The sequence below is a fragment of the Pseudomonadales bacterium genome (assembly GCA_041395665.1).
GTDB lineage: Bacteria > Pseudomonadota > Gammaproteobacteria > Pseudomonadales > UBA7239 > UBA7239.
Genome location: JAWLAB010000001.1, coordinates 338,956 through 394,946, shown reverse-complemented (window position 1 = coordinate 394,946; position 55,991 = coordinate 338,956). Strand labels below are relative to the sequence as shown.

The following is a 55,991-nucleotide window of genomic DNA, read 5'->3' as shown; positions in this document are numbered from 1 at the left end:
TGCGCATATTTCTCCGCTGCAAAGCGTATCAACGCATTTTGTTACCGATCCAGCGCGCACACGCAAATTGTTACTAAAAGATCGCGAACTCGCCACGCTTTTTGCCGCTGTGCAACAAAAAGGCTACACCTGCGTCTGCACCGCTATGTATTGGAAACGCCATTTGGTGAAATGCGAAATTGCACTCGCCAAAGGCAAGGCGGAACACGACAAACGCGAAGTACAAAAAGAGAAAGATTGGCAGCGCGAGAAACAGCGCTTGATGGCGGCGCAGTAAAAGCCCACCGCCTTGCTCGATATACACAGGGATAGTTAAAGCCGTTGTCTTATTGACAACACACAGGGATGTTGTAGCATGAACAACACAAAGGCACTGCCGCTATTTAATGAGCGGATACGCTATTTCGAGACTGCTTTCGCGCAAATCGTTGTGTGGCAAATATCGCAGCCGTTGCGCGGCAGCCAGCACCGCTATAAGTATCGGCTCGCTTATGTGGTGAACGAGGTCTGCGTGTTGCGTTACGACAACGAAAGCGGCAAAGGCGATCACCGCCATTACGGCGAGACAGAAACGGATTATGTGTTTACAGAGTTGGCGCAACTATTGACCGACTTTGCAGCAGACATAGCGAGGTGGAATCATGAAAACAATCTTGTTTGAAGTTGCTGCGCCAACCACAGCGATGAACAACCTCATTCGCGCCGCCAAATCCAGCACGGCACAACGTCAAGCGCGCATTACTTTTCCTTCGGCAGCAGATATGGCGCGCATCCTCACGCCAACACGCTGGACGCTCGTGGAAGCACTGACCGGTACCGAACCACTTGGTGTGCGCGAATTGGCAAGACGCACAGAGCGCGATGTAAAAGGCGTACACACAGATGCCAATGCACTGGTAGCCGCCGGTATTATTGATCGCACCGGCGATGGCAAATATTCATTTCCCTTTGGAAAAGTAAAAGTGCGATTTGAATTGCATGCTGCTGCTTGAAATTGTCATGGCGGGCATGCAGAAAACAGTTTGTCGTCTAGATTTAGTTAGGTTTCACAGAAAATACGGAGTCACATCTATGAGAAAAGACATTTATTTGCCAAGAATCGCTGTAAAACAAGGCAAAAGTTGCTGCGAATTAACTTGGGATTACCAAGAATGCGAAGCAAGCACTGTTTCTTTGAGAAAGAAGAATATTTAAACGGCTATATACGCGGCGCAATCGCTGCATTAAAAAATGAGAACGCCGAAGTCGTATGCGCATCATGCTTAACGGGAACAATTCGTAATCTGTCCCAGGATGTAGCAGTAAAACTAGAAAAAATTATTAAAGAGCTCCTGCATGGTTTTGTAAAAAAAGAGCATGACAGAATAGAAACATATAGCAATCTTCCGTATGTAAAAATACAGCGTGAGCGTAGTGAAACTTAACAAGTCGCTCAAAGACGTTCGCTGCGCTCACTGGACTCGCGCGGCGACGCCACTCTCCATTTAGCTCTGCGTTAGGCACTAAGGAAACACATGATCAGCGCAAAAACTATTATCAGCATAGTCACATTCATTATCGTGATGACTATGGCACTAATTTCCAAATGGCACGCAAATGGATGAAATTGAAAAATCAAATGAAATTCTCAGAAAAATAAGTGCCAAATTAGACAACATGAATTCAAAGGATTAAAGCGAATCCGTTTCTTTGAACAGCAACCCCTCCAGCATGCGCGAGGTGAACTGGCGGCGCAGTAAAAACCCGCCGCCCTGTTTAATTATTTTTCCGCCACATGAATGTCGCCCTTCATGCCCGCTTCGCGGTGGCCAGGCATGAGACAGACAAACTGGAAGTCTCCCCCCAAATCAAAGTTCCAAATGATTTCTCCGTTTTGATCGGGTTGCAGTCGAATCATATTGGCATCGTGATGCTGCATATTGGGCATCTGTTTCATCATGTCTGCGTGTTCTTGAATTTCATCTGCTGTGCCCAATACCATTTCATGTGGCACTTTGCCGGTATTTTTTAGTTTGAAACGAATGACTTCGCCCTGCTTGATCGCAATTTTTTCCGGCTGAAAGCGCATGTCATCTCCCATGCTGATTTCAATCGTGCGCGTAACGGCAGCGGCTTTTCCCGGTTTGCCAAAATCTGTTGCCTCGGCTGCTGCATCGCTGTGGTTACCATCAGCAAAGACAACAACAGGGCTCATCGCCAAAGTCGCCGCCAGCACAGATATACCTACACGAGACAGAGAATAGTTTTTCAGTTTTTTTGCAGGTTGATACATTTTCATCTTGGTTCTCCGGTTAATAACATTCAAAACAACCAGCGGATACCCGCCGTGATACTGCTACCGCGATTGTCTTCGCCGCGTGCTGCGGTGTAATCAGCCGTCTCGCCAAATTGACGGCCGTAACTCACATCCAGATATGGCGCAAACTTACGCGTGATTTCATAGCGCAACTGCAAGCCCAGCGTTGCATCAGACAAACCCGAGCCGACCTCTAATTTTTTTATCGCTTGCGCATAGGCGTTTACTTCGATATACGGTTGGATAATCAGTTTTTGTGTCAATAAAAAATCATTTTCTTCGCGCAAGCGAAACCCCACATCGCCGTCGTGGGTGACAAAGGCATGGGCTTGTGTTTCAAAAAAATAGGGAGCCAGACCTGTCACGCCCACTACAAAATACGATTGCTCGTGTGGGCGATTGTCATAACGCACACCCGCTTGCACATCCCAAAAGTCTGTTGCGTTATAGCTATACAGCGCCCAGATTTCACTGCGCTCTGTTTTTTGATCGACGATTTCACCTTCGCTTTTTAGCCACAACTTATGCGTGTCACCACCGATCCAACCATCCACGTCCCAGTTGGCTACTGCTTCATTCTGGCTGTTCTCTCCTGCATCCACTTCCAAACGCAAGGCATGAAAAGTGCTGTCTTCCTCGGCCAGCACCACAGAAGAAAACCAACAGCCAAACGCACAGGCGACAAGCATTTTTTTAATGTGCATGCATGCCACCTTTTGGCTGCGCGTTTTGTGATCGCTGGCATTGCAGCGGCATCCAATTTGGCGACCACCACTTTGCTCATCATGCCGGCGTTCATGTGAAATAAAAGATGGCAGTGAAATGCCCACTCGCCTACTTCATCGGCGGTCAACAATACGGAGTACGACTTCCCTGGCGGCACAATGACAACTGTTTTGTCTGGTAATTTATTCGCTGGCTGTTGGTTATCCAGTTGCACAAACATGCCGTGTAAATGCATGGGGTGCGCCATCATGGTTTCGTTCACGAACGTCAGTTTCACGCGCTCGCCATAACGCAGAGCAAGAGGGTCGGCATCCATCATGGTTTTGCCGTTCATGGTCCAAATGTAGCGCTCCATATTGCCGCCCAATGTCACCACAATTTCGCGCTCCGCAGGGCGTGTGTCTTGTTGCTCGCCCAGAAAACGCAAGTCGCTGTACGACAACACTTTATCGCCGCGCGGCGCACCCGTTTTTGACCAACCGCTGCGCATTTGTTCGCGCATATCTTGCATATCTGCTTTTGTCATCGTGTTGTGATCCATGCCGCTCATATCCATCGAACCCATACCCATACCCATATCCGCCATCGTCAACAAGGCGCGCGCACGCTGCACAGGCGCAATGCCTTTCATGCCTGCGCGCGGTGCCAATGTGCCGATCGCAAAGCCACTGCGATCTATTGGCTCCGCCACGATGGTGTAGGCTTTGGCTTCTTTCGGCGTCACCAGAATGTCGTACGTTTCTGCCACACCAAAACGAAATTCATCCACCGGCACCGGCTCCACACTGCGCCCATCTGCTTGCACCACCGTCATCTTCAAACGCTTTTTTTCGCTGTCGAGTATGCGCACATCGTAAAAAGACATGGACGATGCGTTAATCATGTGCAAACGCACGGTTTCGCCCAACTGGAAAGTTTGTGTCCAATTTTGCTGCGGCGTTTTGCCGTTGATTAAAAACGTGTAGCCACTGACATCGGTTAAATCGGTGGGCGACATCCGCATCGCGCTCCAATCGCGTGCATGTTGCCACGCCAGCGCCCAGCCTTTATTGCGCACATCCACAAAAAAATCGCCGACGGTTCGCCGCGCAGTGTTGTAGTAATCGGATGACATTTTTAAGTTAGCCATAATATCGTCGGCTGTTTCTGCACTGAAATCAGAAAACATCACCACGGCATCGCGATCCGATTTGATGGCATCCACACCTTTAGGACGAATAATTAACGCGCCGTACAAGCCATCTTGTTCTTGACCAGCGGTGTGCGAGTGATACCAGTATGTGCCGCTTTGTCGCACCGTAAATCGATAGGTGAATGTTTCGCCCGGTGCAATGCCTGGGTAGGCATTAAAATCTTTTACACCGTCCATCAACCCCGGCACTAAAATGCCGTGCCAATGCACCGATGAAGGCTCGCTCATGATTGGTGACATGCACCACCACTTGCTCTCCTTCTGTCCAATATACAACGTAGGCGCAGGAAACACATGATTGACCGTAATCCCCGCTCCATGGGTTTACCGGTAATGTTGATGGTTTCCCTTGCGTATATCCAATTGGTATTCGGCTGCATTGACTGGCTGCGCAACCAGAAACAATCCATTCAGACAAAAAATAACTCGCAAAACAGACTTAATCATCGCGCGCTTAACTCAACCGTATCTGTTTCACGCACATCGCCAGAAATGACTTCAACATCTGAGTAGTGATCGTCAACGATACTGGCAATTTTTACTTTGCCCACTGTGATCCGCTCAAAAGTTTTTGCACGGCGCATGCCGCCAGCAGTGCGCGGTTTGTGCCGCACAACCTCTAACACTTGTCCCACGGCTGCGTTATCGTTTTTCCCTATACAAATCACACCGACATTTCCTTCTAGCGATAAAATTTGTCCGCGCATAATGGTGTTGTGGTACACACTAGGCGCTGGTGTTGTTATTGCACATGCCGACAACAGAAATACCGACAGACCCAGCAATGTTCTTGCCGTGTATTGCTTTAGACCATGCAGGGAGTGGTGTATGGTGACACATGGTGTTACCTCTGCTGTTGCTTGATGATAGGCCTATAGTGCGCTCCTATCGCCAACAACAAGATGACGCGAAAATGACAATTTTGTAATCTGAGCAGCCATGAAGATTTTGTTGATTGAAGACGAAGCCAAAACGGGCAACTACCTCAAGCAGGGCTTAACAGAAGCCGGTTATCTCACCGATTGGGTGCAGGACGGTCTGACCGGCATGAGCTGTGCGTTGCAAGACGATTACGCGCTGGTGATTTTGGATGTCGCACTGCCCAGCTTTGATGGCTGGCAAGTGTTATCCGCCATCCGCCAAGCGGGGAAAACGCTGCCGGTGTTGTTTTTAACCGCGCGCGACCACGTGGAAGATCGCATCAAAGGCTTGGATTTAGGTGCCGATGATTACCTCGTCAAACCTTTTGCTTTTGCGGAATTACTGGCCAGAATTCGCACGCTGCTGCGGCGCGGCAAACAGCTCGAGGAAGACACCTTGCACATTGCAGATTTGTCGCTGGACTTGCGCCGTCGTCGCGCCACGCGCGCCGAGCAACGCATCGATTTAACTGCCAAAGAATTCGCGCTGCTGGAATTACTGATGCGCCGCAGCGGTGAAATTTTGCCGCGCTCATTGATTGCCTCTCAAGTGTGGGACATGAACTTCGACAGCGACACCAATGTGGTGGAAGTTGCTATCAAACGTCTGCGCAACAAAGTCGATGCCGGATTTGAGCAACCGTTAATTCACACCGTGCGCGGCATGGGCTATGTGATGGAAATAGCGCATGCGTCTTCGTGATGGCTTGAGCGCCACCCGCTCGATTGTTTTTCGCATTTCACTGCTATTCGCGCTGTTGACGGCTGCTGTTCTCACTGCCATGGGTGTCATGATACGCGTCGCTGTCGATCGCCATTTCACGCAAATGGACGAGATGCAAATGGCAGGCAAATTGGAGTTGATTCAGCAAACGCTGGCGGAAGTCCATCCACACAGCGATGAACAAAAAATTAAGCGCGAATTGGATCGCGCCCTGATTGGCCATCATGATCTGCTGGTGCGCATTGACACGCCTGACGATCAACTCTGGTATCAATCCGGTCACGCCGTTATTCCACAACACCAGCGCAACGCACGCACATGGGAGACCGATGGCACACCCTATCGCGGCATCTCGGCCACTTCAGCAGCGGGCTACAAAATGACTGTCGGGATTGACATCAGTCACCACCAACAATTTTTGCGCTCTTTTGAACGCGAATTGCTCGCCATTGGTTTGGGCGGCTTGAGCGCCATGGCCGTACTCGGCGTACTGATTGCGCGGCGCGGTTTAGCGCCGCTGCAAACGATGACCGAACTCGTCACGCACAGCTCGGCGCAACAATTGGATCACCGTTTACAGCCAGACGATATGCCCGTGGAATTGCGCGCATTGGCAACCGCTTTCAATGATTTGCTGAATCGCATCGGCGACTCGTTGATGCGGCTGTCAGAATTTTCCGCCGATCTCGCACACGAACTGCGCACACCGATCAACAATTTGATGATCCAAACACAAGTGTCGCTGACCAAAGAGCGCAGCGCGGCGGATTACAAAGAAATTCTCTACACCAATTACGAAGAATACGAGCGCTTGGCGCGCATGATTAGTGACATGCTGTTTCTCGCCAAAGCCGATCACGGCCTCATTATTCCTAGCAGAGCATCCATTGCCTTAGGAAAAGACATTCGCGCCTTGTGTGATTTTTATGGTGTGCTGGCCGATGAAAAAAATATCCAGCTCTGCGTAACAGGTGAGGCAACCTGTATGGGTGATGCTTTAATGCTGCGCCGTGCGTTTGGCAATTTATTGAGTAATGCTATTCAACATGCAACCGCACACTCATCCATACACATTGTGATTCACACTGAGGCGTGCGCCGTTCACGTTGCGATTAGCAATCAAGGGGAAACCATTTCACCCGAACATCTGCCGCGCTTGTTTAACCGCTTCTATCGCGCCGATGCAGTGCGCTCATCACCGAGTGATGGCATGGGCTTGGGTCTGGCTATCACACAATCCATTATTGCTGCGCACAAAGGCAAGATTAGCGTCGAATCTTCAACCGGCAACACCACGTTTACCGTTGTACTGCCTGTAGTTATCTAAGTGCTCTCTAAGCGCTCTCCAACTCCGTCCAGCGCGTATAGCAAGCATCCAATTCCGTCTGTTTTTTTGCCAACGCTTCCAGCACGGTATTAGTTTGCTGCTGCGTTTGCGTGTAGAAAGCCGGTTCTTGCATCTGCGCCGTCAGCGCGGCGATGTCACTTTCCAGCGTTTCAATTTTTGTCGGCAGTTCTTGTAACTCGCGCTGCAATTTATACGACAACTTACTGACCGCTGATTTTTCTGGCGCAACAACCGATGACACAGCTTTTTGCTGTGCCGCTACGGGCTGTGTGGATTTTTTTGCAGTGTTGGCTACCGCTGCCTGCCAATCACTGTAGCCGCCGACGTATTCGTTGATGACTCCATCGCCTTCAAATACCAAGGTGCTGGTGACGACGTTATCGACAAAGCTGCGATCGTGACTGACCAACAACACCGTGCCATCAAAATCGCACAGCAATTCTTCCAACAACTCTAGTGTTTCTAAATCCAAATCGTTAGTCGGCTCATCCAACACCAACAAATTTGCGGGTTGGCTGAATAACTTCGCCAAAATCAAACGGTTTTGTTCGCCACCCGACAAACGCCACACTGGCGTGCGCAAACGCGCCGCTTCAAATAAAAAGTTATTCAGATAACTGATGACATGCAATGACTTGCCATTGATGTCGATAAAATCGCGTCCACCGCCGACATTGTCCACCGCCGTGGCTTGCAAATCTAAAGTGGCGCGCAATTGATCGAAATACGCTACTTGCAGTTTTGTGCCGCGTTTAATGTCACCTGCTGTAGGTGACAACTCGCCGAGAATTAATTTCAGCAGCGTGCTTTTGCCGCTGCCATTCGGGCCGATCAAACCGATGCGATCACCGCGCATCACCGAGACAGACAAATCTTTGATGATGTCGCGCTCGCTCACCGAAAAACTGACGCGATCCAACTCCGCAATCAACTTGCCCGACTGCGCCGCTTGATCGAGCTGCATACGCGCAGAGCCGGTTTGTTCACGCCGCGCTGCGCGTTGTTCACGCATTTTTTCCAACGCGCGCACTCGACCTTCGTTGCGCGTGCGCCGCGCTTTAACACCCGTGCGTATCCAACGCTCTTCTTCGGCAAGCTTTTTATCGAACTCGCTATTGGTTTTTTCTTCGGAAGCTAAACGCTGTTCGCGGTAGTCGAGAAAGCCACGATAATCTCCGCGCCAAACAAACACTTGCCCGCGATCCACTTCCCAAATTTGCGTAGCGGTTTTTTGCAAAAAACTGCGATCGTGCGTCACCAAAATTACCGCGCCCGGAAAGTTGCTGATCTCTTGTTCCAGCCAAGTAATCGCTTCGATATCGAGATGGTTGGTCGGTTCATCCAATAACAAAATATCCGGCTGTTGGACCAGTGCGCGCGCTAAAGCTGCGCGACGACGCCACCCGCCCGATAAACTGGACAATGCTGCATCCGCCGGCAACTGTAAGCGCGTCAACACACTGTCCACGCGCTGTTGCAATCGCCAACCGTCAGCGGCTTCTAACGCGGTTTGCACTTGTTGCAAACGCGCCAACACGGCGGCATCCGATAAATCTTCGGTCAATAAATGATGGTATTGCGATAAATATTCGCCCGCTTCTTGCAAGCCGCTCGCCACCCAGTCATACACTGTTTGTTCCGTTGCGTCCGGCAATTCTTGCAATAACTCTGCAACACATAAACCGGCGGTGCGCCACACTTGGCCGCTATCGGGTTGTTGGCGATTGGCAATCATGCGCAGCAATGACGATTTACCCGCACCGTTGCGTCCCAACAAACCGATGCGATCACCGGCGGCAATATTGACACTGACTTGATCGAACAGCACATGCGTGCCGAAAGCCAGTTCGACTTTTTCTAAGCGTAAAAGAGACATGATTTATGCGCCGTGTTTGGCCTTGGCGTTGCGCTCTATATCGCGCACCACGAATTGCGGTTTTTTATTGATGGTGAGAAACATACGGCCGAGGTATTCACCGATCACACCGAGCATCATCAACTGCACGCCGGTTAATGTCAGTACACCCGCCATCATCGAAGCCCAACCGCGCGGCACATCCGCAAACATCGCTTCGATCAAAATAACCAGCAGACCCAACAAACCCGCACCAGACAACAACACACCAATCAGCGTTCCAATGCGTAAAGGTACGACAGAAAAGTTGAGCAGCATGGACAAAAATAAACGCATTAAACGCGTCAAAGTATAGTTACTTTCACCATTGGCGCGCGGTAAATGTTGCACTGCCAGCGTACCGACATTGCGTGTGATTTGAAAAATTAAACCGTCTACATACGGGAAAGGGCCATGGTGTTCGACAATTTTTTGCGCGAGAAATGCGCTCACGCAGCGAAAGCTGGAGAGGTATAAACCCTTTGGCTTATCGATTACCCAATCGGCACACCAGTTAGTTAACTTGCTGCCGAGATTGCGCCAACTCTCGTGCTGCTTTTCTTCATAAAAAGTGTACACAGCATCATATTGATGCGTATGTGCGTGCCGCCATAAATTAACGACTTCTTCCGGTGGATTTTGCAAATCATCATCCATATTGATGATGTATTCACCGCGCGCATGCGTGTAGCCCGCCATCACTGCATTGTGTTCGCCAAAATTTCGGGAGAGATTCACAACCGTCAATGCCACAGCATTTTTTTGGCAAAGCTCGCGACACACGGCAAGTGAATTGTCTGGGCTGCCATCATTGACCAGCACAATTTCCAAACCGCCTTCCACTTCTAATTTTGCCAGCGCATCCACCAACACACCAATGGAGCTCGCGCCGTTATACACAGGCACAACAATAGACAACGCAAAATCAAACACGGTTTTCTCGCCGCTGATTTCTGTGTAACTCACCGTTTTCTCCCGTGTATCCAAGCGGAGCCGCCAAACGGCAGACGCAAGCGCCAACGGCGTTCGCTATCAAGAATTTTATAGAACAAATTATTTTGCCACGCAGGTATGGGCGCTACATCGCTTTCGGTTTTATTTTTTCCAACTGTCATGCGGTGCAAAACCATCAAGGGAAACAACAAACTGTTCCAATAACCTGCATCGACCACTTCAAAACCGTTTTCATGCAATAACTGGCGCAGTCTTGTTGTGGTGTAACGACGATCGGCGTGCACATGCACATCGTGTGCCGAAGTCATCCATTGATAAGCCGCCACATTCAACAACAAATGCCCGCCGGATTGCAGGCAGCGATGACACTCGCGCAGCATCGCCGCTTCATCAACATTGCGATGACAGATCACATCCTGCGAAAAAATCGCAGCAAATTCACCATCGGCATAAGGCATCGCGTTCACGCTGCCGCGCACAATCGGCAAGCTGGTTTTTTTCTCCGCCATCGCGGCGGCATCGCTGTGCCATTCCAAACCAGCGTAGGTATATTGCGATGCAATTTTTTGCCAATGCGCCAACACGCCGCCAGTGCCGCAACCCGCATCCAATACTTTGTCTTGCGCGGGTAAATTTAATTGCAGCAAGCGTTCAGCAATGACTGCATGTAAACCGCGATACCACCAGAACTCTTGTTCCAGTGCATCCATTAACTGGTATTCGACTAATTCCACGAGCGTTGAATCCTTATTTCATTTACTGCTAAGTTTTTTCTTCAACCAGTTAATTTCTTGCTCCAAACCATTCGCTGTTTGCGAAATAATAAACTCCTCCACTTTTTTACCCACCAAGGGAATGCTCGCCTTGCATTGATAGTCGATGCTGTAATCACAGCCGCCATCGGCATTGGGCTTCAATTTAAAGCGTGCGGACAACACCACGGGCTGCCCGACTACATCCACGCTATAGCTTCCCATGTGCGTACTGCCCACGGTCTCCCACAACTCTTTCATGTTGAGCGTATTTTCGGCGTTAAACATTGCCGCCAGCACTTTAGGTAAATCGCGTTTTACCGTGCGCGTCAGGTTCACACTGGTTTTGCGACCCTGTTCTTCTACCTCACAACTAATATTTTTCTCACCCAAATCCGCACAGCGCTGTTGCAGCCATTCGGCATTGGTCATGGCGGCAAAAACTTCGTCGGCATCCTGCTCAAAATGATGGGTAATCGTCACTGCCTGCTCCTTTGTGTAATACATGGGATGAATCAAAATACTAAACGATGACAGTCACTACAAGTCATTGCTTTCCTTGCATCGCAGCGACCGATACCATGCACGCACTGGAGGAACCCATGCCACACACCTATATCAAGCGCATTCTCAACGCGCGCGTCTACGATGTTGCACAAGAAACCCCGCTAGACCCCATGCGCTCACTCTCCACACGCAGTGGCAACCAGATTCTATTGAAGCGTGAAGATTTGCAGCCAGTTTTTTCGTTCAAGTTGCGCGGCGCGTACAACAAAATGTGCCAGCTGTCGGATGAAGCGCTGGCGCGTGGCGTAGTAACCGCTTCTGCTGGCAATCACGCACAGGGCGTGGCACTGGCTGCGGCGCGCATGAATGTCAAAGCCTTCATTGTGATGCCGCGCACCACGCCAGCGATCAAAGTGGAAGCGGTGAAAGCGCGCGGTGCCAAAGTGATTTTGCACGGCGATACCTACGACGAAGCTTCCGCGCACGCACAGCAGTTGATGCAAGAAAAAGGCATGACTTATGTGCACCCGTACGACGATCCCGATGTGATCGCAGGGCAGGGCACCGTGGGCATGGAAATTTTGCGCCAGCATCCCGACAACTTGCACGCGGTTTTCATTCCTGTCGGCGGTGGTGGTTTGTGCGCAGGTGTTGCGGCTTACATCAAATTTGTGCGCCCCGATGTCAAAATTTTTGCGGTAGAAGCCGAGGAATCCGCTTGCCTCGCCGCTGCCATGCAGCAGAAAAAACGCGTCAAACTGCCGCAAGTGGGCTTGTTTGCCGATGGCACAGCGGTTGCGCAAATCGGCGAAGAAACTTTTCGCGTGATCAAAAAAACCATCGATGGCGTGATCACGGTCAGCACCGATGAAATCTGCGCGTCTATCAAAGATATTTTTGAAGACACGCGCTCTATCGCCGAACCGTCAGGCGCGTTGGCACTCGCGGGTTTAAAAAAATACGCCGCCGAACAATCACTGCGCGATGAAAATTTGGTGGCGATTAACAGCGGAGCCAATATCAATTTTGATCGCCTGCGTTATATCTCTGAGCGCACCGAAATTGGCGAGCAGCGCGAAGTGGTATTAGCAGTCACCATCCCCGAAAAACCGGGCAGCTTCAAAGCGTTTTGTCGCCTGCTCGGCAAACGCAATATCACGGAATTTAATTATCGTTACGCAGATAAAAAACAGGCGCATATTTTTGTTGGCGTGCAAGTGGCGGCGAACAGTGATGACCGCCGTGAACTGCTACGCGAGCTCGACAGCAACGGCTACATGGCGCTGGATATGACCGACGATGAAATGGCGAAGCTGCATATCCGCCACATGGTCGGCGGTCACGCGCCCACCATTTCTGACGAACGACTGTTCCGTTTTGAATTTCCAGAGCGCCCCGGTGCGCTGATGCACTTCCTCAACAATCTCGGTCAGCACTGGAATATCTCGCTGTTCCACTACCGCAATCACGGCGCGGCCGACGGTCGCGTGCTAGTCGGTTTGCAGGTGCCGCCAGAGGAATACGCACAGTTGGCGCAGTCTTTGAACGCACTGAACTACCCTTGGCAGGAAGAAACAGGCAACGCCGCCTACCAACTATTTCTCGGTTAAGTAATTGAATTTGCAGGGAAATATAAGGGGATAAATAAGAGGAGCCCAAGATGCCGCTGCCGGTGTGGCCTTGAACCCAAGGTTCAAGGTGGCTGTATCAGCATTGCCTTTAGGCTTTCCGTTTAACGGACATGCACACCGGCAGTGAACGAGATACATCCGGATGGTTTTCAATATCGGCTCGAGGACATAACCGACTGGCGCACATCTCAGGACAGGCTCAGTATACGCCTCTTGTACCATGAACAACCCTGACAATTTATCCAGTGATTTTGAGTTTTTCATGCTTACATCAATAAAACGCGCTTTTTTTCCGCCTCTCACCGCCATGCAATGCCATGCGCTTGCACTGTTACTCGCTTGCACGCTGATTATCACGGGCTGCCAAACTGCGCCGCCGCCACCCAGTGCACAAACGCGTTTTATTGCCACCGCACAGCAGGCACAACGCGGTGATGCCAATGCACAATTACAACTCGCGGCGTTTTACAGTCGCGGTGAAGGCGTGGGGAAAAACCATCCTGAATCCGCGCGTTGGCTCACACTCGCCGCACAACAAGGCAAAGCCGCCGCGCAAGGTATTTTGGCGACGATGTATAACGAAGGTGTGGGTGTGCCACAGGATTATTCTCTGGCCGCACACTGGGCGCGATTGGCGGCGATGCAGGGCGACAGCACAGGGCAATCTGTACTCGGTACGCTGTACTTAGAAGGGCGAGGCGTTGCGCGCGATGCACAAGAAGCCTACGCATGGTTTGCTCTCGCTGCCACACAAGGCGATGCTTGGGAAACGCAGCAGCGCGACCGCACCGCCGCCCAGCTCTCCGCCCGCCAATTACAGCAAGCGCAGCACCGCGCGACAGCGCTGTCTCAGCAAATCGCCGCTCGCCAAGCGCACTAACGAATCACGCCGCAAGCAATGCGCGCTGCGCCACCACCCAAAGGCGCAGGGTGATCGGCATGGTTATCTCCACCTGCGTGAATCATCAAGGCGCGACCTTTCAGATCGCTCATCTTCAAGCGCGGCGCCAGCGCCGGCTGTGTCGCAGCACCTTTGGCATCGACAAACAGCGGCGGCAAATCGCCCAAATGCCCATTGCCCCACGGCGTGCCGTGTACACGGCTGTTGGTGGGATCGTAATGTCCGCCCGCCGCACCCGCCGGCACGGATTTACCGTCCTTCATGGCTGGTTCACAACTGGCATTTTCATGCAGATGAAAGCCGTGCAACCCGGGCGCTAAACCTTGCAGGGCAGGTGTGAATACCAGACCGTAGCGTGTTTCTGAAATCACCACCTGCCCAATGCTCGCGCCCACGCCTTTGGCATCCACCATCTGCATCGACACCGTGACATCGGCCCACGCGGCGCTCGCCGACATTGCTAATAAAAACAACAAAGATTTTTTCATGATCGCTCTCTCATGACGGGGCTTACATACTGGCACAAATTGCACACGCGCGCTTCTCGCCTTGCACGAAAGCGTGCTGGCGGTAACACTAGCGCGAATCTCTTTTTATTGAACCGTCATGAAGCGCATTCTGATTGTCGAAGACGAAGAAATTATTCGTCACGCCCTAAAAAAAGTGCTGCAACGCCAACAATTTACGGTGGAAGAAGCAGGCAGTGTGCAAGAAGCTTTGTCACTGCAGCCTCACCATTTTGATTTGGTGATCAGCGATTTGCGTCTACCAGGCGAACCCGGTACCGACTTATTGCAACACAGTGGCGATACGCCCGTCATTATCATGACCAGTTACGCCAGTATGCGTTCCGCGATTGATGCCATGAAATTAGGCGCTGTGGATTACATCGCCAAACCGTTCGACAACGATGAAATGCTGAACACAATCCAGCGCGTACTCGGTGCAGGCGCTGCTGTGTCGCGCAAATCCTCGGCAAAAAAAAATACGGCAAAAAATGCGCAGGATGAATTGCCCGGCATCATCGGCAATAGCCCTGCCATGCACACACTGTTCGACAAAATTCGCAAAGTGGCACCGACCAATGCCACGGTTTTGGTTTGCGGCGAAACCGGCACCGGCAAAGAATTGATTGCTAACGCCATCCACCACAGCAGTCCGCGCGTAAACAAACCGTTGATTTCTGTGAACTGCGCGGCGATTCCTGAAAACTTGATCGAAGCAGAATTGTTTGGTCACGAAAAAGGCGCGTACACCGGCGCCACACACGCACGCGAAGGTTTAATCACCGCTGCTGATGGCGGCACTTTGTTTCTCGATGAAATTGGCGAACTGCCATTGGAAGCACAAGCGCGTTTACTGCGCGTACTGCAAGAGGGTGAAGTGCGCTCTATCGGTTCGGTTGCTTCACGCAAAGTCGATGTACGCTTGATCGCCGCCACCCACCGTGACTTGCAAAAAATGTGCGCAGACAAAACTTTTCGCGAAGATTTGTTTTTCCGCATCAATGTTGTGCAACTGAATTTGCCTGCACTACGCGAGCGCGGTGACGATATTCTATTAATCGCCACACAACTATTGGTGCGCTACTGCCAGAAAAATGGTCGCACTGATTTAGTTTTTTCTGCCGATGCGCAGCAAGCTATTACCGCACACCCGTGGCCCGGCAATGTACGCGAATTGGATAACACCATTCAGCGCGCTGTCATTCTGTGTGAAGCCAACGCCTGTGAACTCTCTGCCGCGCAGTTGGAATTGCCCACAACAACGACACAAAAAACAGAAGTCACTTCGCTGGAAGATTATTTCGTGCGTTTTGTGCTCGACCACCAAGACGCACTCTCTGAAACCGAGATTGCGCAACGTTTGGGCATCAGCCGCAAAAACTTGTGGGAGCGGCGACAAAAAATGGGCATCCCGCGCCCACGCGGCGGTCAACAAAACGCATGATGCCGCCCGTCACCACACTGCGCGCGCTGCAATACGCAGCGCGTGAGATTGCCACACCGTTTAGCTTGGCATTGCCCGATGGCAGCCGTTTACTCTGTACGGATGTGCTGCGCTTGCTGCCGGAAAAGCGCATCGTGCTGCGTGCAACACTGGGCGAAAAAACCGTCCTCGCTAAACTATTTTTTGATGCAGCGAATTGGCAAAAAGAAATCACACAGTATGCGCTGCTGGAAAATACTGGCGTAAAAACGCCTGAGTTGCTCACACAATACACGCTAGAGCAGGGCGGTGTTTGCCTCTACAGTTTTATCGACCAAGCACAGCCTTTAGATCTGCTATGGCAACAAGCGGACGAAGAAAAAAAGAAGCGTTATCTCGATCTGCTACTACCTTGTTTACAAACACTGTGGCAACAAAAAATTCTTCAGCAAGATTTGCACTTGGGCAATTTTCTATTACAAGGTAATGACACACTGTGGATGCTGGATCCCGCCAGCTGCAAGCACTACACCCATGCCAGCGAACAACAAAACAACTGTGCGTTGTTTTTGGCGCAGCTTCCCTTATCCGATTGGTCGTTCGTGGCTCAGCATTGTCAGTTTGATGATGCCATCCAAACACTGGCAGCAAAGCAATGGCAGTTGCGTTTGAAAAATTATCAGAAAAAAATCTTGCGCGATTGCACAGAAATAGCCGACATCAGCCCACACAACAATCTACACATTTTGTGCCGCCGCGCATTTTTGAATGATGCTTGGCGTGATTTGCTGCAGAATCCATCGACACTACAGCAAGATGCAGTGATGCTGAAAAACGGCAACTCCGCCAAAGTATTTCGCATCGAAGTGAATGGTGCTGCGTTTGTCGTCAAGCAGTACATCAATAAAGATTGGTTGCGAAAACTGCGCCGTGCGTTTCGCGTTTCGCGCGCGGCACGCAGTTGGCACTTCGCGCACGCATTAGCTTTTGCCGGTGTGCGCGTGCCAAAACCCGTTGCACTGATCGAACAAAAAACCGGCCCCATCGTCACCAGCGCTTGGTTTATCAGCGAATACTGCGCTGATACCGATTTGCTCACGCGCTGGCAAACACAAGAACCCACAAAAGCAGAATTGCATAATCTGCGCGCGCTGTTTAACGCACTGCTACAACTGCGCAGCCATCACGGTGACATGAAAGCGACCAATTTATTGAGCGATGGCAACACCCTTGCCGTAATTGATTACGATGGCGCGCAACAACATCGTCACTCATCAACCTTAAATAAAGCATTACAAAAAGATCGCCAACGCTTTTTGCAAAACTGGGCAGACAAACCTCAACTGCAACAACGGTTGGCGGAGTGGATTGCGCCATGAAAACGACACGCACGGCTCTGCACATTATTCACGGCTACAACGAGCCTTTTTTGTCGCTGTCCAATCAATACAGTCGCGCGCTGCAATCCGATGGCTGGCGCGTGATCGCCGTGTATGTATCTGGCGCGCCCGACACAACGATTCGTCAAAAAACCATCGCCGATGAAGTGATTTTTTTTGCCGCCGATGATGCCGCAATGAAAGGTCTCAAGCTGCCCTTGATTCAACGCGTGCGACAACTGATCAAATCCCATACGCCAACACTCATTATCGCGCAGCGCTACAAACCGCTGTATCTCGCTCTGCTCGGCAGCGTGGGCAGCGATATTCCGGTGATCGGCGTCGCACATGCTTTCGGTGTACTAAAAAACACTGCACGCCGTTGTTTGTTGCGCTGTTTCCGCCAACGCTTATTACTGCTCGGCGTTTCAGAAGCCGTGACGAATGATTTGCGCAAAGATGATAAGGCTCTCAATAAACAGGCATTATTAAATTGCATCGACGCCGAAACCTTAGAACAGCGTTTGTTACCGCGCGCTGCAGCCAGAGAAAAATTGCAACTGCGCGACGATGAGTTTGTGTTTGCCAATGTAGGTCGTCTGCACGACGACAAAGATCAAAGCACGCTTATCCGCGCTTTTGCGCGCATCGCATCCACCGCACCGCAGGCAAAGTTATTATTGATCGGCAAAGGCAAACGCGAAGCGCGCTACCGCGCTTTGATCGCAGAATTGCAGTTGCCAGATCGCATCCTGCTCACTGGCCCCGTGCCTGATGCCAACACTTTATTTCCTGCTTTTGATTGTTATGTATCAGCGTCCGACCGCGAACCATTCGGCATTGTCTTAACTGAAGCGATGCTGGCGCGCGTGCCGGTAATCAGCACCGATTGCGGCGGCGCACCGGAAGTGCTCGGCGAACACGCACTGTATTTTTCTTGCGGCGATGACAAAACGCTGGCAGAAAAAATGCTGCAAGTATTGCAACAAACGCCGGAACAAAGTCGCCAGCAGGGCGAGCAACTCTATCGACGCTTACAGCAACAGTTTGCTTTTGTGCCGTTTCGTGAGCGGCTATTGTCGGTAGTAAATAACCGAGTCACGCGCTCATGAAAATTTTATTGTTAGTGCAAAAAGAACAGCGCGTGATTCTTGATCGGCTGTACGACAGCATCGCGCAACATGCCGATGAATGCGATACGCGCTGGTTGAGTTCTGCTGAGCAGGCGAACCTGAAACACTATTTTCGCAAGCAAGTGGAGGTGGCGCGCTATGACCGCATCATATTTTTCTTGCGCTTTAAGAAAGAAATGCGCCAGTGGCGTTTTATTCGCACCCTGCCCAATCTGATTATTCTCGAACACGATGCCTACCAGAATTACATTCCCAACAAATACCAAGGCAAATACACGCGCCACTATCACCGTATGCCGTGGGTGCGTGTGCTGTGCTCTGGCGCGCATGTCACACAGCAATTGCAGCGCGATGGTGTAGACGCTGTTTTTATTCCCAAAGGTTACGATCAGTCGCTCATTCAGCATCAACAGCAAGCGCGCACGATTGAACTGGGCTTTGTCGGTAGTTTGAAAAGTGGTGTGTATTCGCAGCGCAAACAATTTCTGGAGCAGTTGGCTGCGCTAGAAAAAATGGAAATCGTGCGCACGAAATCCGGTCAAGACTATGTCGATAAACTCAACAGCATTCGTTTTTTTGCTAGCGCCGATATCGGCATGGGCGAATACATGATCAAGAATTTTGAAGCGATGGCGGCGGGCTGTGTGTTGCTAGCGTGGCGACAAGATCACAGCGAAGAAGAAACGCTGGGCTTGCGCGATATGGAAAATATCGTGCTGTATTCCTCGCTGGAAGAATGCCGCGCTAAATTGGCGCAGCTGCGCGCTGATCCTTCCTTGGCTGAACGCATTGCACAGGCAGGGCAAACCTTGGTGGAACAGCAATACAGTTTTGCCGCCTTGGGCAAAAAAATTATCGAGGCGATTGCGGTGCCGTTGCGCAATCCTGCTGATTATCCGCGCACGCTGCGTCAGGATTTCAAAGATTTTCTTCTCGACTGTTTCTCGTAGTAATTTTTCCACGCTTTTTCGCGCCATGCGTCTCGGCAAGCGCGATCAAACGGATTGCGATACGGATAGCGCGCATAAAACAATTCCAGCAACAACTGGCGAGCGGGCTGCGGTACAACAATCGTCAGCAGTTTCATCAGCGTGCGAATAAACACTGGTGGCTTGGGCATATTGGGTGTGACGCGCGCAAAATCTTTTTTCGCCGCAGGTGTATCCCACTGCGCACCGTGTTTAGCCACAAAAGCTGCGGCTTTGGCGCGAAATAATTGTTTGCGACTCCAATAGTGTTTGATGACTTCTTCATCCACCACCAAGGCTGTGCGCGTTGCGGCTGCCATGCCCAACACCAATTGCTCTGTCGTCAAACTTTTTTGTGAGGCGGGATACACCACATCGTTCAAAGCCAGAGCTAAATCCAAAATTGCGCTGTTCTCGCGCGCAATACCAAACAAACCCGAATTGATCACAGGGATGGATTGAGGATTGATGCCTGAGTTACTCAACTGTTCTGCCACCGCTGTATCTTGTGCGACTGCCTTTGGCAACTGGCTGAAATACAACTCATCCACTACGCAAGTTTTTTCGTTGACTGCTGCAAATAACAATGCAGGGTCACGCAAAAAAAATGTATCGGTATCGACAAAAACGGTTTTGCTCGCCAGTGGAATCGCCTGCTGCATCACACACAATTTACTGCGATGGTGATAACGCAATACGCCTGCCCACTGTTGCAAAGTGTCTGCCGTGATTGTTTCGACCTGCACCGGCAAACCACAGTAATGCTGCGGCGCATCGGTGTACACCGTGATGGCAAAGGACTCTCTATCTGCAGCGCGATACAGTGCAGAAAAAATGCTGAATCGCGCTTCGGTGTGATATGCCGCGTCTGGGCCATACACCAGATACAGCAGCTGTGGTTTGTCGCTCGCATTTATCATCGTGCGCGTCGACTCGGTTTCAGCAAATGCAGTAAGCCACGCCAGACTTTTTTATCGAAAGAGCGCAGTGGAATCTCGCGCAAAATTTCACGTGCCAATGCTTTATCACCCTGTTTCGCCGCCGTGAGAAAGCTGCTGCACTGCAACTTCAACAGCACCTGCGCATACAGCGGGTGCTGTTGATAATCGGCGATGGTTTTTTTCATCGACTCGTACATATAGCGCACATTTTTGTACGAGTTCGTAGCGTGTTTGCGGTAGTGCATCAACACTTCACCCAAGCCCACCATGCGATAGCCGCGCGAAGTAAGCTTGAACCACAGATACATATCTTCCAGCGGAATAGCCGGATTCCAACCACCTTCTTTATCGAGAACTGCTTTGCGAATCATACAAGTGGAGGCAACGATGCCGTGACCGGTATTGGCAAATAAGTTTTCAAAAGAAATTTCGCGCTGCGGTGGGTTTTTTTGCCGATGCGTTTGCACCACGCCATTGCCATCAATATTCAGCGCATTGCCGCCGCACACCGCGACATCAGGATGTGCCTCCATAAACGCCACTTGCTTAGCGGTTTTTTCCGGCAGCATGATGTCATCGGAACCGAACTGACAGATGTATTTTCCCGAAGCCATTGCCAGTGCTTGATTGAGCGTATCAGACAGACCTGAATTTTTTTTCGTTATAAAAGTGAATGGGCGATGACTGTTTTTAGTTTCACCGTGCAAACGCTGCAGCACCGCTGCCGTGCCATCGGGCGAGCCATCATCTATTACGATCAACTCAATATTGGGATAGGTTTGTTCTAAAACGCTGCGCACGCAGGCTTCAACATAGCGCTCGTGTTTGTACGCAGAAATTAAAATGGAAACGAGCGGATAATTTGTCATGTCGCGCTCCTATCGCACACCCAAGATGCCCAAGCACTGATGCCAGCGCGCGCCTTTAGCAAGCGTAAAACAGCGCTTCAAGCGCAGTTTGCGACAGTAGCGATGTTTGCTGCCCAACTGCCGCAGCAAATTGAACAAGCGCAGATTGAAAAATGTTTGGTCGTAGCGCGCCATTTCATCAGGAATTGCAGCAATATCTTGCAGCAGTGCCGCATCGGTTGTTCCAAATGCGCGCAACGCTGCATCCGCACAAGCACTGCGCTCTAATACATAACGAATGCGCTGCTGTTGCCGAAAACGATGTACGCGTCTTTCAGTATTACGATCTATATTTGTCTGCGTTGGCTTTTTTCCCGCTAAACCAGCATTGGTGTGATTGCCACCATGGATACGATGTAACACCAAAGGCTCATCACAATAGTTCAAACCGCCAAAACAGGAGGCAGCCAGTGCCAACTGGTGATCAAAAATAAAATCGTCACTGAACGGTAAAACCATCGACAACAACGAGCGATGAAATAACAGTGCGTGCGCAGAAACTGCATTCTTAAAAAACAGCGGCACGGTGCGCGCACTGTCTTTATTGGGCTTGATATTCAGCGCTTGAAACAGCGTTTTACCCAAACGCTCGCCGCTTGCGTCAATCAACACACTGTCTGAATACACCCCAACTGAGTTGCCCAATAGTGACAACTGTTTTTCAATTTTGTGCGGCAGCCAAATATCATCTTGATCAGAAATCGCCATGTATTCGCCGGTGGCTTTTGTTAAGGCAGTATTGAGATTGGCGTGCAGCCCGACATTTTTTTCATGGCGCAGCAACTGTATGCGCGCGTCTTTTTGCGCATAGTCTTGCGCAATAGCCCATGTGTCATCGCTGGACGCGTCATCGCTAATAATAATTTCTAGCGCGTTGTGCGTTTGCGTCAGAATCGAATCCAACTGCGCGGCGAGATATTTTGCGCCGTTGTAAGTGGTGACAACTATCGACACCAAAAAACTGTCTCCATATTTTGATTTTATCGATGTCATTTGTTTACTGCGCCTTCATTGCTTCAAACAAAGAGTCAGCCATCTTTCTACCCACTGCGTCTGAGTCGTTACACCCATAACTTAACAAAAACTCCTCTCCATCATTAGTATTTTCTGCCCCCATTAAGAATTGCCTCATACTGTCGTAGTTTCTGATGTTTTGTATGCCATTATAGTTACTCAGGCAATCTTCATCCCCCATAACAGCCACAGGTTTGCCCTGTAAACAGGCATCCAATACAACGGTTGATGGTGTTGATAAGACTTTATCGCATGACTTAATAATTGCAGGGGCGGTAAATTTTTCCCATGTGCTATCTTTTGGATCAAGAATCAGTATGTTATCTGACTCTAGCTTAATAGACTTCTTTAGTTTTCCTGTTAGCCAGCGCCCCGTGTGGTGCGGCTTTATTACAAATAACATGTTTGTAAATTCTTTCGCCGCGGCATATACATATTTCAAAAAAGTATCTCTGTACTCTTCGCTATATCGTAACCAATGTAAATTTTCGAAAACTCCGATTACTTTTTCATAGTGTTCGGCATTTGGTAGTGCTGGACTATCGAATGCCTCTATTGCTTTTATGCAACCAACCGATACCACTTTATTTAAGTTTTTACTATTAATATCCTTATGCAGTTTTTCCTTGTCTCCCCATATCCACACTATGTCTGAGTAAAAGGTGACATCTTGTATTGGGTTCTCAACATCTGAATAGTTAAGACCAATATTATCAATACCATGCTGATAAGTAGCCGTTATCTTTCTTTTTTCGATCGCTTTCAGTGTCTGATCTTTACCTAATTTATGTGGTGGAAGATTTGATTCAACAATGCTAATAAAAATAGAACTAGCCGGCTGCCACACTGGATCAAACCAATGCTTTCTAAAAAATAAGACACATTTTCTCAATGGATGCCTTACATATTTTATTTTTTCTTGGTTATATTTTCTTAGTGATCTTGGTGAAGATGCTATCAGCTGCTCATCTACATAAATAAAAACATCCAATCCAAATTTTTCTAAAGTTTTTACAAGAGGAATGGCTAAATCTACATCCTGTGGCAAATAGGTATACACACAGATTTTTTTCTTTTTTTCTAGCTTCAATGACATATTTATCCTTAGAAACTACTTTCTCAACGCAGCATTTAATGCGTCTGTTACTATCGCCCAATCTGTATCGCTTCGCACATTGCTACGAAGAAATTCTGCTTGAGATGGACTCCAAAATGGATCCTCATGTAGCGGTAAATGCGCTGGAATCGGCCGATTGGATTCTATAAATTGCTGAATTTTATCTATCGATGATGGGAGGCCTAGTTGTGCAAATAAATCTCTCATTCGATGAATATGCTCCTCAATTTCTCTCTCCTATCGTAAGGCTTTGGCTCAGAGCACATCCGCGAGTCCAGTGAGCGCAGTGAACGCCTTAAGCGACTTGTTAGAGTTGCCCTGCTCCTTGGCCAGTAATACCATATTGGAACCATTATGGTTACTACGAGAGCCCACCATGAGCACCACCATTACCCTGAAAAATATACCTGACACTATATATGACAGTCTGAAGCAGGCGGCTGACGCCCACCACCGTAGCATTAACAGCGAGGTCATTTCCTGCCTGGAGCGAGTGTTACTCCCTAGCAAAAGCGGACAAGAAGAACGCTTGGCACGTGCCAGACAGATTAGGTCTTCTCTGAACCCCAAGCAATTCAAGGCTGCAGACATTGCTAAGGCCATTGAGCAGGGCCGCCCATGATTGTTGTTGATACCAACATACTGGCTTACCTATACCTGCCAACAGGATTCAGTGAACAAGCCGAACTCCTACTCCTGAAGCAGCCCAAATGGATTGCGCCCATACTTTGGCGCAGCGAATTCCGCAATGTTCTCGCGCTGTACCTACGGAAAGAAATACTGACGCTGGAGCAAGCTTACGACATACAGACTGAAGCCGAAACATTGCTGGCTGGTAATGAATATGACGTCCCTTCTCTTGATGTATTGCGATTGATTGAAACCAGCGAATGTTCTGCTTATGACTGTGAATTTGTGGCATTAGCCAAAAGAAACCATACTGTTCTTGTTACAGAAGATAAAAAAATACTCAAACAATTTCCAAAAATTACTATGTCATTGTCTGAGGCGGTTTCAAAACCCTAACGCAGAGCTAAGGGGCAGTTCAAACCGGCGCGATAATGCGAAGCGGCGCCGGTTTGAACTGCCCAGTGACGCGCAAAGCGTGGAACGAACTTGAGCGACTTGTTAGATGCCAAATTTGACCAACACGAACCATACGCATATTCTGTGCGCACAGTTAACCGCTGGACTGCTGCCATGCTTGCCATTTATGACCTCGACGCCCCAAAAAAACCAACAAACCTTAGTGTAAACAGTGACTTACTGAAAAAAGCCAAGGAGTTGGACATTAACCTGTCTGCCGCCCTAGAGCAAACACTGGCAGAACAGGTACGAACAAGACAACGAGTTGAGTGGCTAGCAGAAAACCGTGATGCCATTACTGCCTACAACTCTTTGGTGGAAACACATGGTGTCTTTAGCGACTGTACTCGGAGCTTCTGATGCCGCAATTTATTGTCTACCAAAACAAGAATGCCCAAACCAAAAAACTGATTCCTCTTCTGCTGGATGTACAAACCGAGCTACTGGATGAACTACAAACAAGAGTTGTTGTTCCCCTTACTGCGGCCGACAAGGGCTCAGCTAAACAAATATCTCGGCTAACTCCGCTGCTAAAAATTGATGGCGAAAACTATTTGATGCTTACACCGCAACTTGCCGGTATCAACAAGCGAGAACTTGATAAACCTGTCGCAGATTTATCCAGCTCACGAAATGAAATTATCGCAGCGCTGGACTTTCTGGTTACGGGATTTTAGGCATCTAACGATTAAGCTAACGGAAAGCTGCGTCTGCAAAAACCATTTCAACAAACAGTTTTTGCAGAACTTGCGCGGCGATTTTTTACACTGCTAAAACACCAATTGACACAAAACCTTATGCCAAAAAGAAAAAGATTTTCGACGCCTAACGCAGAGCTAAGTGGTAGGACAAACCGGCACGATAATGCGAAGCAGCGCCGGTTTGAACTGTCCAGTGACGCGTAAAGCGCGGAACGAACTTGAGCGACTTGTTAGGTGCTTTTTATTCATAGTGCGACCATAACCGTAAAATTTTCACTATGTGCTCCTCTTGTAAAACCTGATACACAAGACGATGTTGGATATTGATACGACGAGAATACGCCCCTGCAAGATCCCCCACCAATTTTTCGTACGGTGGTGGGTTCTGAAACGGATTTTCTGCAACGATGCCAAGCAGGGCTTTTGCTTTCTCTTTCAAACCCGCTGATGCCAATTTTTCTGCGTCTTTCTGGGCTTGCTTGGTATAAACAAGCTGCCAACTCACCAGTTAAGTTCCTTGACACAATTTTCGATCGGCTCAGCCATGCCCTGCTTGATGGACTCTCGCATACCTGGGACTGACAGAAGGTAGAGAGTTTCCTGAATAGCCTCCCAGTCGTCTGCAGACACCAGTACGGAATTAGTGCGTTTGCCTGAAATAACAATAGGTTGGTGCGATTCAGCCGCCTGATCCATAAGCCTGTACAAGTTTGAACGTGCTTCACTGGCTGTAAGAGTGTTCATGAGATGCCCTCCAATCAGCCTTTATCGTACGCCTCTTCGTACGACTTGTGAAGTGCTGCCCTAAGCACCTAACGATAAGCTAAGGGGCGAGCGGCGCAGCCGCGAGTCCAGTGAGCGCAGCGAACAACTTGAGCGACTTGTTAGCTGCCGATAATTTCATTCAGCCCTTCAATGATATGCGCAAGCTCTTCGGGATTAATGACACCAATTTTCTTGCCGATGCGCTCTGTGGAAAGTGTGCGAATTTGGCTGATCTTGACCCAAGAACGCTTAGGTAATTTTGATTTCAGAATTTCGCAGGTCAATGGAAACCCTGCACGCTGTTCCTGACTGGTAAGCGCCATTGCGATGACTGTGCCAGAACGCTCATTAAATACATCTTGGCTCAGGATAAGAACTGGGCGCTCACCTGACTGCTCTCTCCCTACGGTTGGATTGAGATCTGCCCACCGAACTTCGCCTCTTAATATTTTGGCCATGCCGCCAACTCCTCAGACAACCCCTCGTCTGCCATTGCCCTTTCAAAGGCCGGATCAAGTTTTGCACATTCCTCTGCCAAGCGGTTGCGCTCCAAGCGCTCAAGCTTTTCCTGCACAGCTTCCTGGATAGCCTTGCTGCGATTGCTGAATACATGCCCTTTTACCAAAGCATCTATTCTGGCAAGAACCCCTTCTTCGATTGTTATAGCTACCTTGGTCTGGCTCATGTGAACAACCCCTTCAAGTATGACGATTTATCATACCCTCGGGATCATGTGGAAGCAACCCACGGCAGCTAACACGGGAGTTAAGCGGGTGAGTGTAGCGCACAAAGTGCGCGCAACGCTTTTGGCGGCGAATAACATGCGAAGCATGCGCCGACCAAAACAGTCCGCTTTAACGACTTGTTAGATGACGACCAAGTGCCATCTACCACTAAAGCTCGCTTGCTCATCGTTCGGCCTTTTCGTAGTGACTACGGTAAATCTCGGAAAAACAGCACAGTGCAGATTTGAAAGCTCACTACCCTGTGGTCAGGCTTGACGTTCGCTCTAAGCTCGCTTGAGCGACGCAAAGCGGACTCAGGGTAGCTGAAATAAGTTTGAAAGTCTGCCAGCTTTTTCTGATTTTTTTGTAGGAAATCTCTTCAATTTGCCGACGATTTTCGCCGCACATTTTTTCAGTCGTTACTGCGCGCGGTGTCCGTTGTTATCTAACTATAATTCGACGACAGCGTTATTTTGAACGCTTGGTGTGTAATGTTTTTTCATGGTGTATAATTCGCGCCGAAAGGTCAAGGAGACCTTTATACATCAACAAGTTATAGAAGGACAAGGACGTTATGTCGGAAGAATCTACGACAGATTATGTCACCCCTGTTGTCGCGCCAAAACTACTAGAACAGGTTCGTCAGCGGCTTCGTGTTAAACATTATTCTCTGCGCACAGAACGATCCTATATCGCATGGATTCGCAATTTTATTTTGTTCCATCACAAGCGTCATCCGCGCGAAATGGCTGCCGCTGAAATTGAAGCGTTTTTATCGTACCTCGCAGTCGATCGACAAGTTTCACCCTCCACACAAAATCAAGCGCTAGCAGCCCTACTCTTTCTTTACAAAGAAGTATTGCTCATGGAGTTGCCGTGGCTCGACGGCATCGTCCGCGCCAAGCCCTCTCGACATCTGCCAGTCGTCTTAAATCAACATGAAGTGCGCGCACTGTTTATTGCCATTGATGACCCCCTGCTGCGTTTTTTTTGTAAATTGCTGTACGGCACGGGCTTGCGCTTGATGGAAGGCTTGCGCCTACGCATTAAAGATTTAGATTTTCAGCGCAATGAAATTCTCGTTCGTGATGGCAAAGGCAGCAAAGATCGCGTCACTCTACTCCCTCAATCACTGCGCCATGATTTGCAGGTACAAATTTGCACGGCACTAGCACTACATCAGGAAGATCTTGCCATCGGCTACGGCAGTGTTTGGCTGCCCTACGCTCTTGCCCGTAAATATCCCAACGCTCCCATCGAGCCCGGTTGGCAATATGTATTCCCCGCTGCCGGTTTTTCTGTCGATCCTTTAACCGGCCATCGTGGACGACACCATTTAGACCCCAAACGCGTTCAACGCCATGTGAAACAATCCGCGCAACAGGCAAATCTGCTCAAACCCGTTACTCCTCATGTTTTGCGCCACTCTTTTGCTACACACCTACTCGAAAGCGGCAGTGATATCCGCACAGTGCAAGAGCTGTTAGGCCACTCCGATGTCAAAACCACGCAAATCTACACCCATGTTCTGAACAGAGGTCCCGGTGGAGTTTTGTCGCCGCTAGATCGTTAACTTTACTACCATACTTTCCACAACCTGTTGTTGATAACTACAGTTATTCTTTTGTGGCTGTGCATTAACCGTGAAAAAACTAATTCAAAAATGGAATAACTTTTTTTATTGAGTTTTTTCTATTTTTTCCAAATTTCTTCACACAGTTATTTTTAAGGATATCGTCATTTTTTCCCACAATTATCCTTCCGTGAAACACTTACTAATACAGGATAAAACCGAGTTTTCCACAGAAATTGACTACTTAATAACTACCACCATAAATTCATATATATACTTAATATAAATATTTTAAATTAATAGTGAAGGATATTTTTTGAAATAAAAAAGGCCGCATAAAGCAGCCTTTAGTTTTTGTGTTAGGTGGAATTAAATATCGAGGTTAGCAACCGCCAATGCATTGGTTTCAATAAAGTGTCTGCGCGGCTCTACAGCATCCCCCATAAGGCAGGTGAATATCTGGTCAGCGGCAATGGCATCATCAACCGTCACGCGCAGCATACGGCGACTGGCAGGGTCCATGGTGGTCTCCCATAACTGATCGGGGTTCATCTCACCCAAACCTTTGTAGCGCTGAATGGTATGGCCCTTGCGCGACTCATCCATCAACCACTCCAAAGCCTGTTTGAAATTGGTAGCAGGGGAGGTCTTTTCACCGCGTTTGATATAGGCGCTGTCTTCCAACAAGCCCTGCAATTGCTGGCCGAGTTTAACAACCTGTTGATATTCACCCGAAGCAAAGAAGTCGCGCTCCAATAAATGCTCCATTGGTACACCGTGTGCGGTGATGCGCACAGCAGGTAGAAACAAGTTTCGCTCTTTATCTTCGTACACATTCACATCAAAACGGTGGCTGCCGTTAGCAGTTTGCTCCAATACCGTTTGTAGCTGTTCGCACCAAGCTTGCACCGCTTCGCGTTGACTCAGTTGTGCAACGGAGAGGGCGGGTTGGTCAATCAAAGTCTCTAACACAGCGGGCGGGTAGAGGCGTGATAAGCGATCGATAATTGCCATTACACTGCGATATTCATTCACTAGGGTTTCCAGTGTTGCGCCACTAATGCCTGGCGCCTGCGCGTTGACATGCAAACTCGCACCATCCAATGCTGCTTGTGTTAGATAGTTTGTTAGCGCTTGCTCATCTTTAAGGTATTGATGTTGCTTGCCTTTTGCAATTTTATACAGTGGTGGTTGCGCGATATAGATATGTCCGCGCTCGATCAACTCTGGCATTTGGCGGAAGAAGAAAGTCAGTAGCAGGGTGCGGATGTGCGAACCGTCGACATCGGCATCCGTCATGATGATGATGCTGTGGTAGCGCAATTTAGCCGGATCAAACTCATCTTTACCGATACCGCAACCCATGGCCGTAATCAGCGTGCCAACTTCTTGCGAGGAGAGCATTTTGTCGAAGCGCGCTTTCTCTACATTCAGAATTTTGCCTTTCAAGGGGAGGATGGCTTGCGTGCGGCGGTCGCGACCCTGTTTGGCCGAGCCGCCCGCTGAGTCACCTTCCACTAAATACAATTCAGAGAGGGCTGGGTCTTTCTCTTGGCAATCTGCCAATTTTCCAGGCAGCCCAGCAATATCCAAAGCACCTTTGCGGCGTGTCATTTCACGGGCTTTACGCGCAGCTTCGCGAGCGCGAGCCGCGTCAATGATTTTACTGATGATCGTTTTTCCAGCGGCTGGATTTTCTAATAGGTATTCTTCAAATTTTTCATTCATGGTGGAGGCAACCACATTGGTCACTTCCGAAGACACTAACTTATCTTTGGTCTGGCTAGAAAATTTAGGATCTGGCACTTTTACGGAGACGATGGCAGTTAAACCTTCGCGCATATCTTCGCCGCTAGTGTTTATCTTTTCTTTCTTGAGTAAACCTTCTTTCTCCATGTAATTATTGAGCGTACGAGTTAATGCCGTACGAAAACCCTGCAAATGCGTGCCACCATCGCGTTGGGGAATATTATTGGTGAAGCAGTACACATTCTCCTGATAGCTATCGTTCCATTGCAAAGCTACTTCTACACCAATACCGCTGGCTTGTTCACTTTGTGGAACTAAAAAATGAAATACATTGCTCAAGGGTGTTTTATTGGTATTTAGGTAACTAACAAACGCTGCTAGGCCACCTTCGTACTGAAAAACTTCTTCTTGCCCACTGCGCTCATCTTTCAAAACGATGCGAACACCGGAATTCAAGAAAGATAACTCACGCAGGCGCTTGGCTAAAATATCGTAATGAAAGTTGTTGTTTTCAACGAAGATATCCGTATCGGGTAAGAAAGTGACTTCCGTACCACGCTTATCGGTTTGCCCAGTGATTTTCATCGGCGAAGTAGGAATGCCGTCTACTTCAACTATTTCACGATCAATGACAGCGCCTCGGCTAAATTCCAGTGTATGCACTTTGCCATCACGCCGCACAGTGAGCCGCAGGAACTTACTCAACGCATTGACACAGCTGACGCCAACGCCGTGTAAACCACCAGAAACTTTATAGCTGTTTTGGTTGAATTTGCCGCCTGCGTGTAAGCCAGTCAATGCAATTTCGGCAGCGCTGCGCTTGGGCTCATGTTTATCATCCATCTTTACGCCCGGTGGAATACCACGGCCGTTATCGGAAATAGTGATGGAGTTATTGGTGTGGATTGTGATGCGGATATCGTCGCAGTAACCTGCTAAAGACTCATCGATCGAGTTATCAACAACCTCAAATACCAGATGGTGCAGACCTGTGCCGTCAGATGTGTCCCCGATATACATACCTGGGCGCTTGCGAACAGCCTCTAAACCTTCCAATTGCTGAATACTGGAGGAATCGTAACCGCCGTTATCTTCCAGTGCGTTGGTTTGTTCTACTTCTTCGCTCATCGTCACTACCTTTAACTTCCTGCTGCAACAAAAGAAGGTGAGGCTAAATTACTGACTCGACCTTGTTCCACGTGAAACCATTGTGTTTCTGGTGTATTGGGCCAACAATCCAATAAACTTTCTGGATCAGTGGCAGTTACAAAAACTTGGCTGCGCATTACGCTGAGTTGTTGACATAAGAGCCGTCGTTTTTGCATATCTAACTCTGCTGGCAAATCATCTACTAAATAGATACAGGTTTTGCCGGTTATTTCATGTAACAAAACCCCTTGGGCTAAACGCAAAGCACAGGCCAATAATTTTTCTTGTCCACGAGACAGCACATCTTCTGCTGCTCGTCCCCCAATCTGTATTACTAAATCTGCGCGCTGTGGACCGCTATGCGTATTGCCGTGTAGCGTATCCCGCTCTCGTTCTTTATGAAGCACTTGATCCAAGGAAACCCCATCAGCCCAACCTCGGCGGTAATGAATTTCCGGTTTTTCTAAGTCGATCAAAGCCCCCAATAAATGCAAAAAAATAGGCCGCAGGCGTTGAATATAGTGCGCGCGCATCACATCCACTTTCTCTGCGCAGAGCGCTAATTCTGCATCCCAAGGTGCAATTTCTTGCTCTGCTATTCTACCATTATTGGCCTTACCACGGCGCAGCAAGATATTGCGTTGCTTGATGGCTTTCTGGATGCGTCGCCAATGAAACAGGAATTCTTGTTCCACGTGAAACACACCCCAGTCCAAAAACTGCCGCCTAACCTTGGGGCCACCTTCTAATAGAGAGAAGGATTCAGCGTCGATAAGTTGCAGGGGTAGGGCATCAGCCAGTTGTGAAGCAGAGTGAACAGGGTTGCCATTGATTTTGAACAGTTGTTGTTCACTGCGTGAACGCATCACACCCATGGTAGAGTTATCGGCCATTTCGGCAAACACAACACAGCGTGTAGCTAAATGATTGATAGCGGTATTGAACTGAGCGCTGCGAAAAGAGCGTGCTCGCGCCAAGATAAACAGCGATTCCAACACGCTGGTTTTGCCGCTGCCATTGGCACCCGTAAGCACATTGATCGTGCCGCAGTGGGGGATTAGCACTTGCTCTAAATTGCGCACCCCATTGATTTGTAAGCGTTTTATGGTCACAGCCAGCAGTCGTAGTTTACGCTTGCTGCGAGGATTTTAAGAAAGAAGTAAAGGCCAAAACTTACAGACGCATCGGCATAACAACATAGAGCGCATCGGAGTTATTGGCCGATTCCACCAGCGCGCTGCTATTAGCATCCGCTAGAGAAATACGCACGGAATCGCCACCTAGTGCATTGAGTACATCGACCAAGTAGCTGACATTGAAGCCAATTTCAAAGCCGGCACCTTCGTAATCGATAGTGACGATTTCCTCGGCTTCTTCTTGCTCGGGGTTGTTGGCTACCAAGGTGAGTTGGCTGGGTTCTAAAATCAGGCGCACACCGCGATATTTTTCGTTAGACAAAATGGCGGCGCGAGCGAAAGCCTGACGCAATTCCTGACGCACAGCTTGAATCAAATTGCCGCCGCCGCGTGGCAGTACGCGTTCGTAGTCAGGGAATTTACCGTCCACCAATTTGGTGGTGAAAGTGAAGTCGTCGGTTTGAGCGCGTAAATGGTTGCTGCCGAGCAGCACGCGCACCTGCGCATCGCTGTCTGCCAGAAAGCGCACTAATTCCATCACGCCTTTGCGCGGCAGAATCGATTGTCGCGCCGTTGCGCCTTCAATGGCTGTTTGCAAAGTACACAGCGCCAAGCGGTGACCGTCGGTGGCCACTGTACGGATAAACTCCGGCGTGATTTCCAGCAGCATGCCATTTAGGTAGTAGCGCACATCTTGCTGCGCCATGGAGAAAGATACGGCGTCGATTAAGCGTTTGAGCTGTTGTTGCTCCAGCGAAAAACTCAGTGTATTCGGACTGTCTTCCACCGCAGGAAATTCAGAGGCGGGCAGGGTGGATAGCGTGAAACGGCTGCGGCCAGATTTTATCGTAACTCGTTGATTTTCAAGAGAAAAATTAACTGGCGTGCTATCGGGCAGTGATTTGACGATGTCTAATAACTTGCGTGCAGGCACTGTGATTTCACCGGCTTGAATTTCGTCATCCACACGCACGCGACCCACCAACTCCACTTCGAGGTCGGTACCAGTCATCGCCAGCTCGCCTTCGCGCAGTACCAGCAACAGATTGTTCAACACGGGTAGTGTTTGGCGGCGTTCGACTACACCTGCAACCAATTGCAAAGGTTTCAAAAGGGCTTCGCGCTGGATAGTGAATTGCATGTGTTCGGCTCCCGATGCCTGAATGATTTAGCGGCGTATTTTGTCAGTGTTATGGCGTTCTGTCAGTGCTTTATGTTTGTTTTATGTGGTCAGCGCGCGCAGTAATTTTTTGTAGTCTTCGCGCATGTCGGCGCTGCTGTCGCGTAACTCTTTTATTTTACGACAAGCGTGCAACACTGTGGTGTGATCGCGTCCACCAAAAGCATCACCAATTTCTGGCAGTGAATGATTGGTCAGTTCTTTGGATAAAGCCATGGCCACTTGTCGCGGACGCGCTACCGAGCGATTGCGTCGTTTTGCCATCAAGTCGCTGGTTTTGATTTTGTAGTATTCAGCAACGGTAGATTGAATGTTCGTGATGCTGACTAATTTATCTTGCAGCGCCAACAAATCTTTTAACGATTGTTTAATTAAATCGACATCAATAGGCAGACCGGTAAATTTTGCGTGAGCAATCACACGATTTAATGCGCCCTCTAAGTCACGCACATGAGAACGAATACGCTGCGCAATAAAAAATGCAGCATCGGATGATAGCCGTACACCCGCTTCATCGGCTTTTTTAATCAAAATAGCGACGCGTGTTTCCAACTCTGGCGGTTCAACAGCGACGGTTAACCCCCAGCCAAAGCGTGAGCGCAAGCGTTCTTCTAAACCATCAATTTCTTTGGGATAGCGATCACTGGTAACAATAATTTGTTTTCCACCTTCAAGCAGGGCGTTGAAAGTGTGAAAAAATTCTTCTTGTGATTGATCTTTGCGTGCAAAAAATTGAATGTCATCGATCAGTAGAGCATCAACGGAACGATAAAAGCGTTTGAACTCTGACATGGCTTTTAATTGCAGCGCTTTAACCATGTCGGCAACAAAGCGTTCGGAATGCAAATACACCACACGCGCTTTGGGATTTTTTGCGAGTAGTGCGTTTCCTACGGCATGCATCAAATGTGTTTTACCTAAACCCACGCCCCCGTAAATAAACAGAGGGTTATAAGAGCCGCCAGGATTTTCTGCCACTTGTAAGGCTGCGGCGTGTGCTAACTGGTTTGATTTGCCTTCGACAAAATTGCTGAATGTGTTGTTGGGGTTGATGTTGCTTTCGTGGCTCAAGCTACCCTCTACTTGAGGCATATTGGGCAGGACGATGCGAGATACGGCAGTAGGTGCTGAGGAATGAAGCGTAATGGGTGTAGGGGCAGGTTCAACAGTACCCGCGCTCACAGGAGTGGCTGACACCGGTTCAGAGCTTGCTGCGCTTGCGATAAATAAAGGGCGAGCGCCGGTAGATGAAACCTGTACCACGACATCAACAATGCACTCGACGCCTTCGCGCTCACAAGCTTCTCGACATAAATCCTGTATGCGAGACAAATACTTACTGCTTACCCAGTCAGCAATGAAGCGGTTAGGAGCCGCAACCGTCAGCTGTCGAGTATTCGATTCGTTGGGCTGCCACTGCAGAGGGCGGATCCAAGTATTGAAGTGTTGGCCGGGCAGCTCATCTTGTAAGCGAGAAAGGCAGTGACTCCATAGGGCTTGCATAGTCGTCCTAAAGTAAAAAAGAGGGGCGAAACAGACCGGTTTTGCAGACGGGTTATCCACAGAAAGCCTTAGGGCAGGCATTATGGCGTATTTATAGAGGGACTCAAGGGAAAAACCTGCTTGAAAGATGAGAATAATCTGTGGATAAAGTGTTGTTTTACACACAGGAATGATTCATTGACCATTATTATGGTTAGGTGTTGTCAGTGTTGGCTCTGTTCTGTAGAATGCCGCCTCTTTTTTATCGACGCTGCACCTGTACGGTGGGGCGCCAGTTCCACAGACAGTTAATAGGTGCAGCCATGAGCAAGCGTACATTCCAACCTAGCGTTCTGAAGCGTAAGCGTACACACGGTTTCCGTGCGCGCATGGCTACCAAGAATGGCCGCATCGTATTGAGCCGTCGTCGCGCCAAAGGCCGCAAACAGCTGACGGTCTAATCGCTGTCACGCCGCGACACACAGCCACAGGCTTTCGTGTGTCCACTGACGATCAACCCGCTGGCGTGCTGCCAGTGGGTCAAGTAAACGCAACCCTCCCCCCCTCGATTTCCAGCCTTCGATTCAGTAAGCAGCAGCGCCTGTTGTTGCCACAAGAATTTAAAGCGGTGTTTGATCACAACACGCTGAAAGCCTCGCACCCATCACTTTTGCTACTAGCCAAAATACAAATCAACGGCTCGGCGCGCTTGGGTTTGGTGATCGCCAAAAAACATGTGCGCCTCGCCGTACAGCGCAATCGCGTCAAACGATTGTTGCGAGAAAGTTTTCGCCATCATCAGCAAGCATTATTTGGCTTGGATATTGTGGCTCTGGCGCGTCCAGGCTTGGGGAAATTGGATAACACGCAAATGAAAGCGCTGTTTGATACGCAGTGGCAGCGTTTACTGAAGCAGAAAAAAAAGCAGCAGGAAAACGCATGAGTGGTGCGCTGAAAAAACCCGCTTTAGCTATCTTGCGTTTTTACAGTGACGGTATCAGCCCATTGCTACCGCATCGCTGCCGTTTTCACCCCAGCTGTTCGCGCTATACGCATGAAGCCATTGAAAAGCATGGCTTAGCTAAAGGCTCTTACCTTGGTGCAAAGCGCATCCTAAAATGCCACCCTTGGCACGCGGGTGGTTTTGATCCTGTGCCAGATGCGCCAACACCTCCTTCTTCTAACCAACCGTAGATTTTAATGATGGATTTTCAACGCCCCGTTTTGATTGTCGCTATAGCTGCTGTTTCACTGATGCTGTTGGTGGAGTGGAATAAATTTCAGCAGGTGCATAAACCTGTGCAGGCCAACGCGGAACAAATTGCGAACACAGAATCGCCCGCGCTGAGTGATACACCAGCAACACCGGTTACGAACACTTCGGAAGCGCCCGCAGCACCCGATGCCGTTACAGCAGCGGCAGCACCAACAAGCGCGACATTCGATGCCGCAAAAATTATTGATGTTTACAGTGATAAATTGCATTTGAAAATCGATACCGAAGGTGGCGATATTGTGATGGCCGCGCTGCGCGACTATCCGGCAAAAATCAACGAGCCCGAGCATCCTTTTGTGGTGTTAACGCGCACCAACACCAATACCTATATCGCGCAAAGTGGTTTGATTGGCGATAACGGTATCGATAAAGGTAACGAGCGCCCGAAATACATTGCGCAACAAACGCGCTACGACTTGGCAGAAAATGCTGAAACCTTAGTGGTGGATTTGCAGCTTGCCGATACAACGGGCGCGAACATTATTAAACGCTACACACTGCAACGCGGCGAACATTTGGTGCAAGTGTCTTATGTGGTGAAGAACACAACGCAGCAACCGTGGAGTGCCTATTTTTACGGGCAAATCAAGCGCGACACACATCAACCCGTAAGCACGGGCGGCGCGATAGGCATCAGTCCATTTCTTGGTGGCGCAACAACAACGGCTGAAAAAAATTATTTGAAAATGAGTTTCAGCGACATGGCAAAAGAGCCGCTGAAAGAAAAAAGAACCGGCGGTTGGATTGCTATGGTGCAGCATTATTTTGTCAGTGCATGGATTCCTGATGCCGCTGCCGCTAATAGCTTTTTCACCAAGCACGACGAAAAAAATGATATGTATTTTCTCGGTTTCACTGGGCCGCGCATGGAAGTGGCGCCCGGTGCAGAAGCTAGTGTCGGCGCACAATTTTATGTCGGCCCAAAAGATGTGAAGCGTTTGGAAAAATTAGCGCCGTATTTAGATCTCACTGTGGATTACGGCGTGTTGTGGTGGATAGCCAAACCGCTGTTTGCCTTAACGCATTGGATACACTCCTTGGTAGGCAACTGGGGCTTGGCGATTATTGGTTTGACGCTGTGCGTAAAAGCAATTTTCTTGTGGCCATCGGCACTGAGTTATCGCTCGATGGCGGTGATGAAAAAGCTCGCGCCGAAAATGCAAGAAATGAAAGAAGCGTACGGCGACAATCCGAACAAGTTACGCGAAGAAATGTTCAAGCTGTATCAAAAAGAAAAAGCCAATCCGATGTTGGGCTGTTTGCCTATGATTATTCAAACGCCGGTATTTATCGCGTTGTATTGGTCATTGATGGAAAGTGTAGAGCTGCGCCAAGCGCCGTTTTACGGCTGGATAGTCGATCTCTCGGTGCAAGACCCTTATTTCGTGTTGCCGATTTTGATGGGTATTTCCATGTGGGTGCAGCAGAAGTTGAATCCGCCAGCGGCTGATCCTATGCAACAAAAAGTGTTTCAGTGGATGCCGATTATTTTTACCGGCATGTTTTTGTTTTTCCCCGCCGGTCTCGTGTTGTACATGTTGGTCAATAACTTGATCTCTATGTCGCACCAATTCTGGGTTTATCGCTCGCTGGAAAAAGCGCAGGCAAAATAAACATGATGCTGGATCGCGACACCATCGCCGCCATTGCCACCGCCCCTGGCAAGGGTGGTATCGGTGTGGTGCGTTTATCCGGCGCAAAAGCCAAAGCGATCGGCGAAGCCATCACACAAAAAACACTACAGCCGCGCCGCGCTTTTTTTTGCGCGTTTTTAGATGCCAACGGCGTAATCGACGAAGGTATCGCGCTGTATTTTGCCGCTCCGGCCTCGTTTACCGGGGAAGATGTGGTGGAGCTGCAAGGCCACGGTGGGCCGCAAGTGTTAAATCTTCTTTTGCAGGCTTGCGTGCAACACGGCGCGCGTATTGCCCGTGCGGGTGAATTTTCTGAGCGCGCGTTTCACAATGAAAAAATCGATCTCGCGCAGGCAGAGGCGATTGCCGATTTAATTGATGCCGGTTCTGCACAAGCGGCGCGCAATGCACTGCACTCCTTGCAGGGTGTGTTTTCCAACGCGGTGCATGAGTTGGTGGAGCAGTTGTTGCGCTTGCGTATGTATGTGGAAGCGGCGCTGGATTTTCCCGAAGAAGAAATCGATTTTCTCGCCGATAAAACCGTTGCTGCGCAACTCGCTGCCGTTGTTGCGGCAACAGATGATGTGTTGCAAGAAGCCAAGCAGGGCGCAGTGATTCGTGAAGGGCTGCAAGTCGTGATCGCGGGCAAACCCAACGCCGGTAAATCCAGTTTGCTGAATGCGCTGGCGGGGCGCGATGCCGCTATCGTCACCGACATAGCCGGCACCACGCGCGATGTGTTGCGCGAGCACATTGCTATCGATGGTCTGCCGCTACACATCATCGACACCGCCGGTTTGCGCGACAGCGATGATATCGTCGAACAAGAAGGCATTCGTCGCGCGTGGGCAGAAATTGAACGCGCCGATTTGGTGTTGTTGTTGGTTGATAGCAGTAAAACCACGGAAAAGCAGCCGGATATTTTGTGGCGCGAAGTCACACCGCACGCGCGCCCTGCCGTACCAACGCTCGTGGTGCAAAACAAAATCGATGTTAGTGGTTTGTCGCCGGAAGCCGCGCAAGACAGCGTTTGCGTCTCGGCAAAAACGGGCGCGGGGATAGCCGATTTGCGTGCGCGGCTGCGTCAGCAGGCGGGTCTCAGCAGTGCAGGCGAAGGGCGTTACAGCGCGCGCGCGCGACATGTGGATGCGCTGCAACGCACAGCCGATTTGTTGGTGCAAACTCAGCAGCGGTTTCACGCAACGGGCGCGGGTGAGTTGCTAGCGGAAGACTTAAAACTGGCGCAAAACTATTTGGGTGAAATTACCGGCGCGGTGAGCAGCGATGATTTGCTGGGCAAAATTTTCGGTAGTTTTTGCATAGGAAAATAAGCATGCGCATTTTTTATAAACTGCTCAACCCGATGATTAGCACGGTGCTGCGCTATCCGCTGCACGGCATGTTGAGTCGCAGTATTATGCTGATCACCATGACCGGCAGAAAAAGCGGCAAAACCATCACCACGCCGGTGCGTTATGTGCGCCGCGGTGACATGATTCTCTGCTTCACCGTGAAGGATATTCGCTGGTGGCACAATTTGCGCGGCGGAGCAGAAGTGTCGCTACTCATCCAAAGAAAAACCAGCGCTTATCATGCCTGCGTGTTGGAAAATGATATGGATCGCGTATTGGATCATCTGCGCTATTATTTTGCCAAGTTTCCACGCGATACGATGATCTACGGCGTAAAACACAATCGCGATGGCAGTTTGAACGAAAAAACTTTACAGCGCGCTGCGGTAGATATGGTGGTTGTTGAATTCACACCTGAAGCGGCACAATAAATTGAAATAAAAACATTCAGAATGAAAGGAATTATTGTATGAAAAAAACGCTGATCGCCATTCCAGTTTTACTCGTACTCGCTTACATCGTGGCGCTGCCCTACATCACCGTTTATCAAATTCGCGATGCAGTAAAAAATCACGATAGTTCTGCATTGTCTGATCACATTGATTACCCCAGCGTGCGCCAGAGTTTGAAAGATCAGTTGAATGCGATGCTGATGGGAAAAATGCAAGGCGATGATATGAAAGACAATCCCTTCGCTGCGCTCGGCATGGCGTTTGCGGGACCCATCGTCGACAAGATGGTGGATGCTTATGTCACACCGGCGGGCGTTGCGCAGTTGATGGCCGGCGAAAAACCTTCGCTTAAGAAAAAGAACCCCACTGTTATGCCGACAGACGGCGCCACAATAGATGCAGCCAGCGAACCTGAAAAAGAAAAACCGTTAGATGATGTCGCGCTGGGCTACAAATCCAGCAATCGTTTTGAAGTGGAAGACAAGAAAAAAGGCTTGCGTGTTGTGCTGCGCCGTCAGGGTTTGGATTGGAAAGTGGCGGAGATTATTTTGCCGGAGGAAGAATAAAAATTACCGGCTTGTTATACAGATTCAAGCTCTTTCAGGCTTTTGTTTTGTTGGTTTTTCCAAGCGGTTAAACCGTTTGCTTGACCGCCCTGAATAACAGCGGCGGCGGCACTTGCGCTGGTAAACTCAACGTCTTTTACAAACTTAAGATGATCTCCATTTTCAACGAGACTACCTTCGGACATCAGCTTCTCTCGAAGATTCGTTGCCCATGGATATTTTGTTGAGGAGTCTCTTGGTGTTAATACAGCTTGGGACTCTTTTAACACAACAATTCCATTGGGCGTTAAATAACCCATTGCCTTAACCCCTTTTATTTCACAAGACAGCAAATCTTTAGGCGAGGCTTTTTCTTCTACAGATATAGCGGGAACCAAAAGTTCCACACCAAGCGCAGGAAGAAGTTGTTGCATTTTCTCTAGGAAAACCTCCATTTCCTCACGATCAGATTCCGGCAGTTTTGAGCCGCTACCCTGACTGTTTTTAATGACAGCTCTGCCTGCGTTTTTGGCAATTTCGATTAAGCGACCTTCACAGTATCTAATGTGCGCTTTGGTTAGATTTTCGTCTTTGCTTATGAAAAAAACTATTTGATTCCAAAAGTCTTTTTCGAGATGGCTTTTGACCCTGTCTTTAATAGATTCTGCTTCTCCAATATACAGAGCTGGATTGCCTGTATCGGGGTCACTACCTGTTAAAAAGTAAATGCCTGAATTACTTGATTCCGTTCTTGCTAAGACACCATCAAATTCACTTCTTGGTCCAGCAACAGCTTTCCCTGTCCAATTTGAGAGCTCTGCAGTTCGCAGTCTTTTGGGGTCGCCATGCGCTAAAAATATTTTTATAGTGGCACTAGCCATGATTTATTCCATGTTTCGATTTACACAAAGGCAACTACAATCCCTTACGGCTCTGTTCTATATCATCCGTAAGCCGCGCTTTTATCAGTGATTGATAAGACATGTCTCTTTACTTGTCAGTTGAGAGCTGAGCTAACGCACAACAACCAACCTCAAACAACACTACATTGACGCAGGCTGTTTGAGGTGTCCGCCTAGGGTTGTTATCAACCCGCCTGTGCTAACTGCACCACTTGTGGCTTGGTCGGGTTATTAAACTCCGCCAACAATTGTTGTTCTTTCACGCGTACGCGAGCGATGTGTTCATCTTTCACCACATCGTAGCCGCGAATTTCTTCTGGCAATTTTGCGATTTTGATGGCGGTGGCGTAGTTGTCTGCGTTGAGTTTTGGCAACAACACTTCGTTGACCAATTGCTCGTAATGCGTGATCAACTCGCGCTCCATTTTGCGGTGTGGGAAGTAGCCAAAAATATCGAATGGCGTGTTGCGCAGGAATTTGAATTTCGCTAACACTTCAAACGCTTTGAACATACCTTCGTTGAAAGTAGTTTTTTTGTAACGACCAGTGAGCGGATCGCGGCGCGACAACAATGGCGGTGCGAGATGCACTTCTAACTCGTAGTCGCCCTCAAATTGTTTTTCCAAGTTTTTGCGGAATTCGCCACTGCTGTACAAACGCGCAACTTCATACTCATCTTTGTAGGACAACAATTTCGAGTAGTAGGTTGCTACCGCTTTTGCCAACTCGTCGCTGCCGAATTTTTCTTTTTCCACGGCGGCTACTTTTTCGACCAGCGCCTTGTATTTTTCTGCCAGCGCGGCGTTCTGGTAGCCGGTGAGATGCGTCATGCGATGCGCGATCAATTCGGGCAGAGTTTTCGGTTTGACTTCCAACTCGCCCATCATTTGTGGACGCGCCGCTTCCAACACTTTGCTCATGTCGTGTGCCGCCATGCGTCCCCATTGGAAGGTGCGCTTGTTCATTTCCACCGACACGCCGTTCATTTCGATCGCTTTCATAATGGATTCCAGCGACAGCGGGATGAAGCCTTTTTGCCACGCAAAACCGACTTGGAACAAGTTGGAGGCAATCGCATCGCCGAACAGCGCGGTGGCTAATTGCGCAGCGGGAATCACGAAAGTGTGTTCAACACCGGCGTTGTTTTGCAGCGCTTTTTCCATGGTCGAGCTGGACAAATCCAAGTTTGGATTGGAGGCAAACTCGCTGGTCGGTGCGACAAAACTATTCACCACCAAGTTGGTGCGACCTTTCTGAATTTTGGATATCGCTTCCATGCCGGCAGTAACCACAATATCGCAACCGAGAATTAAATCGGCACGCTGTGTCGCGATGCGCACGGCGTGCAAATCTTCTGGCGTTTTGCCGATACGAATGTGGCTAGTGACAGGACCGTTTTTCTGCGACAGACCCACCACATCCAAACAAGAAACACCTTTGCCTTCCAAATGCGATGCCATACCGAGCAGCGCGCCGATGGTAACTACGCCAGTGCCGCCGATACCGGTGATCAAAATGTTAGAAGGCTGTTCCAAACTCGGCAGTGTTGGTTGCGGAATATGTGCAAACAGATCCGCTTCCAATTGCGCGGTGGCTGCGCCTTTTTTCATTTTGCGTGGTTTGCCACGATGCACAGTGACAAAGCTCGGGCACATACCTTTCGGGCAGGAGTAATCTTTGTTGCATGACGATTGATTGATGCGGCGTTTGCGACCGAAATCCGTTTCAATCGGTTCGATGGCGATACAGTTGGATTGCACCGAGCAGTCGCCGCAACCTTCGCACACCAATTCGTTGATAAAGATTCTTTTATCGGGATCAGGAAATTTGCCGCGTTTACGCAAACGGCGTTTTTCTGTGGCACAAGTTTGATCGTAAATGATCACGGTGGTGCCGGGAATCTCACGCAATTCGCGCTGCACCTCATCGAGGTGATCGCGATGATAAAACTCGGTGTGCGGCGGGAATTTGCTGCGGTCGTGTTTTTCAATATCGTCAGAAACGAGTACAACTTTTTTCGCGCCTTCGGAGGTCACTTGATGCGCCACTTCCGGTGCAGTGATTTCGCCTTCCAAATGCGAGCCTTCAATTGGCTGGCCGCCTGTCATAGCGATAGCGCCATTCAACAAAATTTTGAACGTGATATTCACTTTTGCCGCAACGGTGGCGCGAATGGCGAGCAAGCCGGAGTGGAAATAAGTGCCATCGCCCAAGTTTTGGAAAATGTGATTGGTGTTGGTGAACGGCGCTTGACCGATCCACGGTGCACCTTCACCGCCCATTTGGAACAGCGATTTGGTTTTGCGCTCTGGCAACCACACCGCCATGCCGTGACAGCCGATGCCGCCCATCGCAATTGAACCTTCCGGCACATTGGTGGAGGTGTTGTGCGGGCAGCCAGAACAGAAGCTCGGCATACGCATTAAATTGGTTGCACCACTTGCTGCAATCACGCCGCAAGCATTCGGTTTCAAATAATTTTCGATTTGTTCATCAGCAACGCGCTTCAGTAAACGATCACCAATAATGCGTGCAACGGTTGATGCATCCAATTCGCCTTCGGATGGCACTAAGGGTGTGCCCACTTCATCAAATTTGCCAGTCAACAACGGGCGTTTTTCTGCAGGCAAGTTGAACAAAATTTTGGCGATTTGATCTTCCATGAATGAGCGTTTTTCTTCGATGATCAACAGTTCATCGCAGCCGTCAGCAAATTCGCGCAAGCCCTGTGGTTCTAACGGCCAAGTCATCGCCACTTTGTAAATGGCAATGCCGAGTTGTTCGGCGCGCGCCTCATCAACGCCTAATTCTTCCAGTGCGTCGCGCACATCCAAATACGCTTTGCCGGTGGTGACGATACCGAGCTTTTTGTTTTTGCCACCGAGCACCACTTTGTCGAGTTTATTGGCGCGCGCAAAGGCTTGCGCGGCGAGTAAGCGCTGTTGAAATTGTCGTTTTTCTGCAATCAGCGGCATCACGCCAAACGCGCTGCTCAGTGAGCCCGGCTCGACAGTAAAATCTTCCGGTAATTTAATTTCTACGCGATGCGGATCAACATAAATAGATGCTGAAGATTCCACGGTATCGGTGACGCAAATAAAACCAATCCAGCAACCGGAATAGCGCGACATCGCAAAACCGTACAAACCAAAATCGAGATAATCCTGCACGGTGGCAGGGTTCAACACCGGCATCGAAAAATGTAAAAACGCGTGCTCGGATTGATGTGCAATCGTAGAAGATTTTGCACCGTGGTCGTCACCCGCCAAACACAACACACCGCCGTGTTGCGAAGTGCCGCTGTAAGAACCGTGCTTGATGGCATCGCCCGAGCGATCCACACCGGGGCCTTTGCCGTACCAAATCGCAAACACGCCGTCGTATTTCGCGCCGTCAATTAAATTCACTTGCTGCGAACCCCACACGGAAGTCGCCGCTAAATCTTCATTCACACCGGGCTCGAAATGAATGTGATGATCTTCCAAATGTTTTTTCGCATTCCACAACTGCAAGTCGTAAATGCCCAGTGGGCTGCCGCGATAACCGGAAATAAAACCGGCGGTATTCAAGCCCGCTTTTTCATCGCGAATGCGTTGAATGATGGGCAGGCGCACCAGTGCTTGAGAGCCGGTGATAAAAATGCGGCCGGATTCGAGGGTGTACTTATCGTCGAGCGAAACATCTTGCATGAGCAATCTCGGGGCAGGAAAAACGAGGGGGAGAATTGTAGCTGTATATTGTGGCAAAGAGGCCGTGTTTAAAGAGGGAGGAATCAGTCCGCTGAGCTATGCCTACTGCTCCGCCCGCAACAAGGGCACGCTGTTCTGTTCATTGGCGAGCGCGTCTTCCAAGGAAGTGGCGGCTCCAAAATGCAAAGCGCGTTTGATGAACTTCTGCGTGGCGGGATTGCACTCCGCACATTGCAAGGCCAGCTCGCGCGCCTTGGCCATCAGTTTGTCGGCGGGCACGACATGGTTGACCAAGCCGATCTCACCCGCCTCTTTGGCGGTCAGGGCGCGGGCGGTCAGCAGTAGCTCTTGCGCCTTCGCCATGCCGACGATACGCGGCAGTAAGTTGGTGCTCCCTAACCCTGGCATGATGCCCAGCTTGGCGAAGTTGAGGGACAGCTTGGCGTGGTCGGCTGCCACACGCATATCCACCGGCAGGATCATGGTCATACCGATGCCCACCGCATGACCGTTGATGGCGGCGATGGTCGGCTTGGGAAAGTTGGCTAGCTCCAGCGGAAACGAGCGAATCAGCTCTTCATCGCCAATCAAGCGCGTGCCTTCTGGCAAGGGCTTTTGCAGGTAGACGCGATCGGCACCGGCGCAAAAACCGCGCTCGCCCGCTCCCGTCAAAATCACGGCGCGCACCCCCTTATCTTTTTCTGCGGCGCGAAAGGCAGCCACGATTTCATCGCCCATATCGGGGGTGTAGGCGTTGAGCACTTCGGGGCGATTGAGAGTGATTGTGGCGATGTGTTCATCGACGCTGTAGAAAATATGCTGGAAATGCATGGTAGCCATCAAAAAAGGAATGGAAGAACGAGCATCATAGCTGTAAAAAAACTACAAAAAAAGTTTGTGAATCAACGGTCTAGCGTGCATCGTTTTCGGTTTTTCTGTTGGAGCTATCAGTGCTTTTTGTGTATCCTCGCCGCCTTTCAAGCAACATCCAAGGGAGATCCCCATGCGGATTGGCGTTATCAAAGAAACGGCAGCCGGTGAAAACCGTGTTGCAGCCACGCCGGAGACGGCAAAAAAATTCACCGCACTCGGCTACGAAGTCGTGGTGCAAAGCGGCGCGGGTGTTGCGGCGAGTTATCCCGATGAGCAGTACACCGCAGCGGGCGCGAGCGTTGCATCCTCTGCAGCAGATGCTGTGAAAGATGCCGACATCGTATTAAAAGTTGTCGCGCCAACGGCTGAAGAAGCGGGCTTGATGAAATCAGGTGCGATTGTGCTGGCGGCATTTGCACCGCACGCGAATGACAATCTCGATACTTACGCAGCAAAAGGTTTAACTTGTGTAGCGATGGAGTTGATTCCTCGTATTACGCGCGCGCAAAGTTCAGACATTCTTTCTTCGCAAGCGAATGTCGCCGGTTACAAAGCGGTGTTGATGGCGGCGAATGAATATCAACGCATGTTCCCGATGTTGATGACCGCAGCGGGTACGGTAAAACCGGCGCGCGTCGTTGTGCTCGGCGTGGGTGTTGCCGGTTTGCAAGCGATTGCCACGGCGAAGCGTTTAGGTGCAGTGGTTGAAGCGTCAGATATGCGTCCTGCGGCGAAAGAACAAGTGGAATCACTCGGCGGTAAATGGATGGATGTGCCGATGAGTGAAGAAGAAAAAGCCAAAGCGCTGGGCACGGGTGGTTACGCGTGGGTGCCGTCGCCAGAGTATGTGCGCGATCAAGCGGTCGTGGTGGATAAATCGGTCAGCAATGCCGACATCGTTATCACTACCGCGCAAATTCCTGGCCGCAAAGCGCCGGTGTTGGTGAAAGCAGAAACCGTTGCAAAAATGAAACCCGGTTCAGTGATTGTCGATATGGCCGCATCAACGGGTGGCAATGTTGAAGGTTCAGAGTCTGGCAAAACAGTCACCACAGCCAACGGCGTAAAAATTATTGGCGAAACCAATATTCCCGCTTTGGTTGCTGCAGAAACTTCTGCGCTGTACGCACGCAACATGGTGAATTTTTTAGAGCCGATGCACGATAAAGAAAGTAAATCGTTGAAGCTCAATCGTGAAGATGAAATGGTGAAGCCGACAATCATTGTCGACGGCGGCCAAGTCATCTACAAAAAGCCTAATTAATTTCAGCGCGGAGAAAAAATCATCATGGAAATTATCACCATTTTCGTGCTGGCAATTTTTGTCGGCTACTACGTTGTTTGGGGCGTAACGCCCGCACTGCACACGCCATTAATGGCGGTGACCAATGCGCTGTCGAGCATCATTATTGTCGGCGCGATGCTGCAAGCGGTGTATATCCCTGCCGCTGACGGCACGCTGCAAGCCATCACGCCCACCAGCGTACTCGGTGCGGTGGCGGCTTTTCTTGCCAGCATCAATATTTTTGGCGGTTTCGCTGTTACCGGACGCATGCTCGACATGTTCCGTAAGAAAAAGAAATAAGGGGACGCACTCATGGAAACTATTGCTCATTACGCAAACTGGGCGTACCTGATTGGTGCTGTTCTTTTCATTTTGACGCTGCGTGGTTTGTCATCGCCTTCTTCGGCCATTATGGGAAACCGTTACGGCATGATCGGTATGGCGCTAGCGGTATTGGCGACTTTCTTTGTCGCACCCAATCCCAATGTGGGTTTGATCTTGGCTGCTATGGCAGCGGGCGCAGCGCTGGGTATTTTTCGTGCACGCACGGTGCCGATGACACAAATGCCAGAAACGGTTGCCCTGATGCACTCGCTCGTCGGTTTGGCGGCAGTGTTGATTGCGATTGCTGCGGCACTGCACGAAGGTATGCAACACGATGCGATTCACCGTTTTGAATTGTTTGTCGGCTGCTTTATCGGTGCGATTACTTTCAGTGCGTCGGTGTTTGCTTTCGGCAAATTGGCAGCCAAAAAATGGGCGAAATCGCTGCACGGTAGCTGGGTAAAAGTGGTGCAAGCGACATTGGCTCTTGTGATGTTGGCCAGTGGCGTGCATTACTTTCTCACAGAAAGCATGACGACATTTTGGATTATGACCGGCACAGCGATTGTGTTGGGCTATTTTTGGATCGCGCCTATCGGTGGCGGTGATATGCCGGTGGTGGTGTCATTGTTGAACTCATTCTCTGGTTGGGCCGCTGCAGGTATCGGCTTTACGCTGAGCAACTCCATGCTGATTATCGCGGGCTCCTTGGTGGGTTCATCCGGTGCAATTCTTTCTTACATTATGTGCCGTGCAATGAACCGCTCACTGTTTAATGTATTGTTCGGCGGCTTTGGCGCGGCAGCTGCTGGTGCATCTAGCGATGACGGCAAAGAGAAGAACTACAAATCCGGCTCGCCAGATGATGCGGCGTTTTTGATGGGCAATGCCGATTCCGTGGTCATCGTTCCCGGCTACGGCATGGCGCAAGCGCGCGCACAAAATGCGGTAAAAGAATTGGCGGAAGCGCTGAAAGAAAAAGGCGTGAATGTGCGCTACGCCATTCACCCTGTTGCCGGTCGTATGCCAGGCCACATGAATGTGTTGTTGGCAGAGGCGGATGTGCCGTACGAAGATGTCAAAGAGATGGACGAGATCAACAGCGACTTCCCCTCCACCGATGTGGTGTTGGTTATCGGTGCAAACGATGTCGTCAACCCTGCTGCAAAAACCGATCCATCCTCACCCATTTTCGGTATGCCGATTTTGGAAGCCAACAAAGCGCGCACCGTTATGGTCATCAAGCGCTCTATGGCTGTGGGTTATGCTGGTCTCGACAACGATTTGTTCTACCTCGACAAAACCATGATGATTTTTGGCGATGCGAAAAAAGTGGTCGAAGACATGGTGAAATCCCTCACTGGCAGCGGGCATTGATAACCGCTAAGCTAACAAACAGAACTGAAACCCGCCTTGTGCGGGTTTTTTAACCCGTAAAGGTCAGAGGAGAGAGCACAATGCGTTCACTACACCGTGTTTTTTTATTGGCAGCAATCGTTTCGCTCGGTGCGTGCGGCAAAGAAGATTCACCCACCACAGGCAATGACGCCAATCTTTCTGTCGCAACACAGCAAGCAAAAACACCGTTTCAACATAATGGTGAGTTGCTATCGATCAATGTTGAAAATATGCCACGCTCGGCGTTTGTGGCGGAGCTGTCTAAGCTGACGGGCGCAAACATTACCGTTGATGGTGATAACACACAAACCGTTACTATTCATATCAATGATGCAACGCTCCGCAAAGTATTGAGTGCAGCGTTTATCGATATACCGTATGCCATCAATATGCAGTTTGCTAACTTGCAAGATAGTTTTCCGATAAGCGTGTCTGTCACTCGCTATCAACCAACAGCACAACAGGCGGCAACAGCGCAGTTACCGGCAACAAAGCCGCAAGCAGCCAATCAGCCAACACAAGAAGAAGTACAGAAAATGATGGCAGAGTTGGACGGGGAAGAGCCAGAAATTTCGAGCATGCCAGCTGAAGAACAAGTGAAATATTTTCTATCAAAAAATAAAGAAGATCAGACGTTCATTATTTTTGGTATGGAGCCGACAGCAGCGAATTCTGCGTTAATGGCAAAACTGATTACCAATGAAAATGTCTCCAGCGAAGTCAAACAAGAAATTCTGAGCAATGTTTCAATGGAAGAATACAGCGCAGCGATTGAAATCATTAAACTGGGATTGAGTGAAAAAAATCCGGATGTGGCAATAAAAGCTACGGAAGTTTTATCAGGGCTAGGCTCGGAGGCTGATGTGCCCATGTTGAAAACAGTATTAGAGCAGACAAGCAATGAAGATGTCCGCACAGCAATCAATGACACAATAGAAGCATTATCACCAGTGCAGTGAAATAAACCACAAAGCCTTGCATCGAGGGAGGGAGCCCTCATTTGCGGCATAGAGTGATGTAATCTACGGTTTGTAGGTGATAAAACACTAAGGATGATGTCGCAGTGAAAATAGAAAATAAAATACCTCCCCCTGTCGTGGCTTTTTTGGCTGGTGTTGCTATGTTGTTTTTAGCTGCCGGCACACAGAAGCCCATAAGCACCCTACAAATCATAGGCATCGTACTTTTTTGGATCGCTGGCACGGGTTTTTCAGTCGCTGGGATCTTGTCTTTTCGCAAAGCCAAAACAACAGTAAATCCACTCAAGCCTGAAACAGCAACGCACTTGGTTACATCGGGTGTATACCGCGCAACGAGAAATCCTATGTATTTGGGTTTGGCGCTGGTTTTATTGGCGTGGGCATCTTATTTGGGGTCGGCGTGGACATTGCTAGGTGTTGCGGCGTTTGTTGCCTACATCACTCGTTTTCAAATTGTGCCTGAAGAAAGGGCAATGCTGGTTTTATTCGGGGATGAATTTACGCAGTACACAAAAAAAGTAAGGCGCTGGATTTAGGGACGGTAAATACAGGAACGGATATCAAGAAGCCTATGAGACTAAAGCTGCAAATTATTTTCTTTCTTATTTTTTGCATCCCAGGATTTTCTATTGTTGGCTATTCTACAAAATTAGCATGGAGCACGATGCAACTAGCGAAATCTGGCGTGTTTGAAACGGGCGTCATCATTAAATACGAACGGCCGACATACTCAAGCAGGAGGCCAAAGCTAGGAAGTCGCTTATGTCCAGCTGTTCAATTTAACTATCAGCAGAATCACTACATTTTCTCGGATAGTTGGTGCGTTAAGTCACCTGAAAATTACCCAGAGGGGTCAGCTGTCCCTGTCGTATTTATTCCTGATGCTCCATCAGAGGCACGAATAAATCAGTTCTGGGAGCTTTACGGAGCAAGCTTAATTTCAGCACTGATTGGCATTCCTTGGTTATTGATTGGGATTGCATTGGTCATCCGCGTACGATGAGATTGCGGCTAAGTTTGATTGATGTGCAGAGTGCGAGCTGATTTGGTGCAGTGTCATTTAGAAATAAAAGTGATTCCAGGGTCTTCTCGTACAGAAATAGCGGGTTGGCTAGGTGATGCTTTGAAAATTAAAGTAGCGGCACCACCAGAAAAAGGTAAAGCCAATCAGGCAGTGATTAAATTATTAGCGACATTATTCGGTATTAATGAAGCAGCGCTTACGATTGTTAACGGTGGAACATCGCAGCGAAAGGTGATTGAAATTAAAGGTCTGACTCAACAGCAAATAGAAAAGTTACTACCTTTGAGGGATGCATGAAAAAAAAATTACACCGCAGCATAGCTTTGCTGGCCATGCTGATGTTGCTCGCCTCCTGTACCTCGGTGAAAAAAATAAGTGAGCCAAAACCAGATCCCAACAGTTTTGCTGTGTGGCAGTTGCGCCATCAAACAGAAATAAAAAATTTGGAGCGCTATTTACATGAGCGCAATTTGACAGAAGTGCTACCAACGGCACAGTTGTTGCGCTCCGCGTCTTCTTGGCAGGAGTGCCATGCGGAACCGTTTGTTATGCCGCCGCGCACACAATGGGCATCCATGGCCTCGGTGTTGAAATTGTTACAGCAGCTGAAAAATACTGGTGTTGTCGGTGATGTGGAAGTGTATTCAGGTTATCGCACGCCAACGCTCAATGCTTGCGCTGGCGGTGCGGTGCGTAGTACACATGTCAATAGTTTTGCCTTGGATTTTCGTGTGCTGGGCTCTGAGAGCCGCACAGAAGCGTTGTGTGGTTTTTGGCGCACACAAGGCAAACAATGGAATATGGGATTTAGTGTTTATCCATCGGGCCGTATTCATATTGATACCACGCGCTACCGCACTTGGGGTTCGGATTACACGGGAAAAACCACGGTGTGCAGTATGTTTAGTGAGAAATTAAGTGGATAAAAATACATGACGCATACTGAACAACATCGCTCGCATCGCATCGGCTGGTTGCGCGCTGCCGTTTTAGGTGCGAACGACGGCATTATTTCAACCAGTAGTTTGATCATCGGTATTGCAGCAGCCAACACAACACAAAACGAAATTCTTTTGGTGGGTTTAGCGGGATTGGTTGCCGGTGCAATGTCGATGGCTGCTGGGGAATATGTGTCGGTTAGTTCACAGGCTGATGCGGAAAACGCGGATCTCGCCATTGAAAAAAAATCGCTGCAAGAAAATTTTGCTGCGGAAAAAGAAGAACTTGCCAACATTTATGAAGCGCGCGGTCTTACGCCTGATCTGGCTATACAAGTGGCTGAGCAACTGATGAAGCATGATGCCTTGGGTGCGCATGCACGAGATGACATTGGCATAACAGACGGTGGTCGAGCGCGACCAGTGCAAGCGGCACTGTGGTCAGCAGTCAGTTTTGCAACAGGTTCGCTGTTGCCGTTGTCGGTTGCTTGGTGGGGGCAATTGCAAAATTTAATTCTGCAAGTTGCGGCGTTGTCGCTAATTTTCTTGGCAATTTTGGGTGGAATTTCTGCGCGTATTGGTGGCGCGTCGGTAGTGAAAGCTTCCATAAGAATAACTTTCTGGGGATGTTTGGCGATGATGTTAACGGCGTTAGTGGGGCAGTTATTTGGTGTGGCGGTGTGACAGAGATGTCTGTTTACGATACGACACTCAAATTCGCCTGCGCCAACATCAACCACTTCAAGCTGTGATCATCAAAATTAATTTGTACGCGCGTGCGTGCACCGTTGCCTTCGACATTGAGAATAAACCCATCACCAAAAACAGGATGTGTAACGCGCTGACCAAGATGGAAGCTGCCGTCATCCGTTGTTTGTTGTTGCAAAAACGCCGGCGCTTTGCGCTCGTGATAAACAGGCCGTGTGACCTTGGTGCGCGGTCGCACTTCTTCCAATAATTCGCTGGGGATTTCGCGGATAAATCGTGAAGGTAAATTGAAGGAGTCATTGCCGTACAAACGACGAGACTCTGCGTAAGTGAGATACAGTTTTTTCTCGGCGCGCGTGATGCCGACATAACAGAGGCGGCGTTCTTCTTCGAGTTGCGACGGTTCGTCCATCGACATTTTGTGCGGAAATAAATTTTCTTCCACGCCAGAAATAAATACCAAAGGAAACTCTAAGCCTTTGGCGGAATGCAGTGTCATCAATTGCACGCTGTCGGAATGCGGTTCTGCTTGGGTGTCGCCCGCATCCAACGCGGTGGTGGCGAGAAACTGACCGAGTACAGATTGCTCCTCATCTTCCGCTTCAAAGGCTTTGCAGGCGCCGATCAATTCCTGCAAGTTTTCCACACGGCTTAAGCCTTTTTCACCTTTTTCGTTGCGGTGATAATCCAACAAGCCGCTGGCTGTAATCGCGTGTTCGGCAATTTTGTGCAACGGCTCTTCGCGTGTTTCTACATCCAGTCTTGCGATCAGCGATAAAAACCCGCGCACCGCATTGTTGGCGCGCGCGCTCAGGCTGTCGTTTTGCGTCAAAATTTCTGCCGCTTGCCACAGCGAGCACCACCGCTCACGCGCACAAGCGCGGATGTCTTCCACCGTGCGTTCACCGATGGCGCGTGTCGGCGTGTTGATCACGCGTTCAAACGCAGGGTCGTCGTGGCGGTGTGCGATCAAACGCAAATAGGCGAGTGCATTTTTAATTTCTAAGCGTTCGTAAAATTTTTGCCCGCCGTACACCACATAAGGCAGGCCGCGTTGTAGCAGTGCTTCTTCCAGTGCGCGCGATTGTGCATTGGAGCGATACAGCAGTGCCACATCGCGGCGCGCGCCACCCGCTTCAACCCATGCACTGATACGATCAACAATAAAACGCGCTTCGTCTTGCTCGTTAAACGCGGCGTAGACGGAAATCAAATCGCCTTCCACGCTGTTGGTCCACAACTCTTTGCCCATGCGCCCGCGATTGTTATCGATCACGGCATTGGCAGCTTTCAGAATAGTGGCAGTGGAGCGGTAATTCTGTTCGAGGCGCACGGTGTGCACATTGGTAAAATCGCGCGAAAATCTTTGTATGTTTTCAATGCGCGCGCCGCGCCAGCCGTAAATGGATTGATCGTCGTCGCCCACCGCAGTGACAAAAGTCTCTTGCCCTGCCAACACGCGCAGCCACGCGTATTGAATGGTGTTGGTGTCTTGAAACTCATCCACCAATAAAAACTGAAAACGCTGTTGATAATGTTTTAATAATTCGGGCGCGTTCAACCACAGTTCGTGGGAGCGCAATAACAGTTCGCCAAAATCGACCAAGCCGCCGCGCTCGCAGGCTTCCTCGTAAGCGGCATACACTTTGATCAATGTGTCGCTGTAGAGATCGCCGGTGCGCTGCAAATATTTGGCGCGCTGGCCTTCGTCTTTTTGTCCACCGATGTACCACTGAATTTGTTTCGGCGGCCAGCGACCTTCATCGACTTCCAAATTTTTCATCACGCGTTTGATCAAACGCAGTTGATCGTCGCTGTCGAGAATTTGAAATTGCTCTGGCAACTTGGCTTCGCGCCAATGCATTTTCAGCAGACGATGCGCGAGGCTGTGAAAAGTGCCGACCCACAAATGACGCGACAAGCTACCCAGCATTTCTTCCAAGCGCCCGCGCATTTCTTTCGCGGCTTTGTTGGTAAAAGTGACGGCGAGGATGGCGTGTGGCGGTACATTTTCCACGCGCAACAACCACGCGATGCGTTGCACTAACACGCGCGTTTTGCCGCTGCCCGCGCCGGCGAGAATTAGCTGGTTTTCTGGCGGCGCGCTGACCGCTTCGCGCTGTGCGTCATTAAGGGTGTCGAGTAGCGATGAAATATCCATAGCGGCATTGTAACGGTGTCAGAAACAAAAACCGGAGCCTAAGCTCCGGTCGTTGGTTTTCTTGAGAGGAAGAAATTACTTTTTGTTGCTGCGTTCTTTGGCGATCAAGAAATCTGCCACTTTTAGCATGTTTTCTTGCGAGCCGGCATCGGCTGTAGAAATACGGTATTTGCCGTTGACCACAATTTCAGGCGTGCCTTGTACGCCGTAGCTGCGTGCACGGGCATCGGCTTGACGCGCTTGTGATTGCACAGAGAACGAGTTGTAGGCTTTGCGAATATCCGCTTCTGGCGTGCCGTGATTAACGAACAGCGCCACCACTTCGTTTTCATTGGCTAACGCTTTTTTCTCATCCTGCATGGCTTTGAAAATAATGCTGTGCATGGCATCGAGATTGCCCAATTGTTTCGCGGCGTAGTAAGCACGAGCATGTATTTCCATCGCTGGACGCCAAATAGCTGGCGTGCGTTGATAATCCACATCGCTGGCTAATTTTTTAGCCCAAGGCTCCAGTGCTGCTTCAAAGGTGTAGCAGTGTGGGCAGCCGTACCAAAACACTTCGTTGACTTCGATTTTGTCAGGGTTGGCCGTGTGCACAGGTACCGAGATCACTTGGTAATCTTTGCCAGCAGTGTATTTTTCTGCCGTGGCTTGGGCTTGCGCACTCAGTGACAACAGCGGTGCGGACAGCAATAACAGTGTGGCTAAAATTCTTTTCATGATGAGCTCCAGTGTCTAACAATAAAAAGGCGACTACGCGTCGCCTTTCTGATTCATGTTGCGTTGCAGAGTTCCCTGCGTGCAGTGATTAATGCAAGCCGGCAATGTAGTTGGCGACGGCATCAATTTCTTTGTCGCTCATGCGAGCCACACTGGCGCGCATAATTTTGATGTCACCGTCATTGTGACGACCTTTGTCGGTGTATTCAGAACCGGCGCGAAAATCACGCAATTGTTTGGCGATGTAATCCGCGTGTTGGCCACCCACGCGCGGGAAACCGGCAGGCGCATTGCCAACACCAGTAGGCGAGTGGCAGCCGATACAAGCGGGAATGCCCACTTCTTTGTTGCCGGCGCGATAAATTTTTGCACCCAGCGCCAACATTTCTTTGTCATCTTTTGAGCCGGACAATGACATAGTGTTCTGTGCGTAAAAAGCGGCAATATCAGCCAGATTGGTGTCAGTTAGTTTGTCGAGTTGGCCCGTCATTTCTGGCACTTTGCGCTCGCCACTTTTAATGTCTTGCAATTGCTTCAGCAAATATTTTTCGCTTTGTCCAGCGAGTTTAGGAAAAGTCCCCATTACGCTATTGCCGTCGGCGCCGTGACAGGCAGCGCAGGCCTCTGTTAATGCTTTGCCGGCAGCAGCATCACCTGCCATCACGGGGGCGGCCATCATCAAGCCGAGCACAAGAACACTTTTTCCAATCAGCGATTTCATAGACTCACCACAAGTAGAGCGAAGTTGGCAGATAGCGAACAGCGTCGCGATGCCCCCAAAAAACCGCAGCATTATATACTGCTCCTCCGCTGAACGGAAAAGCACTGTGGTGCTTGGTTGATAGAGATTCCTCCCCCATGACAGTCATTAGCCCCACCGATTTTCGCCGCGCACGCTTTCTTACCAGTGCCGCCAAGCTCTCGCAATGCCCGCCGGATACTGGTGCGGA

Annotated in this window: 61 protein-coding genes and 1 other RNA gene (2 of these 62 only partly in view); 33 read left to right on the top strand and 29 right to left on the bottom strand. The window is 49.6% G+C overall.

The genetic code is table 11. The annotated features are described in order from the left end of the window. From smpB to R3E63_02145, 4 genes are all read left to right on the top strand, one after another. Positions 1-277, top strand: partial view of an SsrA-binding protein SmpB gene (gene smpB, locus R3E63_02160; GenBank protein ID MEZ5538766.1) — the 3' portion only. 197 nt of this gene lie to the left of the window's left edge; the window shows 277 of its 474 coding nt (coding positions 198-474); its start codon lies beyond the left edge, outside the window; it ends in the stop codon at positions 275-277. Between the two features lie 78 nt (positions 278-355). Continuing rightward, positions 356-661 carry a DUF6516 family protein gene (locus R3E63_02155; protein MEZ5538765.1) on the top strand — a complete coding sequence of 102 codons (306 nt, stop codon included), beginning with the start codon at positions 356-358 and terminating at the stop codon, positions 659-661. Further along, positions 642-992 carry a hypothetical protein gene (locus tag R3E63_02150; protein ID MEZ5538764.1) on the top strand — a complete coding sequence of 117 codons (351 nt, stop codon included), beginning with the start codon at positions 642-644 and terminating at the stop codon, positions 990-992. Before R3E63_02155 ends, R3E63_02150 begins: the two co-directional genes overlap by 20 nt. A 159-nt stretch (positions 993-1,151) precedes the next feature. Next, the gene (locus tag R3E63_02145; protein MEZ5538763.1) at positions 1,152-1,424 is read left to right on the top strand and encodes a hypothetical protein; all 273 of its coding nucleotides are present in this window, start codon (positions 1,152-1,154) and stop codon (positions 1,422-1,424) included. Positions 1,425-1,759: 335 nt separating this feature from the next. Here the strand turns inward: R3E63_02145 and R3E63_02140 are convergent, their stop codons facing one another. The 4 genes from R3E63_02140 to R3E63_02125 all read right to left on the bottom strand — a co-directional run bounded on the left by R3E63_02140 (position 1,760) and on the right by R3E63_02125 (position 4,975). Beyond that, positions 1,760-2,278: a cupredoxin family protein gene (locus R3E63_02140; GenBank protein MEZ5538762.1), complete on the bottom strand. Its 519-nt coding sequence runs from the start codon at positions 2,276-2,278 to the stop codon at positions 1,760-1,762. A gap of 23 nt (positions 2,279-2,301) precedes the next feature. Beyond that, positions 2,302-2,946 (bottom strand): copper resistance protein B, encoded by a 645-nt coding sequence (locus R3E63_02135; GenBank protein ID MEZ5538761.1) that lies wholly within the window; start codon positions 2,944-2,946, stop codon positions 2,302-2,304. Continuing rightward, positions 2,862-4,523 (bottom strand): multicopper oxidase domain-containing protein, encoded by a 1,662-nt coding sequence (locus tag R3E63_02130; protein MEZ5538760.1) that lies wholly within the window; start codon positions 4,521-4,523, stop codon positions 2,862-2,864. Before R3E63_02130 ends, R3E63_02135 begins: the two co-directional genes overlap by 85 nt. A 134-nt stretch (positions 4,524-4,657) precedes the next feature. Further along, the gene (locus tag R3E63_02125) at positions 4,658-4,975 is read right to left on the bottom strand and encodes a hypothetical protein (protein ID MEZ5538759.1); all 318 of its coding nucleotides are present in this window, start codon (positions 4,973-4,975) and stop codon (positions 4,658-4,660) included. A 178-nt stretch (positions 4,976-5,153) separates the two neighbouring features. Here R3E63_02125 and R3E63_02120 point away from each other — a divergent pair, with 178 nt between their 5' ends. After that, a complete protein-coding gene (locus R3E63_02120) occupies positions 5,154-5,837 on the top strand; it encodes a heavy metal response regulator transcription factor (protein ID MEZ5538758.1) in 684 nt (227 codons plus the stop codon). Continuing rightward, positions 5,824-7,185: a heavy metal sensor histidine kinase gene (locus tag R3E63_02115; protein MEZ5538757.1), complete on the top strand. Its 1,362-nt coding sequence runs from the start codon at positions 5,824-5,826 to the stop codon at positions 7,183-7,185. The genes R3E63_02120 and R3E63_02115 overlap by 14 nt, the downstream gene beginning before the upstream one ends. Positions 7,186-7,192: 7 nt before the next feature. Here the strand turns inward: R3E63_02115 and R3E63_02110 are convergent, their stop codons facing one another. The 4 genes from R3E63_02110 to R3E63_02095 are packed head-to-tail and all read right to left on the bottom strand — an operon-like array spanning position 7,193 to position 11,313. Continuing rightward, positions 7,193-9,082: an ATP-binding cassette domain-containing protein gene (locus tag R3E63_02110; GenBank protein ID MEZ5538756.1), complete on the bottom strand. Its 1,890-nt coding sequence runs from the start codon at positions 9,080-9,082 to the stop codon at positions 7,193-7,195. Positions 9,083-9,085: 3 nt separating this feature from the next. Further along, on the bottom strand, positions 9,086-10,066 hold the full coding sequence (locus R3E63_02105; protein MEZ5538755.1) for a glycosyltransferase family 2 protein: 981 nt from the start codon (positions 10,064-10,066) through the stop codon (positions 9,086-9,088). Then, positions 10,063-10,788, bottom strand: a complete 726-nt coding sequence (locus R3E63_02100; protein ID MEZ5538754.1) for a class I SAM-dependent methyltransferase — start codon at positions 10,786-10,788, stop codon at positions 10,063-10,065. The genes R3E63_02105 and R3E63_02100 overlap by 4 nt, the downstream gene beginning before the upstream one ends. Positions 10,789-10,806: 18 nt before the next feature. Beyond that, complete coding sequence (locus R3E63_02095) at positions 10,807-11,313, bottom strand: DUF2505 domain-containing protein (GenBank protein MEZ5538753.1); 507 nt, start codon at positions 11,311-11,313, stop codon at positions 10,807-10,809. A gap of 74 nt (positions 11,314-11,387) precedes the next feature. Between R3E63_02095 and ilvA the strand changes: the two genes are divergently transcribed. Next, positions 11,388-12,923: a threonine ammonia-lyase, biosynthetic gene (gene ilvA / locus R3E63_02090; GenBank protein MEZ5538752.1), complete on the top strand. Its 1,536-nt coding sequence runs from the start codon at positions 11,388-11,390 to the stop codon at positions 12,921-12,923. A 38-nt stretch (positions 12,924-12,961) separates the two neighbouring features. Here the strand turns inward: ilvA and ssrS are convergent. Next, positions 12,962-13,142, bottom strand: a non-coding RNA gene (gene ssrS / locus R3E63_02085) — 6S RNA. A 64-nt stretch (positions 13,143-13,206) separates the two neighbouring features. Between ssrS and R3E63_02080 the strand changes: the two genes are divergently transcribed. After that, positions 13,207-13,824 carry a tetratricopeptide repeat protein gene (locus tag R3E63_02080; GenBank protein ID MEZ5538751.1) on the top strand — a complete coding sequence of 206 codons (618 nt, stop codon included), beginning with the start codon at positions 13,207-13,209 and terminating at the stop codon, positions 13,822-13,824. On the opposite strand, the gene sodC is transcribed toward R3E63_02080, so the two are convergent. Further along, a complete protein-coding gene (gene sodC, locus R3E63_02075) occupies positions 13,821-14,333 on the bottom strand; it encodes a superoxide dismutase [Cu-Zn] SodC (GenBank protein MEZ5538750.1) in 513 nt (170 codons plus the stop codon). The genes R3E63_02080 and sodC overlap by 4 nt on opposite strands. A gap of 118 nt (positions 14,334-14,451) precedes the next feature. Between sodC and R3E63_02070 the strand changes: the two genes are divergently transcribed. The 4 genes from R3E63_02070 to R3E63_02055 are packed head-to-tail and all read left to right on the top strand — an operon-like array spanning position 14,452 to position 19,236. Then, the gene (locus R3E63_02070) at positions 14,452-15,795 is read left to right on the top strand and encodes a sigma-54 dependent transcriptional regulator (GenBank protein ID MEZ5538749.1); all 1,344 of its coding nucleotides are present in this window, start codon (positions 14,452-14,454) and stop codon (positions 15,793-15,795) included. After that, positions 15,792-17,153 carry a lipopolysaccharide kinase InaA family protein gene (locus R3E63_02065; protein ID MEZ5538748.1) on the top strand — a complete coding sequence of 454 codons (1,362 nt, stop codon included), beginning with the start codon at positions 15,792-15,794 and terminating at the stop codon, positions 17,151-17,153. The genes R3E63_02070 and R3E63_02065 overlap by 4 nt, the downstream gene beginning before the upstream one ends. Further along, positions 17,150-18,265 carry a glycosyltransferase gene (locus tag R3E63_02060; GenBank protein MEZ5538747.1) on the top strand — a complete coding sequence of 372 codons (1,116 nt, stop codon included), beginning with the start codon at positions 17,150-17,152 and terminating at the stop codon, positions 18,263-18,265. The genes R3E63_02065 and R3E63_02060 overlap by 4 nt, the downstream gene beginning before the upstream one ends. Then, entirely contained in the window at positions 18,262-19,236 is a 975-nt protein-coding gene (locus tag R3E63_02055; GenBank protein MEZ5538746.1) for a glycosyltransferase, read from the top strand. Before R3E63_02060 ends, R3E63_02055 begins: the two co-directional genes overlap by 4 nt. Here the strand turns inward: R3E63_02055 and R3E63_02050 are convergent. The 5 genes from R3E63_02050 to R3E63_02030 are packed head-to-tail and all read right to left on the bottom strand — an operon-like array spanning position 19,197 to position 23,441. Then, the gene (locus R3E63_02050) at positions 19,197-20,174 is read right to left on the bottom strand and encodes a hypothetical protein (GenBank protein MEZ5538745.1); all 978 of its coding nucleotides are present in this window, start codon (positions 20,172-20,174) and stop codon (positions 19,197-19,199) included. The two genes, R3E63_02055 and R3E63_02050, sit on opposite strands and share 40 nt — an antisense overlap. Then, complete coding sequence (locus R3E63_02045) at positions 20,171-21,064, bottom strand: glycosyltransferase (protein ID MEZ5538744.1); 894 nt, start codon at positions 21,062-21,064, stop codon at positions 20,171-20,173. Before R3E63_02045 ends, R3E63_02050 begins: the two co-directional genes overlap by 4 nt. Before the next feature lie 9 nt (positions 21,065-21,073). Further along, positions 21,074-22,057: a glycosyltransferase family 2 protein gene (locus tag R3E63_02040; protein MEZ5538743.1), complete on the bottom strand. Its 984-nt coding sequence runs from the start codon at positions 22,055-22,057 to the stop codon at positions 21,074-21,076. A gap of 43 nt (positions 22,058-22,100) precedes the next feature. Beyond that, positions 22,101-23,213, bottom strand: coding sequence for a hypothetical protein (locus R3E63_02035; protein ID MEZ5538742.1), 1,113 nt, complete (start codon positions 23,211-23,213; stop codon positions 22,101-22,103). Between the two features lie 15 nt (positions 23,214-23,228). Further along, positions 23,229-23,441 (bottom strand): DUF2789 family protein, encoded by a 213-nt coding sequence (locus R3E63_02030; GenBank protein ID MEZ5538741.1) that lies wholly within the window; start codon positions 23,439-23,441, stop codon positions 23,229-23,231. A gap of 411 nt (positions 23,442-23,852) precedes the next feature. Here R3E63_02030 and R3E63_02025 point away from each other — a divergent pair, with 411 nt between their 5' ends. The 3 genes from R3E63_02025 to R3E63_02015 all read left to right on the top strand — a co-directional run bounded on the left by R3E63_02025 (position 23,853) and on the right by R3E63_02015 (position 24,997). Then, on the top strand, positions 23,853-24,260 hold the full coding sequence (locus R3E63_02025; protein MEZ5538740.1) for a type II toxin-antitoxin system VapC family toxin: 408 nt from the start codon (positions 23,853-23,855) through the stop codon (positions 24,258-24,260). A gap of 90 nt (positions 24,261-24,350) precedes the next feature. Then, on the top strand, positions 24,351-24,680 hold the full coding sequence (locus R3E63_02020; GenBank protein MEZ5538739.1) for a type II toxin-antitoxin system CcdA family antitoxin: 330 nt from the start codon (positions 24,351-24,353) through the stop codon (positions 24,678-24,680). Beyond that, positions 24,680-24,997 (top strand): CcdB family protein, encoded by a 318-nt coding sequence (locus R3E63_02015; GenBank protein MEZ5538738.1) that lies wholly within the window; start codon positions 24,680-24,682, stop codon positions 24,995-24,997. The genes R3E63_02020 and R3E63_02015 overlap by 1 nt, the downstream gene beginning before the upstream one ends. 265 nt (positions 24,998-25,262) lie before the next feature. Here the strand turns inward: R3E63_02015 and R3E63_02010 are convergent, their stop codons facing one another. The 4 genes from R3E63_02010 to R3E63_01995 form a co-directional block, all read right to left on the bottom strand. Further along, a complete protein-coding gene (locus R3E63_02010; protein ID MEZ5538737.1) occupies positions 25,263-25,526 on the bottom strand; it encodes a Txe/YoeB family addiction module toxin in 264 nt (87 codons plus the stop codon). Next, complete coding sequence (locus R3E63_02005) at positions 25,523-25,765, bottom strand: type II toxin-antitoxin system Phd/YefM family antitoxin (protein MEZ5538736.1); 243 nt, start codon at positions 25,763-25,765, stop codon at positions 25,523-25,525. The genes R3E63_02010 and R3E63_02005 overlap by 4 nt, the downstream gene beginning before the upstream one ends. A gap of 140 nt (positions 25,766-25,905) precedes the next feature. After that, a complete protein-coding gene (locus R3E63_02000; protein MEZ5538735.1) occupies positions 25,906-26,244 on the bottom strand; it encodes a type II toxin-antitoxin system PemK/MazF family toxin in 339 nt (112 codons plus the stop codon). Continuing rightward, positions 26,229-26,471, bottom strand: a complete 243-nt coding sequence (locus R3E63_01995) for a ribbon-helix-helix domain-containing protein (GenBank protein MEZ5538734.1) — start codon at positions 26,469-26,471, stop codon at positions 26,229-26,231. Before R3E63_01995 ends, R3E63_02000 begins: the two co-directional genes overlap by 16 nt. Positions 26,472-27,085: 614 nt before the next feature. On the opposite strand from R3E63_01995, the gene R3E63_01990 reads away from it, so the two are divergent. After that, on the top strand, positions 27,086-28,084 hold the full coding sequence (locus R3E63_01990; GenBank protein ID MEZ5538733.1) for an integron integrase: 999 nt from the start codon (positions 27,086-27,088) through the stop codon (positions 28,082-28,084). 369 nt (positions 28,085-28,453) lie between these two features. On the opposite strand, the gene gyrB is transcribed toward R3E63_01990, so the two are convergent. From gyrB to dnaA, 4 genes are all read right to left on the bottom strand, one after another. After that, on the bottom strand, positions 28,454-30,931 hold the full coding sequence (gene gyrB, locus R3E63_01985) for a DNA topoisomerase (ATP-hydrolyzing) subunit B (GenBank protein ID MEZ5538732.1): 2,478 nt from the start codon (positions 30,929-30,931) through the stop codon (positions 28,454-28,456). Between the two features lie 41 nt (positions 30,932-30,972). After that, positions 30,973-32,094 (bottom strand): DNA replication/repair protein RecF, encoded by a 1,122-nt coding sequence (gene recF / locus R3E63_01980; protein ID MEZ5538731.1) that lies wholly within the window; start codon positions 32,092-32,094, stop codon positions 30,973-30,975. A gap of 61 nt (positions 32,095-32,155) precedes the next feature. After that, complete coding sequence (gene dnaN, locus R3E63_01975) at positions 32,156-33,259, bottom strand: DNA polymerase III subunit beta (GenBank protein ID MEZ5538730.1); 1,104 nt, start codon at positions 33,257-33,259, stop codon at positions 32,156-32,158. An 81-nt stretch (positions 33,260-33,340) separates the two neighbouring features. Next, entirely contained in the window at positions 33,341-34,801 is a 1,461-nt protein-coding gene (gene dnaA / locus R3E63_01970) for a chromosomal replication initiator protein DnaA (GenBank protein ID MEZ5538729.1), read from the bottom strand. A 302-nt stretch (positions 34,802-35,103) separates the two neighbouring features. On the opposite strand from dnaA, the gene rpmH reads away from it, so the two are divergent. The 7 genes from rpmH to R3E63_01935 are packed head-to-tail and all read left to right on the top strand — an operon-like array spanning position 35,104 to position 40,060. Next, positions 35,104-35,241 (top strand): 50S ribosomal protein L34, encoded by a 138-nt coding sequence (rpmH, locus tag R3E63_01965; GenBank protein MEZ5538728.1) that lies wholly within the window; start codon positions 35,104-35,106, stop codon positions 35,239-35,241. A gap of 38 nt (positions 35,242-35,279) precedes the next feature. After that, positions 35,280-35,723 (top strand): ribonuclease P protein component, encoded by a 444-nt coding sequence (gene rnpA, locus R3E63_01960; protein ID MEZ5538727.1) that lies wholly within the window; start codon positions 35,280-35,282, stop codon positions 35,721-35,723. Continuing rightward, positions 35,720-35,974, top strand: coding sequence for a membrane protein insertion efficiency factor YidD (gene yidD, locus R3E63_01955; protein MEZ5538726.1), 255 nt, complete (start codon positions 35,720-35,722; stop codon positions 35,972-35,974). The genes rnpA and yidD overlap by 4 nt, the downstream gene beginning before the upstream one ends. Before the next feature lie 6 nt (positions 35,975-35,980). Next, positions 35,981-37,669 (top strand): membrane protein insertase YidC, encoded by a 1,689-nt coding sequence (gene yidC / locus R3E63_01950; protein MEZ5538725.1) that lies wholly within the window; start codon positions 35,981-35,983, stop codon positions 37,667-37,669. A 2-nt stretch (positions 37,670-37,671) separates the two neighbouring features. Beyond that, positions 37,672-39,021: a tRNA uridine-5-carboxymethylaminomethyl(34) synthesis GTPase MnmE gene (gene mnmE, locus R3E63_01945; GenBank protein ID MEZ5538724.1), complete on the top strand. Its 1,350-nt coding sequence runs from the start codon at positions 37,672-37,674 to the stop codon at positions 39,019-39,021. A gap of 2 nt (positions 39,022-39,023) precedes the next feature. Next, the gene (locus R3E63_01940; protein MEZ5538723.1) at positions 39,024-39,473 is read left to right on the top strand and encodes a nitroreductase/quinone reductase family protein; all 450 of its coding nucleotides are present in this window, start codon (positions 39,024-39,026) and stop codon (positions 39,471-39,473) included. Positions 39,474-39,511: 38 nt separating this feature from the next. Further along, the gene (locus R3E63_01935) at positions 39,512-40,060 is read left to right on the top strand and encodes a DUF2939 domain-containing protein (protein ID MEZ5538722.1); all 549 of its coding nucleotides are present in this window, start codon (positions 39,512-39,514) and stop codon (positions 40,058-40,060) included. Positions 40,061-40,074: 14 nt separating this feature from the next. Here the strand turns inward: R3E63_01935 and R3E63_01930 are convergent, their stop codons facing one another. The 3 genes from R3E63_01930 to R3E63_01920 all read right to left on the bottom strand — a co-directional run bounded on the left by R3E63_01930 (position 40,075) and on the right by R3E63_01920 (position 45,461). After that, on the bottom strand, positions 40,075-40,920 hold the full coding sequence (locus R3E63_01930; protein MEZ5538721.1) for a GIY-YIG nuclease family protein: 846 nt from the start codon (positions 40,918-40,920) through the stop codon (positions 40,075-40,077). A gap of 206 nt (positions 40,921-41,126) precedes the next feature. Further along, positions 41,127-44,630: an indolepyruvate ferredoxin oxidoreductase family protein gene (locus R3E63_01925; protein MEZ5538720.1), complete on the bottom strand. Its 3,504-nt coding sequence runs from the start codon at positions 44,628-44,630 to the stop codon at positions 41,127-41,129. A gap of 102 nt (positions 44,631-44,732) precedes the next feature. Next, on the bottom strand, positions 44,733-45,461 hold the full coding sequence (locus R3E63_01920; GenBank protein MEZ5538719.1) for an enoyl-CoA hydratase/isomerase family protein: 729 nt from the start codon (positions 45,459-45,461) through the stop codon (positions 44,733-44,735). Between the two features lie 172 nt (positions 45,462-45,633). Here R3E63_01920 and R3E63_01915 point away from each other — a divergent pair, with 172 nt between their 5' ends. The 9 genes from R3E63_01915 (at position 45,634) to R3E63_01875 (ending at position 52,136) form a co-directional block, all read left to right on the top strand. Beyond that, on the top strand, positions 45,634-46,767 hold the full coding sequence (locus R3E63_01915) for a Re/Si-specific NAD(P)(+) transhydrogenase subunit alpha (protein ID MEZ5538718.1): 1,134 nt from the start codon (positions 45,634-45,636) through the stop codon (positions 46,765-46,767). A 21-nt stretch (positions 46,768-46,788) separates the two neighbouring features. Continuing rightward, the gene (locus R3E63_01910; GenBank protein MEZ5538717.1) at positions 46,789-47,088 is read left to right on the top strand and encodes a proton-translocating transhydrogenase family protein; all 300 of its coding nucleotides are present in this window, start codon (positions 46,789-46,791) and stop codon (positions 47,086-47,088) included. 12 nt (positions 47,089-47,100) lie between these two features. Next, complete coding sequence (locus R3E63_01905; protein ID MEZ5538716.1) at positions 47,101-48,489, top strand: NAD(P)(+) transhydrogenase (Re/Si-specific) subunit beta; 1,389 nt, start codon at positions 47,101-47,103, stop codon at positions 48,487-48,489. Positions 48,490-48,569: 80 nt separating this feature from the next. Continuing rightward, a complete protein-coding gene (locus R3E63_01900; GenBank protein ID MEZ5538715.1) occupies positions 48,570-49,469 on the top strand; it encodes a HEAT repeat domain-containing protein in 900 nt (299 codons plus the stop codon). Between the two features lie 161 nt (positions 49,470-49,630). Beyond that, on the top strand, positions 49,631-50,026 hold the full coding sequence (locus tag R3E63_01895) for an isoprenylcysteine carboxylmethyltransferase family protein (protein ID MEZ5538714.1): 396 nt from the start codon (positions 49,631-49,633) through the stop codon (positions 50,024-50,026). Positions 50,027-50,061: 35 nt separating this feature from the next. Next, a complete protein-coding gene (locus tag R3E63_01890; protein ID MEZ5538713.1) occupies positions 50,062-50,493 on the top strand; it encodes a DUF3592 domain-containing protein in 432 nt (143 codons plus the stop codon). Between the two features lie 30 nt (positions 50,494-50,523). Beyond that, positions 50,524-50,811 carry a DUF167 domain-containing protein gene (locus R3E63_01885; protein MEZ5538712.1) on the top strand — a complete coding sequence of 96 codons (288 nt, stop codon included), beginning with the start codon at positions 50,524-50,526 and terminating at the stop codon, positions 50,809-50,811. Then, a complete protein-coding gene (locus R3E63_01880; protein MEZ5538711.1) occupies positions 50,808-51,440 on the top strand; it encodes a D-Ala-D-Ala carboxypeptidase family metallohydrolase in 633 nt (210 codons plus the stop codon). The genes R3E63_01885 and R3E63_01880 overlap by 4 nt, the downstream gene beginning before the upstream one ends. 6 nt (positions 51,441-51,446) lie before the next feature. Then, positions 51,447-52,136: a VIT family protein gene (locus R3E63_01875; GenBank protein ID MEZ5538710.1), complete on the top strand. Its 690-nt coding sequence runs from the start codon at positions 51,447-51,449 to the stop codon at positions 52,134-52,136. Between the two features lie 13 nt (positions 52,137-52,149). Here R3E63_01875 and uvrD read toward each other — a convergent pair whose 3' ends face one another. The 3 genes from uvrD to R3E63_01860 all read right to left on the bottom strand — a co-directional run bounded on the left by uvrD (position 52,150) and on the right by R3E63_01860 (position 55,762). Further along, entirely contained in the window at positions 52,150-54,321 is a 2,172-nt protein-coding gene (uvrD, locus tag R3E63_01870; GenBank protein ID MEZ5538709.1) for a DNA helicase II, read from the bottom strand. A 75-nt stretch (positions 54,322-54,396) separates the two neighbouring features. After that, a complete protein-coding gene (locus tag R3E63_01865; GenBank protein ID MEZ5538708.1) occupies positions 54,397-55,041 on the bottom strand; it encodes a thiol:disulfide interchange protein DsbA/DsbL in 645 nt (214 codons plus the stop codon). 88 nt (positions 55,042-55,129) lie between these two features. Then, positions 55,130-55,762: a c-type cytochrome gene (locus R3E63_01860; GenBank protein MEZ5538707.1), complete on the bottom strand. Its 633-nt coding sequence runs from the start codon at positions 55,760-55,762 to the stop codon at positions 55,130-55,132. Positions 55,763-55,899: 137 nt separating this feature from the next. Between R3E63_01860 and yihA the strand changes: the two genes are divergently transcribed. After that, positions 55,900-55,991, top strand: partial view of a ribosome biogenesis GTP-binding protein YihA/YsxC gene (gene yihA, locus R3E63_01855; GenBank protein MEZ5538706.1) — the 5' end (the start) only. 523 nt of this gene lie beyond the right edge of the window; only the first 92 of its 615 coding nucleotides appear in the window; it begins with the start codon at positions 55,900-55,902; its stop codon lies off the right edge, out of view.

Bases quoted from the DNA above. Each gene is read 5' to 3' on its own strand.
- R3E63_02155 (MEZ5538765.1), top strand. From the start codon at position 356: ATGAACAACACAAAGGCACTGCCGCTATTTAATGAGCGGATACGCTAT.
- R3E63_02150 (MEZ5538764.1), top strand. From the start codon at position 642: ATGAAAACAATCTTGTTTGAAGTTGCTGCGCCAACCACAGCGATGAAC.
- R3E63_02145 (MEZ5538763.1), top strand. From the start codon at position 1,152: ATGCGAAGCAAGCACTGTTTCTTTGAGAAAGAAGAATATTTAAACGGC.
- R3E63_02140 (MEZ5538762.1), bottom strand. From the start codon at position 2,278: ATGAAAATGTATCAACCTGCAAAAAAACTGAAAAACTATTCTCTGTCT.
- R3E63_02120 (MEZ5538758.1), top strand. From the start codon at position 5,154: ATGAAGATTTTGTTGATTGAAGACGAAGCCAAAACGGGCAACTACCTC.
- R3E63_02115 (MEZ5538757.1), top strand. From the start codon at position 5,824: ATGCGTCTTCGTGATGGCTTGAGCGCCACCCGCTCGATTGTTTTTCGC.
- R3E63_02110 (MEZ5538756.1), bottom strand. From the start codon at position 9,082: ATGTCTCTTTTACGCTTAGAAAAAGTCGAACTGGCTTTCGGCACGCAT.
- R3E63_02095 (MEZ5538753.1), bottom strand. From the start codon at position 11,313: ATGTATTACACAAAGGAGCAGGCAGTGACGATTACCCATCATTTTGAG.
- ilvA (MEZ5538752.1), top strand. From the start codon at position 11,388: ATGCACGCACTGGAGGAACCCATGCCACACACCTATATCAAGCGCATT.
- R3E63_02080 (MEZ5538751.1), top strand. From the start codon at position 13,207: ATGCTTACATCAATAAAACGCGCTTTTTTTCCGCCTCTCACCGCCATG.
- sodC (MEZ5538750.1), bottom strand. From the start codon at position 14,333: ATGAAAAAATCTTTGTTGTTTTTATTAGCAATGTCGGCGAGCGCCGCG.
- R3E63_02070 (MEZ5538749.1), top strand. From the start codon at position 14,452: ATGAAGCGCATTCTGATTGTCGAAGACGAAGAAATTATTCGTCACGCC.
- R3E63_02065 (MEZ5538748.1), top strand. From the start codon at position 15,792: ATGATGCCGCCCGTCACCACACTGCGCGCGCTGCAATACGCAGCGCGT.
- R3E63_02060 (MEZ5538747.1), top strand. From the start codon at position 17,150: ATGAAAACGACACGCACGGCTCTGCACATTATTCACGGCTACAACGAG.
- R3E63_02055 (MEZ5538746.1), top strand. From the start codon at position 18,262: ATGAAAATTTTATTGTTAGTGCAAAAAGAACAGCGCGTGATTCTTGAT.
- R3E63_02050 (MEZ5538745.1), bottom strand. From the start codon at position 20,174: ATGATAAATGCGAGCGACAAACCACAGCTGCTGTATCTGGTGTATGGC.
- R3E63_02045 (MEZ5538744.1), bottom strand. From the start codon at position 21,064: ATGACAAATTATCCGCTCGTTTCCATTTTAATTTCTGCGTACAAACAC.
- R3E63_02035 (MEZ5538742.1), bottom strand. From the start codon at position 23,213: ATGTCATTGAAGCTAGAAAAAAAGAAAAAAATCTGTGTGTATACCTAT.
- R3E63_02030 (MEZ5538741.1), bottom strand. From the start codon at position 23,441: ATGAGAGATTTATTTGCACAACTAGGCCTCCCATCATCGATAGATAAA.
- R3E63_02025 (MEZ5538740.1), top strand. From the start codon at position 23,853: ATGATTGTTGTTGATACCAACATACTGGCTTACCTATACCTGCCAACA.
- R3E63_02015 (MEZ5538738.1), top strand. From the start codon at position 24,680: ATGCCGCAATTTATTGTCTACCAAAACAAGAATGCCCAAACCAAAAAA.
- R3E63_02005 (MEZ5538736.1), bottom strand. From the start codon at position 25,765: ATGAACACTCTTACAGCCAGTGAAGCACGTTCAAACTTGTACAGGCTT.
- R3E63_02000 (MEZ5538735.1), bottom strand. From the start codon at position 26,244: ATGGCCAAAATATTAAGAGGCGAAGTTCGGTGGGCAGATCTCAATCCA.
- R3E63_01995 (MEZ5538734.1), bottom strand. From the start codon at position 26,471: ATGAGCCAGACCAAGGTAGCTATAACAATCGAAGAAGGGGTTCTTGCC.
- R3E63_01990 (MEZ5538733.1), top strand. From the start codon at position 27,086: ATGTCGGAAGAATCTACGACAGATTATGTCACCCCTGTTGTCGCGCCA.
- dnaN (MEZ5538730.1), bottom strand. From the start codon at position 33,259: ATGCAATTCACTATCCAGCGCGAAGCCCTTTTGAAACCTTTGCAATTG.
- dnaA (MEZ5538729.1), bottom strand. From the start codon at position 34,801: ATGCAAGCCCTATGGAGTCACTGCCTTTCTCGCTTACAAGATGAGCTG.
- rpmH (MEZ5538728.1), top strand. From the start codon at position 35,104: ATGAGCAAGCGTACATTCCAACCTAGCGTTCTGAAGCGTAAGCGTACA.
- yidD (MEZ5538726.1), top strand. From the start codon at position 35,720: ATGAGTGGTGCGCTGAAAAAACCCGCTTTAGCTATCTTGCGTTTTTAC.
- yidC (MEZ5538725.1), top strand. From the start codon at position 35,981: ATGATGGATTTTCAACGCCCCGTTTTGATTGTCGCTATAGCTGCTGTT.
- mnmE (MEZ5538724.1), top strand. From the start codon at position 37,672: ATGATGCTGGATCGCGACACCATCGCCGCCATTGCCACCGCCCCTGGC.
- R3E63_01940 (MEZ5538723.1), top strand. From the start codon at position 39,024: ATGCGCATTTTTTATAAACTGCTCAACCCGATGATTAGCACGGTGCTG.
- R3E63_01935 (MEZ5538722.1), top strand. From the start codon at position 39,512: ATGAAAAAAACGCTGATCGCCATTCCAGTTTTACTCGTACTCGCTTAC.
- R3E63_01930 (MEZ5538721.1), bottom strand. From the start codon at position 40,920: ATGGCTAGTGCCACTATAAAAATATTTTTAGCGCATGGCGACCCCAAA.
- R3E63_01925 (MEZ5538720.1), bottom strand. From the start codon at position 44,630: ATGCAAGATGTTTCGCTCGACGATAAGTACACCCTCGAATCCGGCCGC.
- R3E63_01920 (MEZ5538719.1), bottom strand. From the start codon at position 45,461: ATGCATTTCCAGCATATTTTCTACAGCGTCGATGAACACATCGCCACA.
- R3E63_01915 (MEZ5538718.1), top strand. From the start codon at position 45,634: ATGCGGATTGGCGTTATCAAAGAAACGGCAGCCGGTGAAAACCGTGTT.
- R3E63_01905 (MEZ5538716.1), top strand. From the start codon at position 47,101: ATGGAAACTATTGCTCATTACGCAAACTGGGCGTACCTGATTGGTGCT.
- R3E63_01900 (MEZ5538715.1), top strand. From the start codon at position 48,570: ATGCGTTCACTACACCGTGTTTTTTTATTGGCAGCAATCGTTTCGCTC.
- R3E63_01895 (MEZ5538714.1), top strand. From the start codon at position 49,631: ATGTTGTTTTTAGCTGCCGGCACACAGAAGCCCATAAGCACCCTACAA.
- R3E63_01890 (MEZ5538713.1), top strand. From the start codon at position 50,062: ATGAGACTAAAGCTGCAAATTATTTTCTTTCTTATTTTTTGCATCCCA.
- R3E63_01880 (MEZ5538711.1), top strand. From the start codon at position 50,808: ATGAAAAAAAAATTACACCGCAGCATAGCTTTGCTGGCCATGCTGATG.
- R3E63_01875 (MEZ5538710.1), top strand. From the start codon at position 51,447: ATGACGCATACTGAACAACATCGCTCGCATCGCATCGGCTGGTTGCGC.
- uvrD (MEZ5538709.1), bottom strand. From the start codon at position 54,321: ATGGATATTTCATCGCTACTCGACACCCTTAATGACGCACAGCGCGAA.
- R3E63_01865 (MEZ5538708.1), bottom strand. From the start codon at position 55,041: ATGAAAAGAATTTTAGCCACACTGTTATTGCTGTCCGCACCGCTGTTG.
- R3E63_01860 (MEZ5538707.1), bottom strand. From the start codon at position 55,762: ATGAAATCGCTGATTGGAAAAAGTGTTCTTGTGCTCGGCTTGATGATG.